The following is a 50,749-nucleotide window of genomic DNA, read 5'->3' on the forward strand; positions in this document are numbered from 1 at the left end:
CAACAGGACAGCACGGCGGCTTGGCGAATAACGTGCCTGATCACTCATGTCCGGCCCCGCCATTTTCATTGCACAAGACAACTGCCTGGTTCCCGGCGAGATCGCCTTCCATGTGCTCCTGCGTAATGCCCCGGTTCTGGCGAGGCAGGCGATCGTTGGCCTGATCGCAACGCGAAGGGCGTTTTTCCCGTCCGGCTTCTTTCGCCGCGGCGCTGCTCGCGCTTGCGGAAAGTAAGGAGAGCAGGGCAGTGGCGAGCGCGGCTTTTTGTTTGGAATCGAGCATGACAGGCCTCTTTCAGTCGATATGCGTTCGTTGGATGGTGCGGCCCTTTCTTAACGACGCCGGGAATCTCTTCGACGACAGCGGCTCTTGTTGTTTTGTAACGAACTGTGTCGGTTTGCCATCACTGCCCAGTTTGCGGGGCCATGAAAAACTGCTCCGATAACGCATGAAATTGCCTCTATTGCGCCTATATGCAAAATTGCCAGGAAATCGCTGACCCAATACGCATCGCCGAACAGTGTTACACTTGGCCCCGCGTTGGTTCTCTTACCAGCCTGCTTGTCGACGCCCGCGATCAGATCCTCTTTCCGCGTTTCATTTCCATAAGCGATTCCCCCTAGACTGGTTCGTGCCACGCACGCAAGGTGGATTCCTGGAGCAAATCTCTATGCATTTCACCGAACTCGGCTTGTCCGCCGATATTTTGCGCGCCGTTTCCGAACAAGGTTACGACACGCCCACTCCGATCCAGGCACAGGCGATTCCCGTCGTGCTCAAGGGGCATGACTTGATGGCGGCGGCCCAGACCGGCACCGGCAAGACCGCCGGCTTCACGCTGCCGGTCCTGCAACTGCTTAGCAACCGCGCCGCCCCATCGCGCACCAAGCCACGCGTTCTGGTGCTGACCCCGACGCGCGAACTGGCCGCGCAGGTCGAAGACAGCGTGCGCACCTACGGCAAGTACCTGCCGCTGAAGTCCGCCGTGATTTACGGCGGCGTCGGCATGGCGCCGCAAACCAAGGCATTGCGCTCCGGCGTCGACATCATCGTCGCCACGCCGGGCCGCCTGCTCGACCACGTCGGCGAACGCAACGTCGACCTGTCCGGCATCGAGATTTTCATTCTCGACGAGGCCGACCGCATGCTCGACATGGGCTTCATTCACGATATCCGCCGCGTCACCGCGTTACTGCCAAAGAAAAAGCAGACGCTGATGTTTTCGGCGACGTTTTCCGACGAGATCCGCACGCTCGCATCGAGCTATCTGCACAACCCGCAACAGGTCGAAGTGGCGCGCCGCAATGCGACGGCCGACATGGTCACGCAAAGCGTCTATCACGTCGACAAGGCCAAGAAGCGCGACCTACTGGTCAAGCTGATTGAAGACAACGGCTGGCACCAGGTGCTGGTGTTTACGCGCACCAAGCACGGCGCCAACGCGCTGGCTGAAAAGCTCGACAAGGCGGGCATCCGCTCTGCTGCCATTCACGGCAACAAGAGCCAGGGTGCGCGCACCCGCGCGCTGGCCGATTTCAAAAGCCTGAAGCTGCATGTGCTGGTGGCGACCGACATCGCCGCGCGCGGCATCGACATCGATTTGCTGCCGCATGTGGTCAACTACGAGTTGCCGAACGTGCCGGAAGACTACGTGCATCGCATCGGCCGCACCGGACGCGCCGGCAGCTCGGGTCAGGCGGTGTCGCTGGTGTGTGTCGACGAGCACAAGCTATTGCGCGATATCGAGCGCTTGCTCAAGCGCGAGATCGAGGTCAAGAGCGTGCCGGGCTTCGAGATCGATCCGCGCATCAAGGCCGAGCCGATCGAAAACGGCCGGCGCAGCAGCCCGCCGCCGCGCGGTGCGGCGCCTTCCGGTCAGCGCAAGCCGCAGCCGCGTGCGCCTCACACACCTCAAGGTGGCAAGCCGGCGCCCAAGACTTCCGGGCAGCGCCGCAATACGGAACGCGGGACCGGTGCACGCGGTCGCGTTTCTTGAAGCCTGCCTTGCTGAATTAATGGGAACGGGCCACGCGCTTTATCCGGCGTTGTGGCCTGCCTCTCTGCCGCAGATGGGCAAGTGTGGCGGACTTGCGTCTACCCGAGGGATTTCAGGGAAATGCCCTGGACCGGCGTGCCGTCCAAGTAATCATGGCCGGCATTCGTTAATCGCCAGAAACCGCTTTCTGATTCCGCGACCCATCCCTTGTCTTCAAGCAGGTGCAGGTGATGACGAATGACGGACTGTTCTGCATTCAACCGCTGGGCGATTCCGGCGACGTTGAGCAGCGGTTCCGGCGCTTCCAGCAGCTTTCCCAGAATCGCTTCCATTAGCATTTGATCTCGCTTCATGGCTTTGGCATTGGCAAAAAGAGCCATCTTAGCGGAATTCACCCAGCAGTAATTGCTTCCTTCGCATTCGGATTCAGTGAATCCTTGGAATCCGTGCCTCCGTGCTTGCGTCGAGCCTGAAAACGCCCACCACTTGCGACAGCTTTGCCGCCTGCTCTTGCAGCGAAGCTGCTGCGGCCGCGGCTTGCTCGACCAGCGCGGCATTCTGCTGCGTTACCTGGTCCATTTGCGATATCGCCATGTTCACCTGTTCGATGCCGGCACGTTGCTCGTCGCTGGCAGAGGCAATTTCGCTCACGATGTCGCTGGCGCGTTGTACGCCCTCAACGACTTGCTGCATCGTTGCGCCGGTTTGCCCGACCAGAACGGAGCCGGATTCGACCTTTTGCACCGAATCCCGGATCAGGGCGGCGATGTCCTTTGCGGCAGTCGCGGAGCGTTGTGCCAGCGTGCGCACTTCGGCGGCAACGACGGCAAAGCCGCGCCCTTGCTCGCCGGCCCGAGCCGCCTCGACGGCGGCATTCAACGCAAGGATGTTGGTCTGGAACGCGATACCGTCGATGACGCTGATGATATCGACGATTTTTTTCGAGGACGCATCAATTGCTCCCATGGTGTCGACCACCTGCGCCACCGCCGCGCCACCGTTAGTGGCTGCCGCGGACGCCGAAGCGGCCAGCTGGTTTGCCTGACGCGCATTGTCGGCGTTCTGCTTGACGGTTGCCGTCAGTTCCTCCATCGATGACGCTGTTTCTTCAAGAGAGCTGGCCTGTTCTTCGGTACGGGACGACAAGTCCAGATTGCCGGACGCGATCTGCTTGGATGCCGTCGCAATCACGTCGCAGCCGGCGCGCACTTCGCCGACGATGCGCGCAAGGCTTTCCTGCATCTGCTTGATCGCATGCATCAGGCTCGTCGTATCGTTTGGTCGAAGCGCGATCCCAACAGCCAAGTCGCCCTGCGCGATGCGGTGAGCCGCCAGCATCGCCTCGACCGGCTCGCCGCCGAGCTGGTGCTGGATACTGCGGGCAATCACAGCAGCCACCATGATGCTAAGCACGGCCGACAGGAGGCCGAGGGCCACAAGCATGCGTTGCGAGACAGTCGCCAGGTCGACGATGTCGCCACGCATGCGCGTAATCGCCTCCGCCTGATGGCGCGAGAGTTTGGCGATGGAGGCAACGTATTCCGTCAGGGCAGGTTCAAGGAGGGATTGCACCAGCTTGCGAGCATTGTCCTCGCTGACTCCTTTTTCCTTGAACACCGCTTCACGCGCGGCGATATAGGTCCGCCGCTGCTGGGCGATCTGCTCGAAGAGCCGCTGCTCTTCCCCGCTCTTGCTGAAGCCGTCGAGCTGTTTCTGGATCTCCGAAATCCGGCTGCTGGTTTCCTTGATTTTTTTCTGAACCTGTTCCTGCCGCGCAGCGTCATTCGACTCCGCGACAGCAATGGTGCGCGCGCCATTGACGTTGGTGCTCGCCGCCCATTCCGTCACCAGGCGCTCCTTGACCATGACCTCGTTTACCATTTTTTCCACGACATCCCGAGCGCCCTGTAGACGCCACGTTGCCAGGCCTACGATCAGGCACAGCATCAGGATAGAGAAGGAAAATCCAAGGGCAAGTCGGGTTCGAACGGTTGTGCTTCCAAGTTTCATGGTGCGCTGTGGTCAAGTATTCAGTCTATGGACAATGGAAATAGGTGTCGGGCGGTGACAAAAAATCGGCGCACCATCATCTTCAATCTGCATTAAATTTTTCTGCCGAAGAGTGCAGCGTGCGGCGCGTTGCTTTTTTCTCTACACAAGAATGATTTGCATCGCTTCAGCTTAAAGGTATTCCCCTGGCGATGTAATGGGAATTAGATGATGAAATCAGCCCTTTCTTTTCGGCAGGCTGCGCGATGCGTCCATATATGTATCTAATCTGTATCGTTATTGCGTCGGCACGATCACGAGCGACGTGATCGCATGCCTGCTTCGTTGAAGACGGCGGGAGTCAGAGCTGGCGCAGGCGCGCCGATTCATCGGTCCACTTCGCGCTGCGCAGGGCGACGATGCGTGCGCCGTGTTCGGTGGCCAGCGCTTTCGCCTCTTCGGTGAAGACCGTTCCAACCACGATGATGCCGTCGGGTGCGGGCACGTCCAAGCGCCGGAACGCGCGTTCAAGCTCGGCGGACGACACCACATCGCGCTCGGCATGCGCGCAGAGAATCAGCGTGTATTGCCCGTCGCTCCTGACGCCCTTGACGATCTCGGGACGGTAGGGCGGCGGCACGCTGTCGCGCAGCCGTGCCCCGACGACACTCCGGATGGTTGCTTTGTTCGCCATTGTTTGGCGTGTCGATCAGCATACGCTAGTGCAACATCGGGCCGCCCGACGGCATGATGCTCTCTTCCTTCAGCATCATGCGTTGGACCGCATCGTCATGCGGCAGCTTCAGTTCGCGCGCATCTTCGATCGGATTGACGCCCTTCACGCGCATGCCCTGTTCATACACCATCCGCCCGCCGAACCATCCCGACACCAAGACCCCGGCGGCGGCCACGGCGGACAATACCAGCGAGCCGCCCTGATGGTTGTCGCGGTTGCGCCGGCGCAGGAGATTGAGCGCCGTCGTGGCGAGTGCGCTGACGTTCAGCAGCGCATGAACATTGGCCGTGCGCTTGACCTCGGTGTGAGGGCGGATCGAAAGATAGTCCACGGCGCCGGCGGCTCCCGCTGCCAGACCGCCGATCACGCCGCCCATCATGCTGTAGTAAGCGGCGTCGGCATAGGATTGCTTCCCGGTGGCGCGATACATCGCGTCGAGAATAAAGCCGAAAGGAATCAGCGCGGCCGGCGCAACAATCAGCATCGGATGCAGCGGATGACTGGCAACAGTGGCTTGGGGCATGGCAACCTCCTTCGCGTAAAAGTGGATAGACCGGCATGCCACCATTAAGTGCAACGGGTGCACGCTTGCCAGTTCGAGGACGGTCGTAACGGTAAGAAGCATGCCGGCCGAAAAAGAAGGAGGCGGGTTAATCGAGCCTGCTTCCCTATCCGAATAAACGCACTTGTAATTCCGAGCGCTGCCCGTATCTGTAAGGGTGATTCCGGCGCTACCACTCGGCGCGTTCCGCGCTGTCATTCTTTGCGGAATCGTCTCGCTGTCGAGGCACCGCGTTGCGGGCTTCCTCATTACTTTTGCGACAAATAATTTCAGCCATGCATTCCGAATTCCATTACAGATTCCGCAAATTGAAGAGAGGCGCCATGGCAAGGCTGGCCTTGCTGTCTTCCCGATTCGATCCGATGCTGAAGACGGCGGAGTCGTTGCTCAAGATGGAATACACGGGGGGCGCCGCGAGCAAGAATTTGATCGTTTTCCTGCCTGGCATCGGCGACCTGGCGGAAGACTTCGAGAGAAGCGGGTTCATCGCCGATTTGCGCCGTCATGGCATTACCGCCGACGCTATCGCTGTCGATGCCCACTATGGTTATTATGCGTCCCGCGCAATTCACGCAAGAATCGCGGAAGATGTGGTCGATGCCGCGCAGGAAGCCGGCTATGAGCGCATCTGGCTTGCCGGCATTTCCCTCGGGGGATTCGGCGCGTCCTCCTTCGCGGCGTTGACGTCATCGCGACTCTCCGGCTTGTTGTTGCTCGCGCCATACCTGGGCGGCGGCGACCTGGTGAATGAAATCGCCACCGCCGGCGGCCTCGGCCAGTGGGAACCCGGCCTCGTGCAAACCGGGGATTATCCGCGCGCCGTATGGGCATGGCTAAAAGAAAACTATGCGCAGCAACAGTCGCCGATGCCGATCTATCTGGGCTATGGCACAAACGACATGTTTGCCGGTGCGAATGCATTGCTGGCCGATGTCTTGCCTACATCACAGGTGTATTCGATCAGCGGCGGGCACGACTGGAGGACGTGGAAAAAGCTCTGGCCGCAAATGCTCGCCGGGTGCAAGACGATGCTGGAGACTGCTCACCCAGCGGCGTCTTCTTCTCCTGTAAGCGGCAACATCGCTTGACGCGCCTGGCTGCGTAATGCCAGCTCCGATGGCGGATCGGCGGCATCCGGTTGAAATACCGGCCCGACTTCCAGTTCAATGGCTGTGCGGTGCGGAAGCCAGGTGCGCGGCCACAGTGCTTTGCGCGTGCCGCGCAAGCCCGCCACCACGATCGGCACGTTTTCGGCAATGGCCGCAATGAACGCGCCGGAGTGAAACGGCTTCAACCCCGTTTCCGGCACAAAACCGCCTTCGGGAAACACGATAAGGTTTTTGCCACGGCGTAGCGCCGCCCTGAGGAGGTCCACATTTGTCGCCGCATGGTCATGGTCGTGGTGCAGAACCACCGTTCCCAAGCCCCTGAGCAATGGGTAGAGCAGGCTCTGGCTGGGATACTGCTGCCGCACGACGAAGGCATATCCCGGTCGTGCCGGCAGGAGTGCAGTCAGTGCCACTCCGTCCACGAAGCTGGTGTGATTGACCAGCAAGATATGCGGTGCGGGTGGCAATCGTTCGATGCCCTGTGCGGAAACGGGTACGGCGGCGAGACGAAAAATCAGCCGCGTCCCCGCACGGGCAACAGGCCGTCCGTAGCGCGGAGACCATAACAGGATGACCAGAATACTGACGGAGAGCAGGACCAACGCAAAGACAAGCCATGCATAGCATCCGTAGCTCCATGCGGCGAAACGTCGTAGTTGGCTCATGGCACGTAGGGAAAGGCGGTGGACATACCGCGCCAAGGGATGAATTCAGCGTTGAAACAATATCGTTGTCGGCAACATTGTGCGCCCACGGTTTTTCAGCGTCTTGATGAATATATGCGCGACATCGCGCTCAATCCGTTGCAGGCATAGCGTGCTGAACGAACCGCAACTTGCCCCGGATGTCAAAATCCTGAGTCCCATCAAGGGGAAGTGTATGAAGCCGCTACGCATCTGCCTGGTGATTGTCGTGCTGCTGTCCGCATGCGCGCACCGGGATATTGACTATCCGATTGGATTTTTGGGCGATCCGGCACCATTAAACGGCGCCACAGAAACGATCGCAATCCGGCCAGACACCAAATGGATCAATGTCACCGGCGGCGATACTGTCCGATTCGTCGTGGGTGAAAAATCCTTCGCCTGGACATTCAATGTTGCAAGGAACGTCACCGCATTCGACTTGCGCCGCGTCGCGCCGCCCGGCGTGCTGGACCATCGTGTGGATGCCTATGTCGCGCCCGATCCAAAGTACCTAGGCGGAGATGGCGACAGTCGCATGTGAAAGGGCGTTCTCATGCCCTCGTCCAGGTATTTACGGGGCTCACAACACGTGGTCGAGGAAGGCGCGCGTTCTGGCATGCTGCGGATTGGAGAACAGGGCCGCCGCGCTGCCCGCCTCCACGATTTCACCCTTGTCCATGAAAACCACGCGGGTCGAGACGTCCCGTGCAAAGTTCATTTCATGGGTGACGACCAGCATGGTCATGTGCTCTTCGGCCAGCTGGCGCATGGCGCGCAAGACTTCGCCGGTCAACTCCGGGTCGAGCGCCGAGGTCGGTTCGTCGAACAGCATCAGGTCGGGTTCCATGGCAAGCGCGCGGGCAATGGCGACGCGCTGCTTCTGTCCGCCCGAGAGCTGCGACGGATAGCTGCCGCTCTTGTCGAGCAAGTCGACCTTGCGCAGCAAGGCTTCCGCCTTGGGCACGATTTCGTCGCGGCGCATGCGCTTTACGGTCATCGGCGCCTCGATGATATTTTCGAGGACGGTGAGGTGGGGGAAGAGATTGAAATGCTGGAACACCATGCCTGTCCTGCTGCAGATGCGGCGCACGTCGGCGAGTGGTGCGTAGCGGCAGGTGCCATTGGCATCGGTCGTTGCCATCGTTTCGCCCTCGATGGCGAGATGGCCGCCGTCGATCGTTTCGAGGTGGTTGAGGCAGCGCAGAAAGGTACTCTTGCCCGACCCGGAAGGGCCGATCAGGGCGACCACATCGCCTTTTCCGACATCCAGCGAAATGCCCTTCAAGACTTCCAGGTCGCCGAAGCGCTTGTGTATGTCGCGTGCCTGAATCATCAGCATCGGTTCCACGGCATCATCCTTCATAGACGGCATAACGTTTTTCCAGGCGATGGAAGCCCCAGGTCAGCACCAGGGTCATGATCAGGTAGAACGCGGCGGCGACGACGAACGGCATCGTGGTGAAGTCGCGCTGCACGATGCCGCGCGCCGCGCGCAGCAGGTCGTTCATGGCCAGCACATAGATCAGCGAGGTGTCCTTGACGAGGGTAATGGTCTCGTTGCTGATCGGCGGCAGGACGCGCTTGACGACCTGCGGCAGGATGATCCGGCGCATGGTCTGCACATAGTTCATGCCCAGCACCTGCGCCGCCTCGTACTGCCCGCGATCGACCGACTGGATGCCGGAGCGGAAGATCTCGGCGAAATAGGCCGCGTAATTGAGCGTGAACGCGACGATGGCAGCGGGGAAATCCGGCAGCCGCACGCCGACGACCGGCACCCAGGGCAGCGCGAAGTAGATGAACAGCATCTGCAGCATCAGCGGCGTGCCGCGCATCAGCCAGATGTAGCCGCTCACGAGGCCGCTGGCGAAACGGAAATGGGAAACGCGGATCAACGCCAGCGCGAGGCCCAGCGGCATCGAGAGCACCAGCGTGATGAAAAAGACTTTCAGGGTGACGCCGCTGCCGTCCAGCAGCGGGCCCATGATTTCAAAGATGTAGGTCATATTGGCGATGACCCGGCACCGGCCGGGTCATGCAGGAAGTAAGGCGCGGAGGCAGCTTTATTTGACGATGTTCTTGCCGAACCACTGGGTCGAGATTTTCTCGGCGGTGCCGTCCTTCTTCATGTCGGCGAGTGCCTTTTCCAGCTTGCCCAGCAGCGCCGTGTCATCCTTGCGCACGCCGACGCCGTATTCTTCGGTGCCGAAATTCTCGTCCAGCACGACATACTCGCCCGGCTTCTTGGCCGTGTAGTAGCGGCCGACCACCTCGTCGACCACCAGCGCATCGAGACGGCCAGTGCTCACATCCATCAAGGCCGCGACATTGTCGCCGAACTTGCGCAGCTCCTTCAGATTCTTCGCAACGGCATCTTTCTCGACGGCTTCGACGGCGCTGCTGCCTTCCTGCACGCCGACGATCTTGCCGGCCAAGTCTGCCTTGGTCTTGAGCGGCGACTTGGCGGTCACGATGATGATCTGGCGGTTTTCCAGGTACGGCGAGGTAAAAGCGATCTGTTCCTTGCGCTTCTCGGTGATGGTCAGGCCATTCCACAATGCATCGACGCGCTTGCCGCCCAGTTCGGCTTCCTTCGCGTTCCAGTCGATGGGCTTGAATTCGACCGCCACGCCGAGACGCTTGCCGGCCTCGCGCGCCAAGTCGATGTCGAAGCCGACCAGCTCGTTGGACTTGCTGTCACGAAAACCCATCGGGGGGAAGTTGTCATCCAGCCCAATGACGATCTTCTCAGCGGCAGCTGGCGCCGAAGCGGCCGGTGCCGAAGGCTTGTCGCAAGCCGACAGGAGTACGCCCGCAACGAGGGCAGCGGAAAGCATCGAAAGCGTTTTCTTCATGGAATTTCCTGGAGTCAAGATGAGCAAACGCTGGATTATTTCATAAAAACGGGCGCTTTCCTCAATGTTGTTGTGCGAGATGGGGAAGACGATGCGCCTGTAAATTCTGTATGCAGCGCGCGCAGGGGACGCTTCGAGCTGCCACTTTCATCGCATGGCGGTAGCCCTTGATCTGTTTTATTGATAAATTTCATTGGAAGCGCAGCTTCCTCTAAAGAGAAGCCTTTCATCCTGTACGTGCCGGCATTAACCGGTCACGTTTCGCATGGAGCACATGTGAAGCCAGATTCCCTGTTTGCGCAACGCTCGATTGTCGCTGTCGCGCTGGTCGTTCTTGGCATTGCCGCCATCCTGAATTACGTTCAGGAACATGTCCGCGTGTTCAATCGGGAGCAGGACCGGCTGCAAACGCAGGCGCATGTGATCGAGGAAAATCTGAACCAGACGCTGGTTGCACTGAACGGCGTGCTGGGAGATATCCGACAGCAATTGCCGGCCGTTGAACCGGCAGACAACCTGAATCGCTATCTCAAGACGTTGAGCGATGGCATGCCGAGCGTGCGCACGTTAGCTGTTTTGGACGTTAATGGCCACGCACTCGCCGCAAGCCGGCCTGAATTGGTTGGCTTTCAACTGATCGACCCGGATTACCGCCAGCAGGCCGAATTCCAAATGGCAGGGCGCTTGGATATCGATACGCTGTACATATCCCCGCCGTTTCGCAGCACGCTCGGCGCGTTCGTCATCGGCGTGTCGAGAACGTGGACAGATTCGCGCGGAAAAGTCGGCGGCGTCGTGATCGCCACGCTCGACCGGAACTATTTCTCTCCTCTGCTGGATTCGATTCGCTATGCGCCTGACATGAAGGCCGCGCTGGTGCACTGGGACGGTGACGTTTTCCTGGCGGAGCCGGAACAAAACGGCCTTGCCGATGCCAATTTCCTTCGGCAAGGCAGCTTCTTTGCCGAACACCGGCAAAGCGGGCGCGACATCACCGTGTTGCCGCACGTACGATTCAGCCAGGGCGATGCGCGGATGATGATTCAACGCACGGTCAAACCGGCCGGCCTGAAAATGGACAAGCCGCTGGTGGTGGAAATTGACCGCAGCGTCGATGAAATCTATGCGACGTGGCGCCGCGATGCGCGCTTGTTCGCCGCCCTGTACACGCTGATTCTCATCACATCGCTGTTTGTCCTGCATGCGTATCAGCGCAAGCAGAAGGAAGCGGACTTGCGGGAGGCTGCAGCGGCGCAGCGGATCGAGGCAAGCGAACGCTTCATGAAGACGATCACCGACCACCTGCCTGCAATGGTCGCGTACTGGACCGATGAATTGCGCTGCCGCTTTGCCAACGGCGCTTATCTCGAATGGTTTGGCAAGGCGCCGCAGGAACTGATCGGGACCCGCATCCAGGACCTGCTCGGCGAAGAATTATTCCGCAAGAACGAGCCGTATATCCGCGCAGCGTTGCAAGGCGAGCGCCAGCAGTTCGCGCGCACCCTGATAAAGGCGGACGGCAGCACGGGTTACACCTGGGCTCAATACATTCCTGACCGGCAAGAAGGGATTGTCCATGGCTTTTTTGTGCTGGTGTCGGACGTCACGCCGCTCAAGGAAGCAGAACGGGCGCTGGCCGAAAGCGAATGGAAGCTAAGAACCATCATCGAAACCGAACCGGAATGCGTGACGCTTCTGGCTGCCGACGGAACGGTGCAACAGATGAATCCGGCCGGCTTGGCGATGTTCGGCGCGGCTTCGGAGCAGCAGGTCGCCGGGACAAGCATGGGCGGGATGATCGATGCGCCGTACCAGCCCGCCTTCAATGCCTTGTTGGCCGACGTCGGCGAAGGCAAGTCAGGCACGCTGACGTTCGAGCTGGTCGGCCTGACCGGCATCCATTGCTGGCTTGAATGCCATGCTGTTCCCATGCGCGACAGGAATGAGCGCATTACCGGGTCGCTATGCGTGATGCGCGATATTACCGATCGCAAGAAAGCGGAACAGGAGTTGCAGCATCTGGCGCAGACCGACTCCCTGACCGGCCTCGCCAATCGCCGGCATTTCATGGCGCTCGCCGAGCAGGAACTCGAGCATTGCTCACGCTACGGCGGCCCGCTCGCGGTGCTGATGGCAGACATTGACCGCTTCAAGAAGATCAACGATACCCACGGACACAAGTGTGGCGATGCCGTGATCCGGCGCATGGCGGAGCTGTGCCGCAAGACGCTGCGCAGTGCGGATGTGGTAGGGCGTCTTGGCGGCGAAGAATTTGCGGTGGTGTTGCCGGAAACCGATCTCAGGCATGCGGTCGACGTCGCGGAACTGCTGCGCCAAAGGATAGGCCAGGCCGAGGTCCACACGGACACTGGAGAAGTGATTCGCTTCACGGTGTCGATTGGTGTGGCAAGCAGGACGGACAAGAACGCGGATATCGAGACCCTTCTGGCGCAGGCGGACGAGGCGCTGTATGCGGCGAAGAACTCCGGCCGCGACAAGGTGTGCGAGTACGAAGCTGCGGCCACCGGCGTTGGAGAAAATGGAGGGGCGGCTCGACCAAAATCTTAATCGTGGGTCCTGCGGGGGCAACCTTGATATAAATAGTTTCTGTCGTGACTTAACCGATGCGGAAGGCAAGGCCGACCCATTTATCTGTTACCACAGCGAGACATCGGAACAATCGCCGATGGATGCTCGTCGTATACCGATGCTTCGGCTGCGAATCATCGTCAGCCGAAGCAGACCGTCCCGAATCAACGGGTCGGTCTTTCATGAGGAAATCAACATGCCATTCGGTATCGATATCGGCCGCGTCCTGGGACAGTACATGGGAGCAAATGCAGGTCAGCAATCCCCCCGCGTCGAACAGGACTTTGATGACGTGGCCAGCAATTCGCCGCATGAGCACCTGCGGGAAGGCGTCAGCGAAGCATTCCGTTCCGACCAGACCCCGCCGTTCGGCAACATGGTCGCACAAATGTTTAGTCAGGGTGACACCGGGCAGCGCACCGGCATGGTCAACCACCTGTTGAGCGCGCTTGGCCCCGGTGCGATCGCATCGGTGCTTGGCAGCGGTGCCGGCGGCGGGCCATTGAGCGGATTGCTCAACCGCGCACGCGGGCAACAGCAGGTACAGCTCACACCGGAAGAAGCGCAGCAACTGAGTCCCGACGAGGTGCAGGCGCTGGCCAGCCACGCGGAGAAGGAAAACCCCGGCATCATCGACCACATGAGCAATTTCTACGCGCACAACCCCACGCTGATGAAAGCGCTTGGCGGCGCGGCGCTGGCGATCGCTCTGGGAAAGATGGCGCAACGCAAATAAGGCCGGGGGAGAGCGGTTCGCGGGCCGCTCCTTTTCGCTTATCTTGATGGCGGGACGGCAAGCAGGATCATTGCTGCGAAAAACGCACCGTCAGTTCGCCGAGATCGCCATAGCGGATCGTTGCTTCTTGCCCGACAGGCAGGTCGAAACTGCCGGCGTACGAGCCGGTAATCACCGCCTGCCCCGCTTGCAATCCCGTTCCCTTGCTACGCAGGAATTCGGCCAGCCAGTAGAGTGGCGCGCGCGGATCGGCATTCGGATGACGACCGTCGAGCACTGTTTCATGCCCTGATTCAAGCGTCACGCGAATCGGCATCGCCGCCGCCCGCGCTTTTTCCTCATCGACCGCCATGCCGAGGAACAGCCCCTGATTGAGCAAGCCATCCGCAAGATTCTCCGCGAAAGACGCGCCGGCAGGATCGCTGTAGCGGCTGTCGATCAGCTCCAGTGCGAGCCGCGTCTCGGCGATCGCCGCATCGACGTCCGCCGGTGCATAGGCGGCATCGCGCGCCGGCAAGTCCTTGCCGAGAATGAATGCCAGTTCCGGTTCGACACGGACATGTCCTGCGCGAGCGATTGCACGGCAATCCCCGGCACCTGCGACGGTCACCGCATAAATCGGCGCCGCGACAATGCGGCCATCGGAAGGCGTGCCGCATTTCCATGCGCGCACCGCGACGCCGAGCTGCTCGGTGACGCGTGACTGGATCGCCAGCGCGGTGTCGACATCCAGGGGCCGGCACGATTCGGGCAGGCGAGGGCCTTGCTCGGCATTCCTGCGGCGCGCCGCAAGGATCGATGCCGCGCTGGCGGCAGGCGAGGAGTTCTGGGACATGAATACCTTTGAACGAAAGTGTCTGGAAAATGGTGGCGCGTAACCGCGGCGCGGCTCTTGATCAGGACATGCAAAACGTGGTCGCTTGTTTCTCCAGCCTCAAGTCTTAATCGGTAAGGTCTTGCGCCGTTCATCACGACGGTGGGCAGCTTAGGGCTTGAGCGCGGAACGATTCCACTTGTGTCTGCGTAAAATGGCGTCGATGGTGCCGTTGCCGCGCAACTGCGCCAAAGCCTGATTGAACTTCTGCAGAATTTCCTGTGCGTGCGGATAGGTCTTCGACACCATCAAACGTAGTGAACCCTGGTTCATCGGCTTATCCAGCACCGCAAAATCGGTACGGTGACGGGGATAGAGTTTGTCGATCAGGGCCCAGCACACCAGCTCTTCGCAAGCGGCGAGATCTATCCGCTTCAAGTACAGTTTCTGAACGCTCTGATGATCGCTGGGGACATACTCGACGTTCAAGTGCGCGGCGGCAAACGGGGTGGTGTACCAGTAGCCGAGAACACCGCCGATACGGTAGGGACGCAAGTCGCTCAGATCCTGATAGTCGATGCTCTTGGGGAACCGGCTTTTCAGATAAAAGAAGCGTCCGGTGGTGGGCATGATTGGATCGCTAAAGTAAAAGTCTTTTCCGCGTTCTTCGATCTTGATATAGGGGAATACAGCGAACATCTCCCCTCGTTTGACTTCCTGTTCGCCTCGCTTCCAAGGAAGAAAGTAGTAGGAGGGAGCGAAGCCGGCTTGCGTCAGGACGGCGCTGACGACCTCTGTGAAAATGCCCTGGCCCGGCAGATCCGGGGAGGTGTAGGGAGCCCAATCCCCGGTGGCCAGGGGCAACCGGGTCGGCTCGGCGGCGGAATGGCTGCTCGGGCTCACAGCGAGAAGCAGGGGGAGTAGGACGGCGAGTATCAGTTTCATCGATGGGCTGTTTCTCTCGTCGCCAGACAGGCGTTACAGCGTCATCCGGCGACATCTCGGCGATTTAGGGCTCGATACGAAAACTGCGATGATACGCCGATCCGGGCAGCTTTTTGCTTCATGAACGCTGCGAGCAGTACCTCCAGGGCTGCAGGATCGCCTTTCGTCCCGAATCTCGAAGAGCTCTTGGGCGGTGACCGTGGCAATGCCGATCGCCTCGACGTTGCCGTTGACAATTCCGGAAAGACCAAGCGCAAGGCTGTTGCCAGCAACAAGCGTAAGGGGCGCCCCTACGCTTGCTAGAAGTCCCTCCTTGGGAAAGTCAGGTTGCATATCCCCGTATTTACGTGCCGATCCTTGATTCCTCGCAAACCGGCGAGGACTGCACCGGGCGTATAAATGGCATGTTCGAAAAAAGGTCGTCGTCGTTCAAACCAAGGAGAACAAGATGAAGATGCATTCGGTAGCAGCATTGGTGTTGATGTCCGTTGCCGGCGCAAGCGCTCCCATCGTGTCGGCGGCAGACAAATTCGACCTTGGCAAGCGGGAGTACGAATCCAATTGCATAGCTTGTCATGGAGCCGACGGGAAAGGTGGTGCGTACGTCGATTTCCTCAAGAGCACCCCGCCGGACCTGACACAGCTGGCAAAGAAAAATGGTGGAGTGTTCCCTGTGGAACGCGTGTACTCGATCATCGACGGCCGTCAGCCCGTCAAGAGCCATGGTACGGCGGACATGCCGATCTGGGGACGCGACTACCAGGCAAAAGCCGGGGAATATTTCGTCGATGTACCTTACGATCCCGAGGCGTTTGTGCGCCAGCGGATTCTTGCCCTCGTCGATTATCTGAATCGGATGCAGTCGAAGTAATTCGCATCGTAAGCCGTAAGTCAGTGGAGGGTGCGCCTGGCGCACCCTCCGTCGCATCATTCAGCTGGCCGGCAGCTCGCCCGCCCGTTCAAACCAGCCCGGCCTTGTCCAAACCGAAGGCCTTGTCGTGTGCGCCGGGCACGGTGCGGAAAGTCACGTTGAGGCGGTTCCAGGCATTGATGCCCATCACGCGGAAGGTCAGCGTCGAGAGTTCCTTCTCGCTGAACTGCTCGCGCAGCTCGGCATAGAGCTCGTCCGAGATGCCGGTGGGCGCGATCTGGGTCAGCGCCTCGGTAAAGGCCAGCGCCGCGCGTTCCTTGGGGGTGAATAGCGGCGACTCGCGCCAGGTCGCGACGTGGTACAGGCGCAGCTCGCGCTCGCCGTGCAGCTTGGCTTCCTTGACGTGCATATCCAGACAGAAGGCGCAGCCGTTCATCTGCGAGGCGCGGATATCCACCAGAAGGGACAGCCCCGGCTCAATGTGGCCGCTGTTGGCGATGGCCATGCTGAATTCCTGGAGCTTCTTGACCAGCTCGGGCGTCTGCTCGACGAAGTTCAGGCGGGGTTGGGCGTTGGTATGGCTCATGATCGTTCTCTTTCCTGTGAATGATGGAGATGTTGAGGTGATGCACTGGTTGCGATCACACCCTTTAGACGATTGTGCCCCGCGCGGTGTGACATCGCCGCCGAAAAAAGTGCGTTCCTCTGCGCCGGTGTTAGACGCGACGGTACAAATACAAGCTGGGTGTCGGGGGGCGGGCGTTTTCAGGAAAAGATAGAGTGCAGGGCAATGCCTTTGGCGAAGGGACGGCCGCAACGGACTGCGGCCATGCAAACGAGCCCGACTCCACATAGTGGTGGCGCGATGACAAAACAAAAGGCCCGGCTGCATGCGCCGGGCCTTTTGTATTTAACTGGTTGCGGGGACAGGATTTGAACCTGTGACCTTCGGGTTATGAGCCCGACGAGCTGCCAGACTGCTCCACCCCGCGTCTGAGGGACCGAAGTCTACCGTCGATCATGCTGCAATGCAAGAGAAATGAGTAAACGTAAAACGAAGTCTTGCAAATTCTGGTGCAAAAATCAGGGGCCAGGCCCGACATATCGCGAATATTCCTGGACGTGGCGCTCGCTGACGGCCACTTCGATTAATACCTTTTTGCCACGACTTCAAGGCCTTCTGCGGGGTGCCGCCGATACGCTTCCGGCCATGGCCCGCGACATGACGCATTTTTACAATACACCGCGTCGCTAAAACGCAATCATCGAATCTCTGATTTACCCACTCAAAGGAGAGACTCGATGCAGTTCCATTTTCAAAATCAGTCCGGCAATGTCATCGCCCCGGCTCGCCGCGGCATATCGGTTGCGCTTGTCCAGGTCGGGCTCGCGGCAGCCATGTTGACAGGTTCATCCTGCGCGGCAGCCGCCGCTCCCTCCGCACCACTGTTGGTGACGCGCTCCATTGTGGTAAGCGCGCCAGCCGACAAGGTGTGGAAGGTGGTCGGCAACTTCGGCGATATGAGCTATTTTTCCGCTGCGGTAAAAAGCACCGAAATCGTCAGCGGGCGCAACAATCAGCCCGGCGCGCAACGTCGGATCACCCTCAAAGAGGGTGGCGTTGTCGTGGAGACGCTCACGGCGCGCAAGGAAAGGCCGTATCGCCTGTCCTACCGGATGGACGAAAGCCCGCTGCCGGTGTCGAATTACCGCTCGACGATCTCGGTGATTCCTTCAGGGCAGGATAGTAAAGTGACATGGAGCGGGCAGTTCAATAGCCGGGCTGCCGCTGAAGATGGCGACCAGGTTGCGGTCAAAGCCATCACCGGTCTTTACGACGCAGGCCTTGCTTCAATCAAGGAAGTCGCGGAGCGATGATCAATCGGCTGCCGCGACAAGCGCGGCAGCATCCTTCGCAATTTATGGGGGAGACTCGATTTACGACTTTATCGAGTCTGTTTCCGATTGTTGGCGGAGTAAGATCTGGACCCGGTTGCCTCCTTCGGCAGCGAATCAAATACGCATCAGGCGGCCTTGGGAAATGGGGAGCAGCACGCACGCCCCGCCTGCAGGCGATTGAGGTTTGCAGCACGGCATGAGAGACTTCCTTTTTGCACCCTCTCAATTTCTGAAATGTCATGACTGTAAAAACCGTCTTTCACCATTCCCTGGCCCCCGGCAAGACCCTTGCTGTCATGGGCGGCGTGCACGGCAATGAATACTGCGGGCCGGCCGCCATTACGAAGCTGTTGTCCGATCTCGACAGCGGCGCGGTCGCCCTGCAGCGCGGCACCCTGCAAGTGATCCCGGTTGCCAATCCGCGCGCCTACGCGCAAAAAACGCGTTTCGTCGAGCGCAACCTGAACCGCTATCTCTATCCCAAGGAAGAGAAACGGCACTACGAGGATCATCTCGATCCCGTCATTTGCGGCTTTCTCGATCGCGCCGATGTGCTGCTGGACCTGCATTCCTACACCTCGCAAGGCGGCCCATTCGTCTTTCTCGGCGGTTCGCAGTCACGGCCAGAGGAAGTCGCCTTTGCGCGCGCGCTGGGCGTACGTGATTTCGTCTGCGGCTGGTCTGAGGCGTTCGGCAGTGGCGGCAAAGGAGGCGACAAGGAATCGCAGGGAACGACCGAGTATGCGCGTGCCAACGGTGCGCTGGCGGTCACGCTGGAATGCGGACACCACCACAACGCCGACGCGGCCGACGTCGGCTATCGCGCCATTCTCCGGGCGCTCGCGCATCTCGAGATGCTCGCTCCCGAGTGCGAAGCGGCACGCTCGCTGGATGCCGGCGCAGCGCCTGAATCGCAACGTTGCGTCTGGATGAAAAGCGTCTTCTACAAGGAGGCGGAGGTCGCCTTCGTGAAGCCGTGGCAGCACTTCGATCATGTCGCGCGCGGCGAAGCCATTGCAAGCGGCGCCAAGGGCGACCTCGTCGCCCCGGAAGACGGGCACATCATCTTGCCGAAGGCAAGTGCTGCGACGGGCGATGAATGGTTCTTTTTCGGAACCATGGGCGCGTTTCCGTCGGCGGACGCGTGAATGCAAGACCCGACGCCATTGGCACGCAGCAGGCATGATCGCCGCATGAAACGCGAAAAGCTTGATCAGTTGCGAAAGCAATTTATGGCCGGGATCTGGATAGGCGCCGGTCTGTTGGTGTTTGGCGTTTTTGAACGGGTTCCGGTGTTCTGGGTGCTTGGGCTTATTCTGCTCGGTGTATCGGCATTCCGGCTGAACAGGATTTCCCGCGTACAGCCGCAAGACGACGAGGAATCGTGACAAGGAAAATCGGGGTTACGCCGTTTCTCGCAGAGTTATATGGGGTCAGACTCGACATAAAACTTTATCGAGTCTGACCCCATATCCATTTGTTGGTGTACCCTTGGGTATGGACAACGAAAACGTCATCCAGCTGAGCGGCCCGTTCCGCATCAATGACTCTCTCGGACGGACATGGGAAGTCCGCGCGATCCGCATCTACGATGAAGGCTACGGCATCATCGACGTTTATGTCGACCTGGACGCGACCATGGAGGGCGACCCGCTCTACGAAGATCCAGTCGTCATCCGACAGATCCTGGCAAGGCTGCGCATGCTCGGCTACGATGGCCCGGATTTCGGCGCTGGCGACCCCGGCCAGCAGGACGACAAGCTGATCGTCCTCGAAGCACCGGAAGAGTTCGGTCATTTCGCGGCGAGCAGGGGGTGGAAAAATCTTGCGGAAACGTATGAAGACGATGACGCCAATGCGGCTGCATCGGACGACGCAACGATGGATCCTCGTGCACAGGTCGCATTCGATGCACTGATGAAAAAATTGGGCGTGAAGTAACGGCCGGCCTACGTCGGCCTGTTTTCCCTCGCACCAATATTTGCCAGGGACACGCTCTTGTTGTGACTCAATATCAAGCGGCCGAGGGGACGTACGATGTGCCTCCTTATGGCCCGTCTTCCTCGTTACTTCGTCCAAGGCGTTCCTCTCCATATCATTTTGCGGGGGAATAATCGCGAACCCATCTTCGGCAATGACGAAGACTGTGGGTTTTTCAAGGAATCGTTGTTGGACGCAGCCTCCCGGCACCGCCTGGCGATTCACGCCTATGTCTTCATGACTAATCACGTGCATTTGCTCGCTTCGCCCGACTCTGAGGAGAGCGCGCCGAAGACGATGCAAAGCGTGGGAAGACGCTACGTTCAGTACTTCAACCATCGTTACAAGCGCAGCGGCACCTTGTGGGAGGGGCGGTACCGGGCGACGGCGGTGGATGCCGAAAATTATCTGTTCGAATGTATGCGTTATATCGAGCTCAACCCGGTACGAGCAGGAATGGTTGCGCATCCACGAGACTATCCCTGGTCTAGCTATCGTGCCAATGCGGAAGGCGGGGCCGACCCGTTACATAGCCCGCACGCGTTATTTAGGAGCCTGGCCGAAGACGAGCGCGAGCGCCGGGCTGCGTATCGTGAACTCGTCAAGGCACCAATGGATACGCAATTGCTTGATGTGATCCGCAACGCCACAAACAAGGGCTGGGTGTTGGGTCAAGGGCATTTTCAGGAAAAGATAGCTCGCCTGGCTGAGCGTCGGGCAATGCCTTTGGCGAAGGGGCGACCGAAACGGACTGCGGCGCGTTAATCGAGTCTGACTCCATATATAGGCTTGCTTGGCTCTGTCGCCAAGCTTGTGCCTATGGTGCATGTCAAGCGTAGTCAACGCGGACCCAAGAAATCTCAGCTAAAACGACAAGCAGGAAAATACAATCAGCACGTCTCTAATAAACGACTACTCGATCTGGAAAATTGGAAATCGGCATGTTGACAGGGAGGCGAAGCGCGCCCTACGCTTGTTTGGTGATCGGAAAGCTGCGATGGCCGCGTTCTGGGGGGATGGAGCGGGGCGCTGCATTGGTCGATCAGGTTTTCCGGAGGATTACCGACCATAATGAAAGGGGTCTGTTAGACTCTTCGAGGGAAATCTCGTCAACACGGAACGACTTGAAGAACTTAGATCTTCGGAATTCGGAAATAACATAGATGCGTACATTCTTGCATGTTGGCTGTGGCGAGAGTCATAAAGATCAGACCACCAAGAGTTTCAACACCCCGGATTGGAAAGAACTCCGTCTGGACATTAATGAGGCTGTAAAACCGGATATCGTGGGAACGATGCTGGACATGTCGGCTGTTGCCGATGCCTCGATAGATGCCATTTTTTCAAGCCATAATATTGAACACCTCTATCCCCATGAGGTGCCACTAGCTCTGTCGGAGTTTCTGCGGGTATTGAAACAGGACGGCTTTCTGGTAATTACTTGCCCTGATCTGCAGTCAGTCTGTGCGTTGATAGCTGAAGATAAACTGACCGAACCAGCTTACATCTCCCCAGCAGGCCCGATTGCGCCTGTTGACATCCTATACGGACATCGACCACAAATGGCAGCAGGCAACCTGTATATGGCTCATCGTTGCGGGTTTACTGAAAAAGTTATGTCTGGCACTCTCCAAACTGCTGGCTTTGCAGGAGTCGCCACAGCTCGGCGTGTTGCTCCGTTTTTCGATCTTTGGGCCGTGGCTACCAAATCATCTCGTACTGACGATGAATTGCGAGAACTGGCCTTCGATCATTTCCCGTGATAGACCTTAGAAGTGCGAATAAATATAGTGGCACACTCGATTTCAGTTAACGCTTAATTGAGTTTGCCACCGATTATGAAAACTTCGCTGCATCAAAAATGCCCATATATGCAGCACGCGTATATGCACGCGCACGTAGGTTAATCGAGCCTGCCTCCATATATTTGTCGCCTGGCTGAGCGTACGGCGATGCCGTTGCCGAAGGGGCGGAAGAAAAGGAAAGAAGCGGTTTAATCGAGTCTGGCCCATATATATAGGGGGCTCGACGTAGGTCACCGCAGAAAATGAAAGCCCGTCACTGACGGGCTTTTTTAATTTGCCGATTTGCGGCGGCACTTGCCGGCTGTCGCAAATTTATGGGACCGGACTCGAGATGAAGTTAAATCGAGTCTGACCCCATATATCGTGCATTGCACTGCCCCCATGCGTTGTACTGGAGCTTGGCCGGAGACGAGAGTGAACGCCGGGCAGCGTATCGTGAACTGGTCAAGGCTCCAATGGATACCCAATTGCTTGATGTGATCCGCAACGCCACAAACAAGGGCTGGGTGTTGGGTCAAGGGCATTTTCAGGAAAAGATAGCTCGCCTGGCTGAGCGTCGGGCAATGCCTTTGCCGAAGGGGCGACCGAAACGGACCGCGGCGGGTTAATCGAGTCTGACCCCATATATCTAAAGGATGAACACTTTGGCCTGGGACTTGCGGCTAATCGCAGCGGACACGGTGAACGGCTCGGCGTGCTGCTGCTCGTCGCTTGCCTGGCCAGCTTCCTGCTGCGCCTGATCGGGGAGATCGCCCATGCACATCATCTGGAGCGGCACTGCCAAAGTAATACTCGCCGCTCACGCGCTGTTCTGTCCTCCATCAATTTGGCACGGCAAGTCACAAGGAAGGGACAGTTGGCCTTTCCCTTCTATGAATTTATGGCTGCGCTGCGGCATCTGCGCAGGGGCTTTATGCAGGAATTTTGAGGGGGAGACCTCAGAGTCTGCCCCCATATGCACTACACTTGCAATCACACATGTTGGATTGTAAGAACTGCCCCCATTCTGTGCTCAAGGTTTGTACCGGGCACAAAAGTCAGCAACCACGTCTTCCTTCACTTCCCGCGCGACGCCGTCAAGATCAGGAAACACGAAAGACGTCGTTATGCCAAGGCTCTTCATTTGCTTGTTGATGACTTCCCAATGCCCCCTCGGTATATAGATCTTGTGTATGTCCCGCGATAATGCCTCGTACCAATCCAATGGTTCTATACGTGAGCCATGAAGCGTGAACACGCCGCTCTGCGAACGAATGCGCCTATCGATATGTGGAGCGGATACACAAACTGGAAAGTCACAATCTTCAGCGGGTGAGGGAAAAACGTAGTGCGCCCATTTTCTTGCATTGCCACTGATGTCGACCACCTCGTGTCTGTTCTGCGCATGTCCATTCAACTTAATAGGATTGATAACATAGACCGCAGCACCTCCTTTACAAGTTCCACTATGTGAGCGCTTAAACTCGTCAAGGTAGTCCTCCGGTGTTTTCTCTTCATCGTCCAGCGCCGGGTATTCCCCCTTAGTGTTCGGCCTCGGTATCGCGAAATATAAGGCCACCAGAGCATTCGTCGTCCAGTCGAGAAGTCGGGTTGGCGCACCATAGTGCTGCATGATGAACATCCACTCGAAATCGTTTTGCGGCGTCATCGTCAGAAATGGACGTGCCCTTCGCTTAAATTCGGAAAGCGCTGTCTCAAACGAGGGGACAACATACCTGCTTTCCTTATGATATTTCTGAATGATTTCTTCGGCCTCGGAAGATGGTTCTATCCGAGTGTAATTTCTTAACAGGTTGGGCGTGAGTTGATCGTTTGCATTAGATTGACCACGGAACCATAAAGGACCATCTTGCGTTGAGATTTTGTTGATCGTGCGGATGAAGGTTTCGACAGTGGTTGCAACGTGTTTATGCATATGAGTGCATTATCGGTAGAGTATTCCTGAGAAACGGGGTCAGGTCTTGCAATTACACATGCTTGATTGCAAGACCTGACCCCGTTCTCAGAGTTGGGTAACTTTCGGCATCTTGATGGGTGAAAGCAAAGTATATGGGGCTCGACGTAGACCACCGCCGAAAATGAAAACCCGTCACTGACGGGCTTTTCTATTTTGCCGATTTGCGACGGCACTTGCCGGCCGACGCAAATTTATGGGGCGGGCACGAGATGTGACCCCATATATACGTTTTAGCTTAATCGAGTCTGACCCCATAGATAAGAGTCTGACCCCATATATCGAATCGAGTCTGACCCCATATATCCTAAAAAAGTCGCTCCAATTCTTCTTTACACCAAATTTTGGAGGCAAGCTGTCGATAAAACTCAGTACGTTGGTCTAGACCAGAAATGTCTGCGCAGGGAACTGGATCACATTTGATTCCACTTTCGGTTGAGAATTTGGTCCAGTTTGGTTGGTTTTTGAAAAAATTTTCTGTGAGTGTCTGCGCAAGTACGTTTTCACCAGAGTATCTCTGCAATTTATCCGTATAAGCCATGTCCTTCATGGATCTGTTTCGGCCACGCGGCAATAGGATTAATCCACCAATGCTGTTCCGTTTTGCAGTGAACTCAGACGTAGATGAGAAAGGTTTGCCTCTTGCCTTCGCGATATCTGCATTAGCGTCGGCAAAATCATGCGCAATCAAATGTTCAACGTCGAATGTCCTAGAGTCGCGAGAACGATCCACATAATCAGAGAATCCAACCCCAGTTGCCATTTCAAGAGAACGCTCAAGATACTCAGCCAGTCTGCCTAGCAAGTGCAGAAGATCTTGTCTCTTGATATTCTCGTAGGTAGCTCCGGTTATGCCATCAACCTTATCGCGCTCGTTCTGAATACGCTCACTGAGCTTTACTTTTAGTTCTGCGACATCAAGATCTCGAATCTCCTTTGCCAGCTCAAAGATCAGGTCTCGAATATTGTCGTAGGTATTCTCTTTTCCGTTCAATACCCGTACCGTCGCAAGATAATCTAAGAAATACGAGATGGCTTTGATTTTCTTCGTGGCGTCCGATGTTGTATCAGTCGGCTTAACTGTGCTGAAAATAACCATGGCTTGGAGCGTTAAATCTCGTGCGCCGTTGAAAAACACATGGGGGAAGTTTTCGTCGTATTTTTGTTCGCCATGTTTAATCTGACAGTACAGATTAACGAAATATGGAAGTGTCCCTGTTAACAGATTCGAAAAATCATCACTCGTCTTGAGGCCTAAACGGTCCTTGTTGTCGATTACCCAGCGATGGTAGCTATCGCCAATCAGTTCGAAATCGCCAGGCGCGTCTCCTCGCTTCTTGCCTCGAATCGTATCTGCATATTTACTACGAATCCAAGTCTTAAAAAAGTTTGAATCCTCATCACTCCCCAGCCCTTTCAACTTTTGGATACAGTCCATCCAACTCGCATGGGCGGCTTGATTCTGCTGATTATTTGAGATGCTTGAGAGCAAAAAGCCTTTGAGCAAATCAATGGGGCTTAATTTCAAGCCACGATCATTCATAGTTACAAATACTTTATGACCATCTTGCTCACGCGGAACGCCAATCTCAAACATGCATACGCATTCCGTCAGATAGTCAAATAGATGGGGGAGTAGATTTTGATCCTTAATCTCTGCCGCCAAAAAATTATCAATTTCTTGGTATAACGACCAAAGTCTCTCAGTTCCCGAATCTTTATTTTGGATAGAGTCAACGGCTGCAGAAAGTTCGTCGTCGTCCGTCGGCCCATCAATGAGAAGATCAAACAGATCGTGGCGCGGTTTGTCCATATCGAGATTGAACTCGTTCTGTCCCGCGACTCGACGACGAATTGTTTGATCAACTGGCGAAATAGAAAGGTTAGGTTGTTTCTTATTGAGACGATGGACGTAGGATAAGAGCAGCGTAAGAGTGGTAATTCGCTGCTGCCCATCGACAATTGCCTTTCCTCCTTGTGCAACTTGAGTGGTTATGATGGTCCCGAGGAAGTAAGAATCGTAACCTAGTACATCTTGCCTCCCGTGATTAGGCTTCCAAGTTGAAAGAAACGCCTCCTGAATATCGGTTAGCAGTTCTTGTAGATGCTTCACAGTCCACTTGTAGTCACGCTGATAGGTGGGCAGTACAAATTTCTGCTGCAAGCAGGTATTTACAGTTTTACGATCAAAGGTAATTTGCATTGTTTCTTTCGGTTGATTCGTACAGGTCAAATTCAAAGTCTTTCAACTGCTAGTCGTGTCAAATGTAGGACGGACGTCACAATTTTGTAGGCTCGTTTTGGGGAAGTGCATGGTTTAACTTACACCCATAGTTAATCCAGAAAAATTTAACTGGCCAGCGTGGTTTAATTTGATGCATTAGAGCGAGCGCAGCGGATGTTGGAGGTGTATTTTCCTATTGCTCCAAGGAATTATTGATCCCATATTTATGGGGGGGATAAGAAAGTACACCGCCAATACCGCTCAACTCACATACGTTCCATGAGGTCAGGGGGGCTAACGACCAGAGCTGAGCATTATTTCGACCCTTTCCAAACTAGATGGGGTCAGACTCGATAAAGTCTTAAACCGAGTCTGACCCCACATATCTGTAACTGGTTGATGCCCCCTTGAACAACCTGTCAAGTCTATTTTCCAAGCAGGTAATTTAGAGATTGGCCAATCTGCGGTAGACCAAGTACGATAGTCAATGCGTCGGCGGCAGTGCCAACGATTGTGGAAATCTTCGAGCCAATTTCAGAGTTGCGGATAACTTCTTTGTATTTCGGGTCGATAACTTGGTGACCCATAATTATCTCGATCGAGTCAAGTATTCCCGCAGTGCCGGTGATATGGTACTCGTCGATTGCAGCGATTAGCTTCCTCAAGTTTCGTGCTAGATACCTTTTTACATCAATATCGAAATCCGATTGCAGCGTTTCTGCTAAACATTCGTCGAGATCTGATCGTATTTTTTTCAGTGTATCGGCTTCAAGGGGCTTGGTTCGCGATTGAACCTGCAGCAGTTTTGCGTGTAGTCTCAGATATGTGTAGGAGTGGGAGTCAATGTTGTTGATAAATGTGCCCCATTGGCTTTGAAGTTGTTGGCTGATGAATGCATGCCCAACCTGATTATTCCAATGCTGCCAAGTATTCTGCTCTTCAGGGTAAATATCCTGCAGCGCCTGAATAATTTGGCTTGGCAACTCCATGACTTTGCCCATCCGAATCAGGAGATCGGGTGAGTTTTGGTCGGTTTTTAATATTTGTGCCCAAGCTGCCTTGCAGCCACTTTGAGCGCCTATTGATTTTCCTTCTTCGAGAATGGATAAGAGGCGGTATGCTGGATTGGTACAGTCCATACTTTTAAGTAAGAAATTTTTTAGGTAGGAATTGTTTTGTGTAGTGATACGGTGCACCGTAGCCCCCCATTTATGCAACACGGGGGCTTATCAATAAAGACTAACTAAAAGTAACATGATTTTACTTTCTTTCAGGAAATCTATGCGGCTGTAAAGTCAGTTTCATAATGGCTTGTATTCGCTCGGCTTTTTTCACTAACGACAGAAAATAAAATGGGCACCACAAAGGTGCCCATTTCTGTAGCGATGTGCTCCCCAGTCTTGACTCGAACCAGCAGCCAGGAGCAGATCAGATTTCTACTTCCCCCAACTATCCTTCAATGTCACCACCCGATTAAACACCGGCTTAGTCGCCGAGTGATCCACGCGGTCCGCCACAAAGTACCCATGCCGCTCAAACTGGAACTTCTCATCCGGCAGCGCATGCCGCATCCCCTGTTCCAGGTAAGCGGTAATCACTTCCTTCGCATTCGGATTCAATGACTGCTTGAAATCCTTGCCGCCCGCATCCGGATTCGGGTCGGTGAACAGGCGGTCGTACAGGCGCACTTCCGCTTCCAGCGCATGCTGCACGCTGACCCAGGGGATGGTGCCCTTGACCTTGTAGTTGGCGCTGCCTTCGGTGCCGCTCTTGGAATCGGCGAAGTAGTTGCAGTGCACGGCGATGACCTTGCCGTTTTCATCCTTGTCGCAACCGGTGCATTCGACCACGTAGCCGTACTTCAGGCGTACCTTGTTGCCGGGGAAGAAGCGGAAGTAGCCTTTGGTCGGCACTTCCATGAAATCTTCTTCCTCGATCCACACTTCCTTGGTGAGCGGGAAAGTGCGGTGGCCGCGTTCCGGGTGATGCGGGTGGACCGGCGCCTTGCATTCGTCGACCAGGTTGTCGGGGAAGTTGTCGATGATGAGCTTCAGCGGCCTCAACACGGCGACGGCGCGCGGGGCCTTGGCGTCGAGGTCGTCGCGCAGCGCGCCTTCGAGCGTGCTCATGTCGATCCAGCTGTCGGACTTGGCGACGCCGATGCGCTCGCAGAACAATTGGATCGATTCGGGCGTGTAGCCGCGGCGGCGGATGCCGACGATGGTGGGCATGCGCGGGTCGTCCCAGCCGTCGACGATGTTTTCTTCGACCAGTTGCAGCAGTTTGCGCTTGCTGGTGATGGCGTAGGTGAGGTTCAGGCGCGCGAATTCGGTTTGCACCGGCAGCGGTTTCTTGAAGAAGCCGCCTTCGGCCAGGCGCTCCAGCAGCCAGTCATAGAACGGGCGGTGGTCCTGGAATTCGAGCGTGCAGAACGAATGCGTGACGTTTTCGATCGCGTCCTCGATCGGGTGCGCGTAGTCGTACATCGGGTACACGCACCACTTGTCGCCGGTGCGGTGGTGGTGCGCGTGGCGGATGCGGTAGATTGCCGGGTCGCGCATGTTCATGTTGGGCGAGGCCATGTCGATCTTGGCGCGCAGGATGTGTTCGCCATCCTTGAATTCGCCTGCCTTCATGCTGCGGAACAGGGCGAGCGATTCTTCGGCCGGTCGGTCGCGGAACGGCGAGTTCTTGCCGGGTTCGCTGAAGGAGCCGCGGTTCTTCGCCATGTCTTCGGCGCTCTGGCTGTCCACGTATGCGTGGCCGGCAGTGATCAGGTATTCGGCCATGAAGTACATCTGGTCGAAATAGTCGCTGGCGAAGTACAGGTGGTCGCCCTGGTCATCCTTCCAGTCAAAGCCGAGCCATTGGACCGCGTCGAGGATGGTGTCGACGTATTCCTGTTCTTCCTTGGTCGGGTTGGTGTCGTCGAAGCGCATCGTGCAGCGCCCGCCGAAGTCACGCGCGAGGCCGAAGTTCAGGCAGATCGATTTGGCGTGGCCGATGTGCAGGTAGCCGTTGGGCTCCGGCGGGAAACGGGTAATGACGGACGGCAGGACATTGCCGTTGGGATCGGTGCGGTTCGCGTACTTGCCGGAAGCGAGATCGGCTTCGATGAGGCCGCGCAGGAAATTGGAGGCCGGAGCGTTGGTATCGGTCGCGGCGGCTGCGGCTTTTTTCAGATCGTTGCTCATGTTCTTGGATGTCTGGTCGGTGGATTGCGTAACCGATCATTTTACCGTAGCGCGCAAGGGGCGGGATTGCGTCGCGGCGTGAACTTGCCGCGAAAACACGATTTAACGCCAGCGGCGCGGTATCGGCTCGCGCCACCGTGCGTAGCGAAAGCGGCGGCCCTTGATGGTTTGGCTGGAGGCAAGGCGGAAATGGCGCTACATTGCACGGCACTCAACAAGTGAAGGAGGCCCATCATGGTCAAGCGGGAAGATCTGGACGCGGCGGTGCGCGCGGGCGTACTGAACCCGCTGGAGCTGGATGCGCTGTTTGCGTTCCTGCGGCAACGCGCGGCGCAGTCGCCGTCTGCCGATGCGGCGCGCTTTTCCGGCACGCATATCCTGTATTACCTCGGCGGCATGCTGGCCATCGGCGCGGCGTCGTTGTTTGCGACACTGGCGGTCGAGGCGCTGGGCATGGGCGCGCTCCTGGCGCTGTCGCTGCTGTACGCCGGGATGGCCATGTGGGTAGCGGCAACGCTGGAGCGCAAGGGCTTTGGCATTCCCGCCGGGATTTTTGCGACGCTGGCCGTGGCGCTGGTGCCGCTGGCGGTGTTCGCGCTGCAGCATGTCCTCGGTTTCTGGGCCGACGGGCCGCGCGCGGCGCATTACCGCGATTTTCACCGCTACATCGACTGGCGCTGGCTGGTGATGGAACTGGCGACGCTGGCGGCAGGCGCAGCGCTGCTGCGGCGGTTTCGCTATCCGTTTCTGGTGATGCCGATTGCGGTGACGCTGTGGTACATGGGCATGGATATCGTGCCTGCGCTGGTGCTACAGGCAGGCGAGGGCGCTGCCTGGTCTTCCGGCGCAGGATCGGAAGCGATATGGGAATTGCGCAAGGTGATCTCGCTGGTGTTCGGCCTGGTGATGCTGCTGGTGGCGTTCTTCGTCGACCTGCGTGCGCGCCACAGCAAGGATTACGCCTTCTGGCTATACCTGTTCGGCCTGCTCACGTTTTGCGGCGCGCTGTCGATGATGGGCAGCGGCCGACTGGCGGGCAAGCTGGTCTACCTTGCCGTGCATTTCGTGCTGGTGTTCATCGGCGCGGTGCTCGCGCGCCGGGTATTCGCCGTATTCGGCGGGATCGGCATCGCGGCCGTGCTGACCGATCTGTCGTGGCACCTGTTCAAGAACAGCTTCGGCTTTGTGCTGGTGCTGACGGTGCTGGGCTTTGCGCTGATCGCGCTGGGGCTGTGGTGGAGCAAGCACGAAGCGGCGATGTCGGCGCGGCTGCGTGCCGTGCTGCCGGCCGATCTGCGCGAACTGCTGCAGGCGCGCCATGCCTGAAGGCGCGGGCGATGCGGTTTGATCTAGGTAAGACGCGTTTCAAACAGGCGGAATGCGCGCGTAAGAAGTTGATTTATGTCTACGTATTTTTACGGAAAAATCGATTAAATAGCCGAGTAGTCATTTTGACAATAGTATGAAGGGCGCTCTGAATATCCCGTCATCCCTGTGGTGTGCCGCTTCCCGCACGCGTCCGGTTTCCCATGACCGGCACCGCGCGCAAACGGGCGGCACGCCGTTCGACTCGCCGTCCGGGTCGTTCCGCTCCGTCGCTGGAGCGGTGTTGCGCGGCCGGCACGATGCTGGTCTTTGCGCAGGCAGTTTCGCCAGCCGATAAGCGTTGCAGCGCTTTTCGGCGCGACCGCCTGACCGACCGGGTCGATCAGGTGCCGGTGCCGCAGTTCCGCGTGTTTGGATCGTCCCGTCGTCCGGTAAAAACAACTATCCGAAGGAGCGATGCATGACGATTAGACGCGAGGACCTGGCCGCCGCTGCCGCGGTGGGCCTTCTTCATTACAAGCAGGTCGAGCCGCTGCTGGTATTCCTGCTGCAGCGCGACTTGCGCGAAAAGCGCGAGGAAATGCTGGCGCAGATGCGCCCGGCGCCATTCCAGCGGCTCAACCGCTGGCTGTCCTATCTGGCCGGCGCGCTGGCGTTGGCGACCGCGATCCTGTTCGTCGTCTTGCTTGCCGACCGTGGGCATCTGGCAGGCGATATCGACCTGCTGCTCTTTACCTTTCCCTATGGCCTCGGGTTGCTGGTGCTGGTTTTGTCGGTACGGCGGCGCGGCATCGGTGCGCGCCTGCGCATGCCTGCGGCGCTGGTCGTGGCGTCGGTCCCGCTGGCGGTGCTGGCGCTGCATCATGTCGGCGTCTGATTGCCGCGACCAATAAGCACGGTTGGCCGGGTTCAAGCAAGTCCGGCGAGGAATGTAGCGCAACAGCGCTGTTCATCTGTTTCGCAGTTTGGCAGAGTCCGATAAGATATTGCGTTTATGCAAGATGCCACGGATTGAGTCGATATGCGGATCGGTATTGCTGTTTTTTCATGCGCCTTGCTGTTGAGCCAGGGCGCATTGGCCAGGGAGCCTCAGAAATCGTCGGCGGATTTTGCAACCGATGCGATTACGAAAGGCGACAGCCGTAAGGGCGCCCAGGCGGACAAGGCGCAGGACGCCAAGCCCGCGCGTGCCCTGACCAATGACGAGATCGCAGCCATGATCAAGACGCGGCTGGCGGAAATCCGCAAGAACAGGGCAGCCAGGCTCGCCGACGAGCGCACCAAGGCCGCCGCCGAATTGTCCGAGCGCACCGAGCATTGGAGCTATGACGGTGAAAGTGGCCCGGAAAAATGGGGCAAGCGCAACCCGGCATGGGCAACATGCGCCTCGGGCAAGCGCCAGTCGCCGATCGACATCCGCGACGGCATCAAGGTCGACCTCGAGCCGGTGATGTTCGATTACCTGCCCTCGCGCTTCAACGTGCTCGACAACGGCCACACGGTGCAAGTCAACGTCGGCAGCGGCAACAGCATCACGCTGACCGGACGCAAATATGAACTGGAGCATTTCCATTTCCACCGGCCGTCCGAGGAAAAAATCAACGGCCGCGGCACGGAGATGGTCGCGCACCTGGTGCACAAGGATGGGGACGGCAGGATCGCGGTGGTGGCGGTGCTGATCGACAGCGGCGCGGCGCACGGCTTGATCCAGACGGTCTGGAACAATCTGCCGCTGGAAAAGAACGAGCCGCTGGCGCCGATCTCGACCATCGACATCAACCAGCTGCTGCCGCAGCGGCGCGACTACTACACTTACATGGGTTCGCTCACCACGCCGCCCTGCAGCGAAGGCGTGCTGTGGATCGTGATGAAAGAGACGATCCAGGCGTCGCCGCAGCAGATCGCCATTTTTGGCAAGCTGTACCCGATGAATGCGCGGCCGGTGCAGGATGCATCCGGGCGCCTGATCAAGGAATCGAACTGAGAGCCGGTTCGAAAACTACTGCGCAGACCGCTCGCTACGTTTTCAAACCGGCTCTGGGCGTCTTCACATCTGCTTGAACAGGTGCGCGAACACCCGGCTCACCGCCAGGTTCTCGCTGCGCCCGCGCAAGCGCAGCGCCAGCTTGCCGCTGTCGTCGCGCACCGCCGCCTGCACGCAATGGACATTGACGACCGTGCCGCGATGGATCTGCCAGAACTGGTTCGGGTCGAGCTGCGGCAGCAGCTCCCTCAAGCTGGTGCGGATCAATGATTCGCTGTCGGCGGTGACGATATTCACATACTTGTCGGCGGCTTCGAAATAATGCACGTCGGCCACCGGGATCATGCGGATCTGGTTGCCGACCGCGGCGCGCACGATGGACAGCTTTTCTCCCGAGGCCGGCGCGGCCGGAACCAGTGCGCGCAGTTGCCCGACGATGCGTTCCAGCTCGCTGTTGCGCTCGGCATTCTTTTGCAGCCGCGCTTTCAGGCGGTCGACCGTCTTCGCCAGGCGCGTATCGCTTACCGGCTTGAGCACATAGTCGGCCGCAGCCTGCTCGAAGGCCGCCAGCGCATAGTCGTCGTAGGCGGTGACGAACACCACCAGCGGAAACGGCACATCCGCCGGCCAGTCCTCCGCCAGTTCCTGCGCCGCTTCCAGCCCGCTCTTGCCCGGCATTCTAATGTCGAGGAACAGCACGTCGGGCCGCTGGGCCAGCGCTTCCTGCACCGCCGACACGCCGTTGTCGAGCACGCCGCCGACCTGCAGCTCCGGCCACAGGCGCGCCAGTGTCTGCACTAGCGTAAAGGCGAGAATCGGTTCGTCTTCTGCAACCAGAGCGCGGATTGTCGTCATAGCGGGATCCTGATTTGTGCGATGGCGCCTGCGGGCGTATTGGGATGGAGTGTCAAGCTGGCGTACTGGCCGTACAGCGCGCGCAGGCGTTCGCGGATGTTGGACACGCCGACCCGCGTGCCGGGCTGCTGCTGCGGGCCGTCCAGCCCGAGGCCGGTGTCGGCCACGCTCAGCGCCAGCGTTCCGGCCTCGTGCGCCGCGGCGATATCAATGCGCCCGCCGCCGATCTTCGGCTCGAGCCCGTGCCTGATCGCGTTTTCGACCAGCGGCTGCATCAGCATGGGCGGGATCATGGTCTCGCGCAATGCGTCGGGCAGGTGCAGCGCATACGACAGGCGTGTCCCCATGCGCACCGACATCAGTCCGAGGTAGGCGTCGAGCAGCGCAAATTCCTGTTCCAGCGTGGTCTGTGCCGAGCGCGAGGCCGACAGCGTGGCGCGCAGGTACTGGATCAGCTGGTCGAGCATGTGCTGCGCGCGCTTGGCATCGACCGCGATCAGGCCCTGCAGGTTGGCCAGCGTGTTGAACAGCATGTGCGGCTCGATCTGGGCCTGCAGCACTTGCAGCTGCGCCTGCAGCGCCTGTTTTTCGATGGCGGCGGCGCGCGCCCGTTCGGCTTCCACGGAAGCCCTGAGCAGCGCGACCTGGCCGTTGGTCCAGAAAAACCAGGAGACGACGGAGCCGGTCAGCACCGTGAAAATGAACATGCCGGTCGGGTCGCCCAGCGGATAGAACGGGGCGTTTTCCGTGTCCAGGCCAAGCAGGCGGCTGGCGATGGCATTGCCGAGCAGTTTTGCCGTGGGCATGGCGACGGTCACCAGCCCGATGAAAGGAAGCCGCGGCGGCATGTAGCGGCCCCACAGCAGCATGCGCCCGCCGTCGATGAACAGGAGCGCGAGCATGCCGATGCACATGGAATACACCAGGTTGTAGCGAAATTCCTTGCCGACATGGAGTGCGTAGGTGGCGAGGATCGCGCAGAACAGGTTGATGGCGATGCCGATCGTCAGATGCGACGCCAGGATGACGGCCAGCGGGCGCGGGTCGGGGATGGTCGGCAGTGCAGTCGGGGGGCGGCTCACGAAGGCGTCTCTTGCTTGTTTTTTGTTAGGCGGCGTGCGCGATGGCGGAAATGGTAACCCGTTTTGCCGGCGGCGCAGGTCGGTGCGCGTCCGATTGCCGGCGGATTGGCTGCATTATCGGGAGCTTGCCGCTATCGGTCACGCGCGTTGCGACGAAACGCGCGTTCGATGGCGCGAAGCGCCGGAATCGGGGAGTGAATCAGAACCCGACCGCCTGCCCGTCGCGGCGCGCATCGCTGGCGGCGATATAGCCGTTTTCCCTCTTCCAGACGAACTGGCCGGAGCCGAAGTCGAGGCTGTCGTCGGCGGCGGTCGTGATGTGGTGGCCGCGCCGCGCCAGCTCCTGCGCGATTTCCGGCGCAGTCGCCGCCTCCAGCTCAACTGCCATGCCGCCGTTGATCTTCCAGCGCGGCGCGTCGCAGGCGGCCTGCGGCTGCTGGCCGTAGCAGAGCATGCGCACCAGAGCTTGCAGATGCCCTTGCGGCTGCATGTTGGCGCCCATGACGCCGAAGCTCATCTGCGGCTGGCCGTCCTTCGACAGGAAGCCGGGGATGATGGTGTGGAACGGACGCTTGCCGGGCGCGACGCAATTCGGATGCTTCGCATCGAGCGAAAAGCCTGTGCCGCGGTTTTGCAGGCTGATGCCGGTTTCGGGCACCACGACGCCCGAGCCGAAGCCCTGGTAGTTCGATTGGATGAAGCTGACCATCATGCCGCTGTCGTCGGCGGCGGCGAGATAGACGGTGCCGCCCCGGGGCGCGCCGTGCCGGAACAGGCCGGCGCGCGTCCGGTCGATCAGCCTGGCGCGCTCGGACAGGTAAGCGTCGTCGAGCAAGTCGTGCGCCGTCACCTTGCTCATGTGGCGGCTGTCGGCCACCCAGCGGTAAGTGTCGGCGAATGCGAGCTTCATCGCCTCGATCTGCAGGTGCAGGCTGTCGGCGGAATCGCATGGAAAGCGGCCGATCTCGAGCTTGTCGACGATGCCCAGCGCCATCAGGGCCGCGATGCCCTGGCCGTTGGGCGGCAGCTCGTGCACGGTGAAGCCGGCGAAGTCCTTCTGGATCGGCGTCACCCATTCGGGTCGGTAGCCGGCCAGGTCGTCGAGCGCCAGCGCGCCGCCGTGCTGCTGCGCGTGCTGCACCATTGCCTCGGCCAGCTCGCCGCGATAGAACACTTCGCCGTGGGTTTCGGCGATGCGGGTCAGGCCATGCGCCGCGTCGGCAAAGACGAATTGCTCGCCGATATGCGGCGCTCTGCCATGCGGCATGAACACGCGCTTGAATCCCGGCTGGTCTTTCAGGTGCGGAACGGCCGCAGCCCATTTGCGCTGCACGATGGGCGACACCAGGTATCCGCGCTCGGCCAACTCGATAGCCGGCTCGAACAGGTCGGAGAACGGCAGCCTGCCGAAGCGCTCCGCCAGCTCGACCCAACCGGCCACCATGCCCGGCACGGTGACACTGTCCCAGCCGCGCTGCGGCATTTCGCCGGCATGTTTGCGTTCAAAATACGCCGGCGTCCATGCCGCGGGCGCCGGGCCGGAGGCGTTCAGGCCATGTAGTTCGGTGCCGTCCCAGATCATGGCGAAGGCGTCGCCCCCCAGCCCGCACGAAACCGGCTCGACCACCACCAGCGCGGCGGCGGCGGCGACGGCGGCATCGACGGCATTGCCGCCCTTGAGCAGCATGCGCAGGCCGGCTTGGGCGGCCAGCGGCTGCGACGTGGCGACGACATTGCGTGCCAGCAGCGGAGTGCGGATGGAAGGGTAGGGGTTATTCCAGTTGAAGTCGGCCATGGCAAGTCGTCTTGTGGGTGTCGGACTTCCGCCGCAGGGCGGCGGGGCTCATCTTGATTCTGGCTACCCGGCGATTTTACGTGGCAAAAAGATAGGCATGTTGACGATTGTTTGACTGGCAATTAAAAAGAATGCCACCCAGCACGAAAATCGGCGCCAAAGTTGTTATGAGGAATTAAGATCGTGGCGCGGCGCTGAACGATATTGCTTGCACACAGTCTTTGTACTGTCTTTGAAACCATTTGCGAGGTGGCTTTGCCGGATTCGATTCGACACCTGTTCCATCGACTGGCGCCTGCGGTCGATTTCTGTTCGCTGCGCCTGGTCGAGGAGCGAAGCGAGCACCTGACGGTGCGGCAGGACGTGCTGCAGCCGCCAACGACCGGCGTCGACAGCGGCGCGATGATCACCGTGATGCATCGCGGCGGTTACGGCTATGCGGCCACCTGCGACCTGAGCGAGGCCGGGCTGAAAGAGGCGATTCGCCGCGCCCGGCACTGGGCGCAGGTAAGTGCCGGACGATCGGTGGTCGACTATGCGGCCATCGCGCTGCCGCGCCCGGCGGGAAGCTACGCCGGCCCGGCGGCATGCGAGCCAGCGGCCGCCTCGCGCAAGGACCTGATCGCGCTGCTGATGCGCGAGTCGCGCGCCTGCCGCATCGACGCGCGCATCGTCGACTGGCAGGCGTCGCTGTGGACCGTCGACGCGTCCCAGCGCTACCTGACGGCGGACGGCGCCGATATTTTCCAGCAGTTCCGGTATGCGATTCCGAGCCTGGTGGCGACCGCCAGCGAGGGCGCCGAAACCCAGACCCGCAGCCTGGGCGGGCAGTACAACGGCTATTGCCGCCAGGGCGGGCTGGACGTGCTGGAACACGCCGCGTTCGACGGCGCCGGGCGGCGCGTGGCGCGCGAGGCGCTGGCGCTGCTGGCGGCACCGAACTGCCCAAGCGGGCGCATGGACCTGCTCTTGATGCCGGAGCAGATGATGTTGCAGATCCACGAGTCGATCGGCCATCCGCTCGAACTCGACCGCATTCTCGGCGACGAACGCAATTTCGCCGGCACCAGTTTCGTCACGCTCGACATGTTCGGCCATTACCGCTATGGCTCCGGGCTGTTGAACGTGACCTGCGATCCGACGCGCCCGGAGCAGTTCGCCAGCTACCGCTGGGACGACGACGGCTGCGCGGCCGAGCGTACCTATCTTATTCGCGACGGCGTGCTGGAACGTCCGCTGGGCGGCGCGGTATCGCAGGCGCGCGCCGGATTGGCGGGCGTGGCGACTGCACGCGCCTGCGGCTGGAACCGCGCCCCGATCGACCGCATGGCCAACCTCAACATCGAGCCGGGCGGGTCCAGCCTCGATGACATGATCAGGTCGGTCGAGCGCGGCGTGCTGATGGATACCAACGTGTCGTGGTCGATCGACGACTCGCGCAACAAGTTCCAGTTCGGCTGCGAAGTCGGCCGCGTGATCGAAGACGGCGAGCTGAAGGGACTGGTGAAGAATCCCAATTACCGCGGCATTTCCGCCACCTTCTGGCGCTCGCTGAAGGCAGTCGGGGATGAGTCGACCCACAGCGTGATGGGCACGCCCTTTTGCGGCAAGGGCGAGCCGTCGCAGGTCATCCGCGTCGGCCATGCGTCGCCGGCCTGCCTGTTCGGCGATGTCGACGTGTTCGGAGGCGAATGATGCAGGACTATTTCCATCTCCTGGCCGCCTTCCTCGACGGCGCCATGCGCGGCACCGAGCAGTACACTTGCTGGCTGGCGGCGGAAGCGTCGGACTTCGTGCGCTTCAACCGCAGCGCGATCCGGCAGGCGGGCCATGTCGCGCAGCGCTACCTGACATTGCGGCTGATCGACGGCTTGCGCCACGCGAGCTGCACGCTCGCCGTGGCCGGCGATCTCGGGCTCGACCGCGCTCTGGTCGCAGGCGCGGTGGCGGACCTGCGCGCGCTGCTGGCCGACCTGCCGGAAGACCCGCACCTGCTGGTGGCCACCGAGGTGCAGTCCACCGAACGCATCGTCACGTCGCGTCTGCCGGATACGGCCGCGATGGTCGATGAAGTGCTGTCCTGCGCGCGCGGCCACGACCTGGTCGGCATTCTGGCCGCCGGGCCGATCTGGCGCGGATTCGCCAATTCATGCGGGCAGCGCAACTGGCACGAGAGCGCGAGTTTTCATCTCGACTGGAGCCTGTACCACCAGGGCGACAAGGCAGCGAAGGCAAGCTACGCGGGATTCGACTGGGACAGCGCCGCATTCCGCGCACGATTCGACAGCGCGGCAGCCCAGCTTGCCATGCTGCGGCAGGCGCCGGTCGGCATTTCGCCGGGCCCTTACCGTGCCTATCTGGCGCCGGCGGCGTTGAATGACATCCTCGGCATGCTGAACTGGGGCTGCGTGTCCGAAAAGGCGCTGCGCACCAGGCAAAGCCCGTTGCGCCGCATGCGCGACGAGGGGCTGCGGCTCAACCGGGCGGTGACGCTGGCGGAGAACACGGCAGGAGGGCTGGCGCCCGGGTTTCAGGCCGACGGTTTCCTCAAGCCGGAGCGGGTGCAATTGTTCGAGCAGGGGCGGCTGGCGGGCAGCATGGTTTCTCCGCGCACCGCGAAGGAATACGGCATTGCCGCCAATGGCGCCGACTCCGGCGAAGCAATGGCTTCGCTCGACCTGGCCGGCGGCGAGCTGCCGGTATCGCAGGTGCTCGCGCAGCTCGACACCGGTGTTTTCATCAGCAACCTGTGGTACCTGAATTTTTCCGATCGCACCAACTGCCGGCTGACCGGCATGACGCGCTTTGCGACGTTCTGGGTCGAGAACGGGGAAATCAAGGCGCCGATGAATGTGATGCGGTTCGACGATTCGCTGTTCAGGATGCTCGGCGAAAACCTGCTCGGCTTGACGCGCGAGCGGGAACTGCTGATCGATAGCGACAGCTACGGGGCGCGCAGCACGGGCAGCGCCTTGCTGCCGGGGGCGCTGATCAAGGACTTCGCGTTCGTGCTGTGACGTTCTCCCTCCCCCGTCCGCGGGAGAGGGAGCGCTTCAGATCACGCCTTTTTCCCGTAATGCCGCAATCTCCGCCTCGCTCTTGCCCAGCAAGCCGCCCAGCACTTCCTGCGTATGCTGTCCCAGCAGGGGCGGCGGGGCGTCGTACCGGGGCGGCGTTGCCGACATCTTGATCGGACTGCCCACCAGCTTGACCATGCCGCCGGTCGGGTGCGGCAGATCGACGCGCATGCCGCGTGCCTGAACCTGCGGATTGTCGAACACTTCGTCGAGATTGTTGATCGGGCCGCAAGGCACACCGGCCGCTTCCAGCAGGTCGATCCATTCCTGCTTGGACTTGGTCAGAACCATGTCCGCCAGCAGCGGCACCAGCGTATCGCGATGGCGCACCCGCATCGGGTTGGTCGCGAAGCGCTCGTCGACCGCCAGCCACGGCTGGCCGCCGGCTTCGACGAACTTCTTGTACTGGCCGTCGTTGCCCACCGCGACGATGATGTGGCCGTCGGCGGTCGCGAAGGTCTGGTACGGCACGATGTTCGGATGCGCGTTGCCCCAGCGCGTGGGCGGATTGCCGCTGGCGAGGTAATTGGTGTTCATGTTGGCCAGCATCGCCACCTGCACGTCGAGCAGCGCCATGTCGATGTACTGGCCAGCGCCTGTGCGGTCGCGGTGCGCGAGCGCGGCCATCACCGCGATCGTCGCGTACATGCCGGTCATCAGGTCGGAGATCGCCACGCCGGCCTTCTGCGGTCCGCCGCCCGGCAGGTCGTCGCGCTCGCCAGTGACCGACATGAAGCCGCCCATGCCCTGCACGATGAAGTCGTAGCCGGCGCGCTGCGCATACGGACCGTTCTGGCCGAAGCCAGTGATCGAACAGTAGATCAGGTCCGGCTTTTCACGCTGCAGGGACTCGTAGTCGAGCCCGTACTTCTTCAACTGGCCGACCTTGTAGTTTTCCAGCACCACGTCCGACTGGCGCGCAAGGGCCCGCACGATTTCCTGGCCTGCGGGCGTGGCGATGTCGAGCGTGACGGATTTCTTGCCGCGGTTGGCCGCGAGGTAGTAGGCCGCTTCGGTGGTGTCGCGCCCCTCGCCGTCCTTCAGGTAGGGCGGGCCCCAGTGCCGGGTGTCGTCGCCGGCGCCGGGGCGCTCGATTTTGATCACGTCGGCGCCCAAGTCCGCCAGGTTCTGCGCGCACCAGGGGCCCGCGAGCACGCGGGTCAGGTCGAGTACGCGGATATGTCCTAATGCTTTTTTCAGTGGCGAATCAGCCATGTTTCGAACTGGTCTGCGGTGAGTGGTTGGGTAAAGTAAAAGCCCTGGGCGATATGGCAGCCGCGCGCGCGCAGGTATTCCATCTGCTGCGGCGTCTCTACGCCCTCGGCAACCACATCCAGGCCTAGCGGCTGCGCCATCATGATGATGGCATCGGTGATGGCGCGGCCGTCCCCTTCGTCGGGCAGGCTGTGGATGAGGCTGCGGTCGATTTTAACCTTACGCACCGGATAGCGCCGCAGGTAGCCCAGATTCGAGTAACCCGTGCCGAAATCGTCGATGCTCAGCGCCACCTGCATCTCCACCATGCGGTCCAGCAGCGACGTGTCCATGGCTTCGTGCTGCATCACGGTGTTTTCCTGCACTTCCCACTCCAGCTGCGCCGGCGTCACGCCGGTGCGGTCCAGCGCCTCCTCCAGCACCGACGCCAGGTTGTTGTCGGCCAGCTGGCCGGCTGCCAGGTTGATCGCGATATTGAAGCGTTCCAGCCCCTTGTCGTGCCACGCGGCCAGCTGGTCGCAGGCGTCGTTCATCACCCATTTGCTGATAGTCTGGATCAGCCCGGAGCGCTCCGCCAGCGGCAGGAAGGCCGCCGGCAGCAGCAGGCCCTGGCGCGGATGATGCCAGCGCAGCAGCGCTTCGACGCAGCGCACCTTGCCGGTACGCAGATCGATCTGCGGCTGATAGTAGTGCTGCAGTTCGCGCTCCCGGATCGCGCGGCGCAGCTCGCCTTCCAGCACCGATTGCTTGGACACGCGGCCGCTCTGGCGCGGCGAAAACATCTGGTAGCGGTTGCGCCCGCCGGATTTGGCGTGGTACAGCGCGATATCGGCCTTTTTCATCAGCGTGTCGATGTCGCCGCCGTCGAATGGGTACAGCGCGATGCCGACGCTGACCGACACCTGCAGCTCATGGCCGCGCAGCGAGAACGGCGCGTTCATCGCGTCGACGACCTGCTGCGCGATGTCTTCGGCTATGCGCATGTCGTTCAGGTTCTGTGCCAGCAGCATGAATTCGTCGCCGCCCAGGCGCGCCAGCACGTCGTCCTTGCGTACGATGTTTTTCAGGCGCAGCGCCACCGCCTTGAGCAGCTCGTCGCCGATGGCATGGCCGAGCGCGTCGTTGACGTGCTTCAGTCCGTCCAAGTCGATGAAGAATGCCGCCAGCGAGGTCGAATTGGCCGCCATGCGCGGAAAGATGTCGGCTGCGCGCTCGAACAGGAATTGCCGGTTCGGCAGTCCGGTCAGGCTGTCCTGGTGCGCATGCCGGTGTGGCTGCGTTTTTTCCCGTGCGCGCGCGGCTTCTTCGAAGACCAGCGCAATCAGCCCGGCGCATTGAATGGCGAACTCGGCCTCGTCCTTGCGCCAGGCGCGCGGCGTTTGCAGCTGGGAGAGCATCAGCAGTCCCGCGCCTTCCCCGGCGCCACGTACCGGCACGATCATCACGGCCTTGACCGATGCGGTGTGAAAGTATTCGCATGCGAGTGCGGTGCGCGGGTCCTGGTCGACGTCGGTCACCACCAGGGCTTGCCCGTCGTTCAGGACTTGCCGCAGTAGCGGATGCAAGGCGTCAGTGCCCTGTGCATTCATCGCGCCGGCCGCTTCTGTTGCCTCGGACGCCTCGGTTACCAGGTTCTGGCGCACTTCATCGTATGCCATCACGCAGTGCGAGGCGGACGGCTCGGGGCCGGTTTCCCAGTAGCCGCAGCGGTGCGCACCAAGCGCCTTGGCTGCCGCCTTCAGGATCACTTTCAGCGCCGAATCCGCCTGCGGATGCGGCTGTTGCGCCAGGCGCAGCAGGCGATTGAGGTAGTGCAGCTGCCGCTTCCTGTCGGCCGCCGCGCCTTGCAGCTCCTGCGCCTGCTCGGTGACGTCGTGCAGGGCGACGAGCACGGCGCCGGCGTCACCGCGCCCTAGCGCGCGCGCGTGGCCAGTGTACTGCCGCCAACGGCCATCCTGGCCGCGCAGGCGCAATGCCAGCGTCGCTTCGACGCTGCCGGCAAGTGCGCCGAATGTCTGCTCCAGCCGGGAACGGTCCTCCGGGTGCGCCAGATCCAGCAGGCGCGATTGATCAAGGCCATTGTCCGGGCCGCCGTGCAGGCGGGAAAACGCAGGGCTGGCATAGCGGATGGTCGAATCGCCAGCGCAGATCAGCACCGGGTCGGGAAGCAGATCGATGATCTCCTGCGCCTGGAACATGTGGCTGGAGCCGCCGCCCATGTGCGCTGCGGGGTGCAGTATCCATGCCGTGCCGGCGGCGTCCGACATGTTGTCGAACTGGCTGGCGGTGACGTCAAATTCGATCGGGTGGCCATCCCTGCCGGTCAGGCAAACGGTCTGGCCGGATGTGGCTGGGTGGGTGGGATTCCGATTTGCAATGGAAATATCGGGGCCGGCGCCGGCCAGGATGGCCGCGACCGGCCGGCCAACCAGTTGCGCCGCATCGACGCCGAGCAGCTCTGCCAGCACGTTATTAACACGAGTAATGATTCCATTCCGCATGAATAGCAGACCGGTGTGCGCGTCGTCGCAGACGGCGGCAATCGCGTGCCATTCGGCCGGAAACAGAAAGTGGGACGTGTCGGAGGGCGCTTGCTGGGTGCGGTCAGTTGGCATGTCCGGGCGGGCGCGAACCACTTCCGCCGCAGCGGCGCAAATCGTTCGCATCAAGAGAAAGATTGGGATTAGACTACGTGCCGTTGCAGATCATTCCGAGATATTGATCAAGCCATGTGGTTTTATCCTAGGATCATTGCGCATCGCGGCGGCGGCACGCTCGCACCGGAAAACACGCTGGCGGCCATGCGTTGCGGGCTGGCGCACGGCTTTCATGCCGTCGAATTCGACGTCATGCTGTCGGGCGACGGCGTGCCGGTGCTGATGCATGATCCGGATTTCGGCCGCACGGTGCGCGGCCGCGGCCGTGTGTGCGACACCCCGGCCGCCGAGCTGGCGGCGCTGGATGCCGGCTCCTGGTTTGGCCCGCAATTCGCCGGGGAGCCGGTGCCGACCTTCGAGCAGGTTGTTGCATTCTGCAAGGCAAACAACATCTGGATGAACGTCGAAATCAAGCCTGCGCCCGGCGTTGAAACCCACACCGGCCACGTGGTGGCAGCGCTGACACAGCGCCTGTTTGCGGCGGAAATCGCCGCTCATGTGCCCGGCAGAAATGATTCGGTGCTGCCACTTTTCTCATCATTCTCGTTCGACGCGCTGCAAGCGGCAAAGGAAGCCGCCCCCGGCATCCCGCGCGGCTTCCTGCTCGACACCGTTCCGCCCGATTGGCAAGAGCGTCTGCGTGCGCTGGAGGCGGTGGCGCTGCACACCAACCACCGGCACCTCACCGAACGGCTGGCGTGCGCGATCAAGGCGCAGGACGTCGGCTTGCTCTGCTACACCGTCAATACGCCGCAACGCGCCCATGAAATCCTTTCCTGGGGCGTCGATGCCTTTTGCACCGACCGCATCGACCTGATCGGCCCGGACTTTGCGTAATCCGTCGTTACGCCCGGTTACACTGCTTACAACTTTGCAGTCGGCGCAGGCGCCGCTTTTGCGTTGAAGGCGACATGGGCAACTGCTCATGCCGACCCAACGAAAGGAAACGACAATGAAGACTGCACGCATGATCCCCGTTCTTTTGGCCGCCTTCCTGGCCGTCCCCGTGTTTGCGCAAAGCGCGGGCGCCGAAGCGCAGCGCGACGTCCGCCAGCAGCAGCGCATCGAAAACGGCCTGCAATCCGGTCAGCTCACGACGCGCGAGGCCGCGCGGCTGGAGCGCGAAGAAGCGCAGATCGACCGCGCCCAGGCACATGCCCTGAAGGACGGCAGATTGAGTAATGCCGAAAAGAGCCGCATTGAGCGCATGCAGGACCGCGCCAGCCGCGACATCCGCGCCGAAAAGCACGATGCGCAGACCGGCAATCCCGGTTCCGCCTCCAGCCGCCGCATGCAGGCCGATGTGCAGCGCAATGTCAACCAGGAACAGCGCATCGCGAACGGCCTCAAGGACGGTTCGCTGACCAAGCGCGAAGCGGCCAGGATGGAACGCGGGCAAGCCGGCGTCGCCCGGCAAGAGTTCCGCGATGGCCGTGACGGACACGTTGGCAGATTCGAGCAACGACAGGTGCAACGCAGTGAAAACCGCCAGTCGCAACGCATCCGCCACGAGCGGCACGACCTGCAGCACCGCGGTTGATCAAGTACCAATTCACTGAGGCTCGACACCGCGAAGCCCGCCGGAATTTAACCGGCGGGCTTTTTATTTTGACACTCCGGGCCATGCCTCGACGGGCGAGGGTTATCACGTATAATCAACGGTTTGCAACGCATTCCACCTTTCGCCTAGAACATGAAATCGTCTGAGATCCGCGACAAATTCCTGAAGTTTTTTGAGTCCAAGGGCCACGCCATCGTTCCGTCCAGTCCGGTGGTGCCGGGCGACGACCCGACCCTGCTGTTTACCAACGCCGGGATGAATCAGTTCAAGGACGTGTTCCTGGGCTTCGACAAGCGGCCCTACACGCGCGCGACGACGGCGCAGAAATGCATCCGCGCCGGCGGCAAGCACAACGACCTGGAAAACGTCGGCTACACCGCGCGCCACCACACCTTCTTCGAAATGCTGGGCAACTTCAGCTTTGGCGACTACTTCAAGCACGACGCCATCCAGTACGCCTGGGAGCTGCTGACCGAAGTGTTCAAGCTGCCCAAGGATAAGCTGTGGGTCACCGTCTACGCGGAAGACGACGAAGCCTACGACATCTGGCACAAGACGGTCGGCGTGCCCGCCGAGCGCATCGTGCGCATCGGCGACAACAAGGGTGCGCGCTATGCATCCGACAACTTCTGGATGATGGGCGACACCGGACCGTGCGGCCCCTGCACCGAAATCTTCTACGACCACGGCCCCGAGATCGCCGGCGGCCCGCCCGGATCGCCCGACGAAGACGGCGACCGCTACATTGAGATCTGGAACAACGTGTTCATGCAGTTCAACCGCGACGAGGCAGGCGTGATGCACAAGCTGCCCAAACCCTCGGTCGACACCGGCATGGGCCTGGAGCGGATCACGGCGGTGCTGCAGCACGTGCACAGCAACTACGAGATCGATACCTTCGTGAATCTGCTGGCTGCCGCGAAAAAGGCGGTTGATGCGGCCGGCGCCGGCGATTGCGACCAGGCGTCGCCGTCGCTGAAAGTGATCGCCGACCACATCCGCGCCTGCACCTTCACGGTGGTCGACGGCGTCATCCCGAGCAATGCCGGCCGCGGCTATGTGCTGCGCCGTATCGCTCGCCGCGCCATCCGCCACGGCTACAAGCTCGGCGCGCGCAAGCCGTTCTTCCACGCGCTGGTGCCGGCGCTGGTGGCCGAGATGGGCGACGCCTATCCGGAATTGCGCCAGAACGAAAAGCGCGCGACCGAAGTGTTGAAGCAGGAAGAGGATGCGTTCTTCCGCACCATCGCCAACGGCATGGAAATCCTGGAAAAGGCGCTGGCAACGGGCACCAAGCAGATCGACGGCGACACCGCGTTCAAGCTCCACGACACCTACGGCTTCCCGGTCGACCTGACCGCCGACGTCTGCCGCGAGCGCGGCGTGACGGTGGACGAGGCGCGCTTCAATGTGCTGCTCGACGAGCAGCGCCAGCGCGCACGCGAAGCCGGCAAGTTCAAGATGGCGCAGGGCCTCGAATACAGTGGCAGCCCGACCACCTTCCATGGCTACGAGAAGCTGATCCACGAAACGGCGCAAGTGACCGCGATCTACGTCGACGGTACCCAGGTTACGGAAGCGAAGTCCGGCGACGATGCAGTCATCGTGCTCGATCACACCCCGTTCTACGCGGAGTCTGGCGGCCAGGTCGGCGACACCGGCGAGCTGCGCAACGCCGTTGCGCGCTTCCTCGTGGAAGACACGATCAAGATCCAGGCCGACGTGTTCGGCCACCACGGCAGCATCGCCGAAGGCGTGATCAAGGTGGGCGATACGATCGTCGCCCGCGTCGATGCCGAAAAACGCGCGAAGACCATGCGTAACCATAGCGCGACGCACCTGCTGCACAAGGCGCTGCGCGAAGTGCTCGGCGCACACGTGCAGCAGAAGGGCTCGCTGGTCAACGCCGAGCGTACCCGCTTCGACTTCGCGCACAACGGTCCAATGACTTTGGAGCAGATCCGCAAGGTGGAAGCGATCGTCAACGCCGAAATCCTCGCCAATGAAGCGACCCAGGCGAAGGTGATGCCGATCGAGGATGCGCAAAAAACGGGCGCGATGATGCTGTTCGGTGAAAAATACGGCGACGAAGTGCGCGTGCTGTCGATCGGTTCGAGCCGCGAATTGTGCGGCGGCACCCACGTGCAGCGCACCGGCGACATCGGCCTGTTCAAGGTCGTTTCGGAAAGTGGTGTGGCCGCCGGCGTGCGCCGTATCGAGGCAATCACCGGCGACAACGCACTGGCCTATCTGCAATCGCTGGAATCGACCGTGAACCAGATGGCCGGCACCCTCAAGGCGACGCCGTCCGAGCTTCCCTCCCGGATTGGCAGCGTGCTTGACCAGGTGAAGTCGCTGGAGAAGGAACTCGCCGCGGCCAAGGGCAAGCTCGCTTCCGCCCAGGGTGACGAACTGTTCGCCAAGGCTGTCGATGTCAACGGCATCAAGGTGCTGGCCGCAACGCTGAACGGCGCCGACGTGCCGGCATTGCGCGAGACGATGGACAAGCTGAAAGACAAGCTGAAGACCGCTGCCATCGTGCTGGCCACTGTCAACGACGGCAAGGTAAGCCTGATCGCCGGCGTGACGTCGGACGCGATCACCAAGGTGAAGGCGGGTGAACTGGTCAACTTCGTCGCGCAGCAAGTCGGCGGCAAGGGTGGCGGGCGTCCCGACATGGCCCAGGCCGGCGGCACTGACCCGGCGGGCTTGCCGAAGGCGCTCGACGGTGTCACCGACTGGGTGCGCCAGCGCGCATGATGCGCTTTTGTCCCATGTGCGCTGCGCCGCTCATCGAGCGCGCGGATGAAGGTGAGGGCGGCAAGCTCCGCCTCGCCTGCCCGGACGGGCACTGGACGCACTGGGACAACCCGCTGCCGGTCTTGGCTGCGCTGGTCGAGATCGATGGGCGGATTCTGCTGGCGCGCAATGCCGCGTGGCCGGAAAAGATGTTTGCTCTTGTCACCGGTTTCATGGAGCGTGGCGAAACGCCCGAACAGGGCGTGGCACGCGAACTCAAGGAAGAAACCGATCTCGACGCCAGCGAGATCAAGCTGATCGGCGTCTACGAATTCATCCGCAAGAATGAAGTCATCATTGCCTACCATGTCAAGGCAAGCGGCGAAATCCGGCTGTCGCCGGAACTCGTCGAGTATCGGCTGGTCGCCCCGGAAAAGCTGCGGCCCTGGCATGCCGGGACCGGATATGCGGTAGCCGATTGGATGCGCGCCCGCGGCTTGCCGGTCGAATTCATCGACTTGCCCGCCGCCTGACGGCATGAATACTGGCTATTGCTTGTTGCGTCGCACAAATACTCCCATATTTACGGTAGAATTTCGCGATCTGCAATCCTCTTTTCAGAGCAATGACCATGGAATTTCATAAAGAGCTGGATGCTCGTGGCTTGAACTGCCCGCTGCCGATCTTGAAAGCCAAGAAGGCACTGGCAGAAATGGCCAGCGGTGAAATCTTGCGTGTCATCGCCACCGACCCCGGATCCGTCCGCGATTTCCAGGCTTTCGCGCGCCAGACCGGGAATACGCTGGTCGAGCAAAGCGAACTCGATCAGGAATTCATCTTCTTCATGAAGCGCAAGTAAGAAGGCATGCCGCACGGGCTGTTCACCGCCTTGCGTCTCTCTTCCCGAACCGCCATTTCTGCGCGGTTTGCCTGTGGATTGTGCCACCAGGCAACTCTCATCGGCGATCTTGGATTTTTCATGCGTTTTAGTGCATACTCTCTACCAATTAATAGAACGGTCGTGCTAAATTCCGTCAACGCTTCAGGTTCTCTCTTATAATCACGGTTCGGTTTACGTTAACGTCAATTGTTTTTTGCAAAGGCAAACTTATGAAAGTTTTGGTTCCAGTCAAGCGCGTGGTGGACTACAACGTCAAAGTGCGGGTCAAGTCCGACGGCACGGGCGTCGACATTGCCAACGTCAAGATGTCGATGAATCCGTTCGATGAAATCGCGGTGGAAGAAGCGACTCGCCTGAAAGAAGCCGGCAAGGTAACCGAAGTGGTCGCCGTTTCCTGCGGCGTGACCCAATGCCAGGAAACCCTGCGCACTGCGATGGCAATTGGCGCGGACCGCGGCATCCTGGTTGAATCTGATGCCGAACTGCAGCCGCTGGCCGTGGCCAAGCTGCTCAAGGCGCTGGCCGACAAGGAGCAGCCGCAACTGATCATCCTCGGCAAGCAGGCCATTGACGACGACTGCAACCAGACCGGCCAGATGCTGGCAGCCCTCCTGGGCTGGCCGCAGGCGACCTTTGCCTCGAAAGTGACACTGGAAGATGGCAAGGCCACCGTGACCCGCGAAGTGGACGGCGGCCTGGAAACCGTGGCGCTGCAACTGCCGGCCATCGTGACCACCGACCTGCGCCTGAATGAACCGCGTTACGTCACCCTGCCGAACATCATGAAGGCCAAGAAGAAGCCGCTGGAAACCGTCAAGCCGGCCGATTTGGGTGTGGATGTCGCGCCGCGCGTGAAAACCCTGAAGGTTGCCGAGCCGCCGAAGCGCTCTGCCGGCATCAAGGTGCCGGATGTGGCCACGCTGGTTGGCAAGCTCAAGAACGAAGCGAAAGTCATCTAATAATTTCAGATCAGGAAAAAACTATCATGACCGCACTTGTCATTGCTGAACACGACAACGCTTCGCTCAAGGGAAGCACTCTCAACACCGTCACCGCTGCCGCCCAATGTGGTGGCGATGTCCACGTCCTGGTCGCCGGCCACAACTGCGGCGCTGCCGCTGAAGCCGCATCGAAGATCGCTGGCGTATCCAAAGTTCTGGTTGCCGACGCTGCGCACTTTGCCGACGGCCTTGCCGAGAACGTCGCCGAGCAAGTTCTTGCGTTGGCATCGGCCTATTCGCACATCCTGGCGCCGGCCACCGCCTACGGCAAGAATATCGCCCCGCGCGTGGCCGCCAAGCTGGACGTCGGCCAGATCTCCGAAATCACCAAGGTCGAATCGCCCGATACCTTCGAGCGCCCGATCTACGCCGGTAACGCGATTGCGACCGTGCAATCGACCGACAACGTGAAGGTCATCACCGTCCGGGGTACCGGCTTTGACGCTGCCGCCGCCGGCGGCTCGGCTGCCATCGAAAACGTGGCTGCTGCAGGCGACTTCGGTAAGTCCGCTTTCGTGTCGCGCGAACTGGCCAAGTCCGACCGTCCAGAACTGACTGCCGCCAAGATCGTGGTGTCCGGCGGTCGCGGCATGGGTTCGGGCGAAGCCTTCAAGATCCTCGAGCCGCTGGCCGACAAGCTGGGCGCAGCCATGGGTGCGTCGCGTGCGGCAGTCGATGCCGGCTTCGTGCCGAACGACTGGCAGGTTGGTCAGACTGGCAAGATCGTGGCTCCCCAGCTGTACATCGCCGTGGGTATTTCGGGCGCGATTCAGCATTTGGCCGGCATGAAGGATTCCAAGACCATCGTGGCGATCAACAAGGATCCGGAAGCGCCGATCTTCTCCGTGGCCGACTACGGCATCGTCGGCGATCTGTTCGAAATCGTGCCGCAACTTGTTGCAGAGCTCGGTTAAGAAGCAAAGAATCAGCGGGCGGCAAGCGGCCCGCGTACAAGAATAATTATTTGAAAATACCGGGCAGGCTTGCCGGGTTTGTCGCGGACACGACAGGATTTTTCCGGTCGCTCCGCAATAATTCCCGCAGTCCTGCCTATTTTTTTTGGAGCCCCCATGAGCTATGTCGCCCCGTTGAAGGACATGCTGTTCGTAATCAACGAACTTGCAGGTCTGTCTGAAGTGAATGCATTGCCCGGCTGCGAAGACGCCAGCCCGGAAACTGTCGAAGCTGTCCTGGAAGAGAATGCAAAGTTCTGCGGCGAAGTCGTTGCGGAACTGAATGTTGCGGGCGACAAGGAGCCGAGCTACTGGCACGATGGACAGGTCACCACCACCAAGGGCTTCAAGGAAGCGTTCAAGGCGTTCGGCGAAGCGGGCTGGCAAGGCGTGCAGCATCCGGTCGAATTCGGCGGCCAGGGCTTGCCGAAGCTGGTGGCGACGCCATGCATCGAAATGCTCAATTCCGCCAACCTGTCATTCGCGCTGTGCCCGCTGTTGACCGACGGCGCCATCGAGGCGCTGATGACCGCGGGTAGCGAAGAACAGAAGCGGATTTATCTCGCTAACCTGATCTCCGGCAAGTGGACCGGCACGATGAACCTGACCGAGCCGCAGGCGGGCTCCGACCTGGCGCTGGTACGTTCGCGCGCAGTGC

General features: G+C 60.0%; 47 protein-coding genes and 1 tRNA gene. 26 read left to right on the top strand and 22 right to left on the bottom strand.

Annotated features, from left to right (window positions below; genetic code table 11):
- Positions 1-40: 40 nt before the first annotated feature.
- Entirely contained in the window at positions 41-283 is a 243-nt protein-coding gene (locus TSA66_RS27005; protein WP_157691702.1) for a hypothetical protein, read from the bottom strand.
- A gap of 388 nt (positions 284-671) precedes the next feature.
- Here TSA66_RS27005 and TSA66_RS14865 point away from each other — a divergent pair, with 388 nt between their 5' ends.
- Positions 672-1,997, top strand: coding sequence for a DEAD/DEAH box helicase (locus TSA66_RS14865; protein WP_084199636.1), 1,326 nt, complete (start codon positions 672-674; stop codon positions 1,995-1,997).
- Between the two features lie 98 nt (positions 1,998-2,095).
- Here TSA66_RS14865 and TSA66_RS14870 read toward each other — a convergent pair whose 3' ends face one another.
- From TSA66_RS14870 to TSA66_RS14885, 4 genes are all read right to left on the bottom strand, one after another.
- Positions 2,096-2,392 carry a helix-turn-helix domain-containing protein gene (locus tag TSA66_RS14870; RefSeq protein WP_198358814.1) on the bottom strand — a complete coding sequence of 99 codons (297 nt, stop codon included), beginning with the start codon at positions 2,390-2,392 and terminating at the stop codon, positions 2,096-2,098.
- A gap of 31 nt (positions 2,393-2,423) precedes the next feature.
- A complete protein-coding gene (locus tag TSA66_RS28025; protein WP_040040550.1) occupies positions 2,424-4,007 on the bottom strand; it encodes a methyl-accepting chemotaxis protein in 1,584 nt (527 codons plus the stop codon).
- Between the two features lie 340 nt (positions 4,008-4,347).
- On the bottom strand, positions 4,348-4,680 hold the full coding sequence (locus TSA66_RS14880; protein ID WP_040040551.1) for a type 1 periplasmic-binding domain-containing protein: 333 nt from the start codon (positions 4,678-4,680) through the stop codon (positions 4,348-4,350).
- Positions 4,681-4,705: 25 nt separating this feature from the next.
- Positions 4,706-5,245, bottom strand: coding sequence for a DUF2231 domain-containing protein (locus TSA66_RS14885; RefSeq protein ID WP_040040552.1), 540 nt, complete (start codon positions 5,243-5,245; stop codon positions 4,706-4,708).
- 362 nt (positions 5,246-5,607) lie between these two features.
- Here TSA66_RS14885 and TSA66_RS14890 point away from each other — a divergent pair, with 362 nt between their 5' ends.
- A complete protein-coding gene (locus TSA66_RS14890; protein WP_157691703.1) occupies positions 5,608-6,372 on the top strand; it encodes an alpha/beta fold hydrolase in 765 nt (254 codons plus the stop codon).
- Here TSA66_RS14890 and TSA66_RS14895 read toward each other — a convergent pair.
- Positions 6,327-6,995: a lysophospholipid acyltransferase family protein gene (locus tag TSA66_RS14895; protein ID WP_157691704.1), complete on the bottom strand. Its 669-nt coding sequence runs from the start codon at positions 6,993-6,995 to the stop codon at positions 6,327-6,329. The genes TSA66_RS14890 and TSA66_RS14895 overlap by 46 nt on opposite strands.
- Before the next feature lie 277 nt (positions 6,996-7,272).
- Between TSA66_RS14895 and TSA66_RS14900 the strand changes: the two genes are divergently transcribed.
- Positions 7,273-7,620: a CzcE family metal-binding protein gene (locus tag TSA66_RS14900; RefSeq protein ID WP_040040554.1), complete on the top strand. Its 348-nt coding sequence runs from the start codon at positions 7,273-7,275 to the stop codon at positions 7,618-7,620.
- Positions 7,621-7,659: 39 nt separating this feature from the next.
- Here the strand turns inward: TSA66_RS14900 and TSA66_RS14905 are convergent, their stop codons facing one another.
- From TSA66_RS14905 to TSA66_RS14915, 3 genes are read right to left on the bottom strand one after another with little or no spacing between them, the layout of a single operon-like run.
- Positions 7,660-8,451, bottom strand: a complete 792-nt coding sequence (locus tag TSA66_RS14905) for an amino acid ABC transporter ATP-binding protein (RefSeq protein WP_269748387.1) — start codon at positions 8,449-8,451, stop codon at positions 7,660-7,662.
- Complete coding sequence (locus TSA66_RS14910; protein ID WP_040040555.1) at positions 8,432-9,085, bottom strand: amino acid ABC transporter permease; 654 nt, start codon at positions 9,083-9,085, stop codon at positions 8,432-8,434. The genes TSA66_RS14905 and TSA66_RS14910 overlap by 20 nt, the downstream gene beginning before the upstream one ends.
- A 57-nt stretch (positions 9,086-9,142) precedes the next feature.
- Positions 9,143-9,934, bottom strand: a complete 792-nt coding sequence (locus TSA66_RS14915) for an amino acid ABC transporter substrate-binding protein (protein ID WP_040040556.1) — start codon at positions 9,932-9,934, stop codon at positions 9,143-9,145.
- A gap of 276 nt (positions 9,935-10,210) precedes the next feature.
- On the opposite strand from TSA66_RS14915, the gene TSA66_RS14920 reads away from it, so the two are divergent.
- Both TSA66_RS14920 and TSA66_RS14925 read left to right on the top strand, forming a co-directional pair.
- Positions 10,211-12,502, top strand: coding sequence for a diguanylate cyclase (locus TSA66_RS14920; RefSeq protein WP_040040557.1), 2,292 nt, complete (start codon positions 10,211-10,213; stop codon positions 12,500-12,502).
- A gap of 217 nt (positions 12,503-12,719) precedes the next feature.
- The gene (locus TSA66_RS14925; RefSeq protein ID WP_232429479.1) at positions 12,720-13,259 is read left to right on the top strand and encodes a hypothetical protein; all 540 of its coding nucleotides are present in this window, start codon (positions 12,720-12,722) and stop codon (positions 13,257-13,259) included.
- Positions 13,260-13,326: 67 nt separating this feature from the next.
- Here the strand turns inward: TSA66_RS14925 and TSA66_RS14930 are convergent, their stop codons facing one another.
- Both TSA66_RS14930 and TSA66_RS14935 read right to left on the bottom strand, forming a co-directional pair.
- Positions 13,327-14,094 carry a fumarylacetoacetate hydrolase family protein gene (locus tag TSA66_RS14930; RefSeq protein ID WP_040040558.1) on the bottom strand — a complete coding sequence of 256 codons (768 nt, stop codon included), beginning with the start codon at positions 14,092-14,094 and terminating at the stop codon, positions 13,327-13,329.
- A 150-nt stretch (positions 14,095-14,244) separates the two neighbouring features.
- Complete coding sequence (locus tag TSA66_RS14935; protein ID WP_052452345.1) at positions 14,245-15,018, bottom strand: substrate-binding periplasmic protein; 774 nt, start codon at positions 15,016-15,018, stop codon at positions 14,245-14,247.
- Between the two features lie 448 nt (positions 15,019-15,466).
- On the opposite strand from TSA66_RS14935, the gene TSA66_RS14940 reads away from it, so the two are divergent.
- Positions 15,467-15,889 (top strand): c-type cytochrome, encoded by a 423-nt coding sequence (locus TSA66_RS14940; RefSeq protein WP_052452346.1) that lies wholly within the window; start codon positions 15,467-15,469, stop codon positions 15,887-15,889.
- Positions 15,890-15,977: 88 nt separating this feature from the next.
- Here TSA66_RS14940 and TSA66_RS14945 read toward each other — a convergent pair whose 3' ends face one another.
- Both TSA66_RS14945 and TSA66_RS14950 read right to left on the bottom strand, forming a co-directional pair.
- Positions 15,978-16,475 (bottom strand): carboxymuconolactone decarboxylase family protein, encoded by a 498-nt coding sequence (locus TSA66_RS14945; RefSeq protein WP_040040559.1) that lies wholly within the window; start codon positions 16,473-16,475, stop codon positions 15,978-15,980.
- A 329-nt stretch (positions 16,476-16,804) separates the two neighbouring features.
- A tRNA-Met gene (locus tag TSA66_RS14950) sits at positions 16,805-16,881 on the bottom strand.
- A gap of 310 nt (positions 16,882-17,191) precedes the next feature.
- Between TSA66_RS14950 and TSA66_RS14955 the strand changes: the two genes are divergently transcribed.
- The 7 genes from TSA66_RS14955 (at position 17,192) to TSA66_RS27360 (ending at position 22,501) form a co-directional block, all read left to right on the top strand.
- On the top strand, positions 17,192-17,767 hold the full coding sequence (locus TSA66_RS14955) for an SRPBCC family protein (RefSeq protein WP_052452347.1): 576 nt from the start codon (positions 17,192-17,194) through the stop codon (positions 17,765-17,767).
- A 260-nt stretch (positions 17,768-18,027) separates the two neighbouring features.
- Positions 18,028-18,936, top strand: coding sequence for a succinylglutamate desuccinylase/aspartoacylase family protein (locus TSA66_RS14960; protein WP_052452348.1), 909 nt, complete (start codon positions 18,028-18,030; stop codon positions 18,934-18,936).
- A 45-nt stretch (positions 18,937-18,981) separates the two neighbouring features.
- Positions 18,982-19,176 carry a hypothetical protein gene (locus tag TSA66_RS14965; RefSeq protein ID WP_157691705.1) on the top strand — a complete coding sequence of 65 codons (195 nt, stop codon included), beginning with the start codon at positions 18,982-18,984 and terminating at the stop codon, positions 19,174-19,176.
- 109 nt (positions 19,177-19,285) lie between these two features.
- Positions 19,286-19,729 carry a hypothetical protein gene (locus TSA66_RS14970; protein ID WP_040040561.1) on the top strand — a complete coding sequence of 148 codons (444 nt, stop codon included), beginning with the start codon at positions 19,286-19,288 and terminating at the stop codon, positions 19,727-19,729.
- 108 nt (positions 19,730-19,837) lie between these two features.
- The gene (locus tag TSA66_RS14975) at positions 19,838-20,533 is read left to right on the top strand and encodes an REP-associated tyrosine transposase (RefSeq protein ID WP_040042629.1); all 696 of its coding nucleotides are present in this window, start codon (positions 19,838-19,840) and stop codon (positions 20,531-20,533) included.
- A gap of 398 nt (positions 20,534-20,931) precedes the next feature.
- Positions 20,932-21,531, top strand: coding sequence for a class I SAM-dependent methyltransferase (locus TSA66_RS14980; protein WP_040038691.1), 600 nt, complete (start codon positions 20,932-20,934; stop codon positions 21,529-21,531).
- A gap of 736 nt (positions 21,532-22,267) precedes the next feature.
- The gene (locus TSA66_RS27360) at positions 22,268-22,501 is read left to right on the top strand and encodes a hypothetical protein (RefSeq protein WP_198358816.1); all 234 of its coding nucleotides are present in this window, start codon (positions 22,268-22,270) and stop codon (positions 22,499-22,501) included.
- 84 nt (positions 22,502-22,585) lie between these two features.
- On the opposite strand, the gene TSA66_RS14985 is transcribed toward TSA66_RS27360, so the two are convergent.
- The 4 genes from TSA66_RS14985 to TSA66_RS15000 form a co-directional block, all read right to left on the bottom strand.
- A complete protein-coding gene (locus tag TSA66_RS14985; RefSeq protein WP_052452349.1) occupies positions 22,586-23,488 on the bottom strand; it encodes an FRG domain-containing protein in 903 nt (300 codons plus the stop codon).
- Positions 23,489-23,834: 346 nt separating this feature from the next.
- On the bottom strand, positions 23,835-25,730 hold the full coding sequence (locus TSA66_RS26265; protein WP_040040562.1) for a DUF262 domain-containing protein: 1,896 nt from the start codon (positions 25,728-25,730) through the stop codon (positions 23,835-23,837).
- Positions 25,731-26,176: 446 nt separating this feature from the next.
- Positions 26,177-26,947, bottom strand: a complete 771-nt coding sequence (locus TSA66_RS14995) for a hypothetical protein (RefSeq protein ID WP_157691707.1) — start codon at positions 26,945-26,947, stop codon at positions 26,177-26,179.
- Positions 26,948-27,187: 240 nt separating this feature from the next.
- Positions 27,188-28,945 (bottom strand): glutamine--tRNA ligase/YqeY domain fusion protein, encoded by a 1,758-nt coding sequence (locus TSA66_RS15000; protein WP_040040564.1) that lies wholly within the window; start codon positions 28,943-28,945, stop codon positions 27,188-27,190.
- A gap of 234 nt (positions 28,946-29,179) precedes the next feature.
- Between TSA66_RS15000 and TSA66_RS15005 the strand changes: the two genes are divergently transcribed.
- The 3 genes from TSA66_RS15005 to TSA66_RS15015 all read left to right on the top strand — a co-directional run bounded on the left by TSA66_RS15005 (position 29,180) and on the right by TSA66_RS15015 (position 32,255).
- Positions 29,180-30,271: a V-type ATP synthase subunit I domain-containing protein gene (locus tag TSA66_RS15005; RefSeq protein ID WP_052452350.1), complete on the top strand. Its 1,092-nt coding sequence runs from the start codon at positions 29,180-29,182 to the stop codon at positions 30,269-30,271.
- A gap of 460 nt (positions 30,272-30,731) precedes the next feature.
- Complete coding sequence (locus TSA66_RS15010) at positions 30,732-31,148, top strand: hypothetical protein (RefSeq protein ID WP_040040566.1); 417 nt, start codon at positions 30,732-30,734, stop codon at positions 31,146-31,148.
- A 144-nt stretch (positions 31,149-31,292) separates the two neighbouring features.
- On the top strand, positions 31,293-32,255 hold the full coding sequence (locus tag TSA66_RS15015; RefSeq protein ID WP_040040567.1) for a carbonic anhydrase: 963 nt from the start codon (positions 31,293-31,295) through the stop codon (positions 32,253-32,255).
- Positions 32,256-32,318: 63 nt separating this feature from the next.
- On the opposite strand, the gene TSA66_RS15020 is transcribed toward TSA66_RS15015, so the two are convergent.
- The 3 genes from TSA66_RS15020 to TSA66_RS15030 form a co-directional block, all read right to left on the bottom strand.
- Positions 32,319-33,110, bottom strand: a complete 792-nt coding sequence (locus TSA66_RS15020) for a LytR/AlgR family response regulator transcription factor (protein ID WP_040040568.1) — start codon at positions 33,108-33,110, stop codon at positions 32,319-32,321.
- Positions 33,107-34,192, bottom strand: coding sequence for a sensor histidine kinase (locus tag TSA66_RS15025; protein WP_040040569.1), 1,086 nt, complete (start codon positions 34,190-34,192; stop codon positions 33,107-33,109). Before TSA66_RS15025 ends, TSA66_RS15020 begins: the two co-directional genes overlap by 4 nt.
- A gap of 199 nt (positions 34,193-34,391) precedes the next feature.
- Entirely contained in the window at positions 34,392-35,987 is a 1,596-nt protein-coding gene (locus TSA66_RS15030) for a gamma-glutamyltransferase family protein (RefSeq protein WP_040040570.1), read from the bottom strand.
- Positions 35,988-36,242: 255 nt separating this feature from the next.
- Here TSA66_RS15030 and TSA66_RS15035 point away from each other — a divergent pair, with 255 nt between their 5' ends.
- Together TSA66_RS15035 and TSA66_RS15040 are read left to right on the top strand one after the other, a co-directional pair.
- The gene (locus tag TSA66_RS15035) at positions 36,243-37,682 is read left to right on the top strand and encodes a TldD/PmbA family protein (protein WP_052452351.1); all 1,440 of its coding nucleotides are present in this window, start codon (positions 36,243-36,245) and stop codon (positions 37,680-37,682) included.
- Positions 37,679-39,004 carry a TldD/PmbA family protein gene (locus TSA66_RS15040; protein WP_040040571.1) on the top strand — a complete coding sequence of 442 codons (1,326 nt, stop codon included), beginning with the start codon at positions 37,679-37,681 and terminating at the stop codon, positions 39,002-39,004. Before TSA66_RS15035 ends, TSA66_RS15040 begins: the two co-directional genes overlap by 4 nt.
- A gap of 36 nt (positions 39,005-39,040) precedes the next feature.
- Here the strand turns inward: TSA66_RS15040 and TSA66_RS15045 are convergent, their stop codons facing one another.
- Both TSA66_RS15045 and TSA66_RS25655 read right to left on the bottom strand, forming a co-directional pair.
- Positions 39,041-40,279 carry a CaiB/BaiF CoA transferase family protein gene (locus TSA66_RS15045; RefSeq protein WP_040040572.1) on the bottom strand — a complete coding sequence of 413 codons (1,239 nt, stop codon included), beginning with the start codon at positions 40,277-40,279 and terminating at the stop codon, positions 39,041-39,043.
- Positions 40,261-42,894 carry a sensor domain-containing protein gene (locus tag TSA66_RS25655; protein WP_198358818.1) on the bottom strand — a complete coding sequence of 878 codons (2,634 nt, stop codon included), beginning with the start codon at positions 42,892-42,894 and terminating at the stop codon, positions 40,261-40,263. Before TSA66_RS25655 ends, TSA66_RS15045 begins: the two co-directional genes overlap by 19 nt.
- Before the next feature lie 114 nt (positions 42,895-43,008).
- Here TSA66_RS25655 and ugpQ point away from each other — a divergent pair, with 114 nt between their 5' ends.
- The 8 genes from ugpQ to TSA66_RS15090 form a co-directional block, all read left to right on the top strand.
- On the top strand, positions 43,009-43,773 hold the full coding sequence (gene ugpQ / locus TSA66_RS15055; protein WP_040040573.1) for a glycerophosphodiester phosphodiesterase: 765 nt from the start codon (positions 43,009-43,011) through the stop codon (positions 43,771-43,773).
- 115 nt (positions 43,774-43,888) lie between these two features.
- Positions 43,889-44,476, top strand: coding sequence for a hypothetical protein (locus tag TSA66_RS15060; RefSeq protein WP_052452354.1), 588 nt, complete (start codon positions 43,889-43,891; stop codon positions 44,474-44,476).
- 153 nt (positions 44,477-44,629) lie between these two features.
- On the top strand, positions 44,630-47,257 hold the full coding sequence (gene alaS / locus TSA66_RS15065) for an alanine--tRNA ligase (RefSeq protein WP_040040574.1): 2,628 nt from the start codon (positions 44,630-44,632) through the stop codon (positions 47,255-47,257).
- Positions 47,254-47,769 carry an NUDIX domain-containing protein gene (locus tag TSA66_RS15070; RefSeq protein ID WP_052452355.1) on the top strand — a complete coding sequence of 172 codons (516 nt, stop codon included), beginning with the start codon at positions 47,254-47,256 and terminating at the stop codon, positions 47,767-47,769. Before alaS ends, TSA66_RS15070 begins: the two co-directional genes overlap by 4 nt.
- 92 nt (positions 47,770-47,861) lie before the next feature.
- Complete coding sequence (locus TSA66_RS15075) at positions 47,862-48,095, top strand: sulfurtransferase TusA family protein (protein ID WP_040040576.1); 234 nt, start codon at positions 47,862-47,864, stop codon at positions 48,093-48,095.
- A 251-nt stretch (positions 48,096-48,346) separates the two neighbouring features.
- Positions 48,347-49,096: an electron transfer flavoprotein subunit beta/FixA family protein gene (locus tag TSA66_RS15080; protein ID WP_040040577.1), complete on the top strand. Its 750-nt coding sequence runs from the start codon at positions 48,347-48,349 to the stop codon at positions 49,094-49,096.
- 26 nt (positions 49,097-49,122) lie between these two features.
- Positions 49,123-50,052: an electron transfer flavoprotein subunit alpha/FixB family protein gene (locus TSA66_RS15085; RefSeq protein WP_040040578.1), complete on the top strand. Its 930-nt coding sequence runs from the start codon at positions 49,123-49,125 to the stop codon at positions 50,050-50,052.
- A gap of 156 nt (positions 50,053-50,208) precedes the next feature.
- The coding region (locus tag TSA66_RS15090; RefSeq protein WP_198358820.1) for an acyl-CoA dehydrogenase family protein at positions 50,209-50,749 on the top strand (541 nt) is incomplete at its 3' end.

The sequence above is a fragment of the Noviherbaspirillum autotrophicum genome (genome assembly GCF_000818395.1).
Taxonomy (GTDB): Bacteria; Pseudomonadota; Gammaproteobacteria; order Burkholderiales; family Burkholderiaceae_D; genus Noviherbaspirillum; species Noviherbaspirillum autotrophicum.

What these genes read in the sequence shown, in the direction of transcription:
- TSA66_RS14905 (WP_269748387.1), bottom strand. Translation starts at nt 8,451, where the DNA reads ATGCCGTCTATGAAGGATGATGCCGTGGAACCGATGCTGATGATTCAG.
- TSA66_RS14940 (WP_052452346.1), top strand. Translation starts at nt 15,467, where the DNA reads ATGAAGATGCATTCGGTAGCAGCATTGGTGTTGATGTCCGTTGCCGGC.
- alaS (WP_040040574.1), top strand. Translation starts at nt 44,630, where the DNA reads ATGAAATCGTCTGAGATCCGCGACAAATTCCTGAAGTTTTTTGAGTCC.
- TSA66_RS15045 (WP_040040572.1), bottom strand. Translation starts at nt 40,279, where the DNA reads ATGGCTGATTCGCCACTGAAAAAAGCATTAGGACATATCCGCGTACTC.
- TSA66_RS14980 (WP_040038691.1), top strand. Translation starts at nt 20,932, where the DNA reads ATGCGTACATTCTTGCATGTTGGCTGTGGCGAGAGTCATAAAGATCAG.
- ugpQ (WP_040040573.1), top strand. Translation starts at nt 43,009, where the DNA reads ATGTGGTTTTATCCTAGGATCATTGCGCATCGCGGCGGCGGCACGCTC.
- TSA66_RS27005 (WP_157691702.1), bottom strand. Translation starts at nt 283, where the DNA reads ATGCTCGATTCCAAACAAAAAGCCGCGCTCGCCACTGCCCTGCTCTCC.
- TSA66_RS15075 (WP_040040576.1), top strand. Translation starts at nt 47,862, where the DNA reads ATGACCATGGAATTTCATAAAGAGCTGGATGCTCGTGGCTTGAACTGC.
- TSA66_RS14965 (WP_157691705.1), top strand. Translation starts at nt 18,982, where the DNA reads ATGAAACGCGAAAAGCTTGATCAGTTGCGAAAGCAATTTATGGCCGGG.
- TSA66_RS14960 (WP_052452348.1), top strand. Translation starts at nt 18,028, where the DNA reads ATGACTGTAAAAACCGTCTTTCACCATTCCCTGGCCCCCGGCAAGACC.
- TSA66_RS15015 (WP_040040567.1), top strand. Translation starts at nt 31,293, where the DNA reads ATGCGGATCGGTATTGCTGTTTTTTCATGCGCCTTGCTGTTGAGCCAG.
- TSA66_RS15000 (WP_040040564.1), bottom strand. Translation starts at nt 28,945, where the DNA reads ATGAGCAACGATCTGAAAAAAGCCGCAGCCGCCGCGACCGATACCAAC.
- TSA66_RS14925 (WP_232429479.1), top strand. Translation starts at nt 12,720, where the DNA reads ATGCCATTCGGTATCGATATCGGCCGCGTCCTGGGACAGTACATGGGA.
- TSA66_RS14945 (WP_040040559.1), bottom strand. Translation starts at nt 16,475, where the DNA reads ATGAGCCATACCAACGCCCAACCCCGCCTGAACTTCGTCGAGCAGACG.
- TSA66_RS14975 (WP_040042629.1), top strand. Translation starts at nt 19,838, where the DNA reads ATGGCCCGTCTTCCTCGTTACTTCGTCCAAGGCGTTCCTCTCCATATC.
- TSA66_RS14885 (WP_040040552.1), bottom strand. Translation starts at nt 5,245, where the DNA reads ATGCCCCAAGCCACTGTTGCCAGTCATCCGCTGCATCCGATGCTGATT.
- TSA66_RS14935 (WP_052452345.1), bottom strand. Translation starts at nt 15,018, where the DNA reads ATGAAACTGATACTCGCCGTCCTACTCCCCCTGCTTCTCGCTGTGAGC.
- TSA66_RS14910 (WP_040040555.1), bottom strand. Translation starts at nt 9,085, where the DNA reads ATGACCTACATCTTTGAAATCATGGGCCCGCTGCTGGACGGCAGCGGC.
- TSA66_RS14890 (WP_157691703.1), top strand. Translation starts at nt 5,608, where the DNA reads ATGGCAAGGCTGGCCTTGCTGTCTTCCCGATTCGATCCGATGCTGAAG.
- TSA66_RS15020 (WP_040040568.1), bottom strand. Translation starts at nt 33,110, where the DNA reads ATGACGACAATCCGCGCTCTGGTTGCAGAAGACGAACCGATTCTCGCC.
- TSA66_RS14915 (WP_040040556.1), bottom strand. Translation starts at nt 9,934, where the DNA reads ATGAAGAAAACGCTTTCGATGCTTTCCGCTGCCCTCGTTGCGGGCGTA.
- TSA66_RS15060 (WP_052452354.1), top strand. Translation starts at nt 43,889, where the DNA reads ATGAAGACTGCACGCATGATCCCCGTTCTTTTGGCCGCCTTCCTGGCC.
- TSA66_RS14970 (WP_040040561.1), top strand. Translation starts at nt 19,286, where the DNA reads ATGGACAACGAAAACGTCATCCAGCTGAGCGGCCCGTTCCGCATCAAT.
- TSA66_RS14955 (WP_052452347.1), top strand. Translation starts at nt 17,192, where the DNA reads ATGCAGTTCCATTTTCAAAATCAGTCCGGCAATGTCATCGCCCCGGCT.
- TSA66_RS15030 (WP_040040570.1), bottom strand. Translation starts at nt 35,987, where the DNA reads ATGGCCGACTTCAACTGGAATAACCCCTACCCTTCCATCCGCACTCCG.
- TSA66_RS15085 (WP_040040578.1), top strand. Translation starts at nt 49,123, where the DNA reads ATGACCGCACTTGTCATTGCTGAACACGACAACGCTTCGCTCAAGGGA.
- TSA66_RS14930 (WP_040040558.1), bottom strand. Translation starts at nt 14,094, where the DNA reads ATGTCCCAGAACTCCTCGCCTGCCGCCAGCGCGGCATCGATCCTTGCG.
- TSA66_RS26265 (WP_040040562.1), bottom strand. Translation starts at nt 25,730, where the DNA reads ATGCAAATTACCTTTGATCGTAAAACTGTAAATACCTGCTTGCAGCAG.
- TSA66_RS28025 (WP_040040550.1), bottom strand. Translation starts at nt 4,007, where the DNA reads ATGAAACTTGGAAGCACAACCGTTCGAACCCGACTTGCCCTTGGATTT.
- TSA66_RS15010 (WP_040040566.1), top strand. Translation starts at nt 30,732, where the DNA reads ATGACGATTAGACGCGAGGACCTGGCCGCCGCTGCCGCGGTGGGCCTT.
- TSA66_RS14900 (WP_040040554.1), top strand. Translation starts at nt 7,273, where the DNA reads ATGAAGCCGCTACGCATCTGCCTGGTGATTGTCGTGCTGCTGTCCGCA.
- TSA66_RS15005 (WP_052452350.1), top strand. Translation starts at nt 29,180, where the DNA reads ATGGTCAAGCGGGAAGATCTGGACGCGGCGGTGCGCGCGGGCGTACTG.
- TSA66_RS14865 (WP_084199636.1), top strand. Translation starts at nt 672, where the DNA reads ATGCATTTCACCGAACTCGGCTTGTCCGCCGATATTTTGCGCGCCGTT.
- TSA66_RS15070 (WP_052452355.1), top strand. Translation starts at nt 47,254, where the DNA reads ATGATGCGCTTTTGTCCCATGTGCGCTGCGCCGCTCATCGAGCGCGCG.
- TSA66_RS15040 (WP_040040571.1), top strand. Translation starts at nt 37,679, where the DNA reads ATGATGCAGGACTATTTCCATCTCCTGGCCGCCTTCCTCGACGGCGCC.
- TSA66_RS14880 (WP_040040551.1), bottom strand. Translation starts at nt 4,680, where the DNA reads ATGGCGAACAAAGCAACCATCCGGAGTGTCGTCGGGGCACGGCTGCGC.
- TSA66_RS25655 (WP_198358818.1), bottom strand. Translation starts at nt 42,894, where the DNA reads ATGCCAACTGACCGCACCCAGCAAGCGCCCTCCGACACGTCCCACTTT.
- TSA66_RS15080 (WP_040040577.1), top strand. Translation starts at nt 48,347, where the DNA reads ATGAAAGTTTTGGTTCCAGTCAAGCGCGTGGTGGACTACAACGTCAAA.
- TSA66_RS14985 (WP_052452349.1), bottom strand. Translation starts at nt 23,488, where the DNA reads ATGCATAAACACGTTGCAACCACTGTCGAAACCTTCATCCGCACGATC.